50 protein-coding genes and 2 pseudogenes (2 of these 52 running past the window's edge) are annotated in these 57,671 nt (G+C 55.9%); 27 read left to right on the plus strand and 25 right to left on the minus strand.

Annotation, left to right across the window (positions count from 1 at the left end; translation table 11 throughout):
* A pseudogene (locus ECL_RS10215) lies at positions 1-8,699 on the minus strand (Ig-like domain-containing protein); its annotated part reaches 6,820 nt to the left of the window's first position; the annotation flags it as partial.
* Positions 8,700-8,820: 121 nt separating this feature from the next.
* Positions 8,821-10,158, minus strand: coding sequence for a TolC family outer membrane protein (locus ECL_RS10220; RefSeq protein ID WP_013096692.1), 1,338 nt, complete (start codon positions 10,156-10,158; stop codon positions 8,821-8,823).
* A 715-nt stretch (positions 10,159-10,873) separates the two neighbouring features.
* On the opposite strand from ECL_RS10220, the gene ECL_RS10225 reads away from it, so the two are divergent.
* Positions 10,874-11,617, plus strand: a complete 744-nt coding sequence (locus ECL_RS10225; RefSeq protein WP_013096693.1) for a DeoR/GlpR family DNA-binding transcription regulator — start codon at positions 10,874-10,876, stop codon at positions 11,615-11,617.
* A gap of 13 nt (positions 11,618-11,630) precedes the next feature.
* Positions 11,631-12,698, plus strand: a complete 1,068-nt coding sequence (locus tag ECL_RS10230; RefSeq protein WP_013096694.1) for an oxidoreductase — start codon at positions 11,631-11,633, stop codon at positions 12,696-12,698.
* Positions 12,699-12,766: 68 nt separating this feature from the next.
* On the opposite strand, the gene cybB is transcribed toward ECL_RS10230, so the two are convergent.
* A complete protein-coding gene (cybB, locus tag ECL_RS10235) occupies positions 12,767-13,297 on the minus strand; it encodes a cytochrome b561 (RefSeq protein ID WP_013096695.1) in 531 nt (176 codons plus the stop codon).
* Between the two features lie 189 nt (positions 13,298-13,486).
* Here cybB and gap point away from each other — a divergent pair, with 189 nt between their 5' ends.
* From gap to ECL_RS10250, 3 genes are all read left to right on the plus strand, one after another.
* Positions 13,487-14,488: a type I glyceraldehyde-3-phosphate dehydrogenase gene (gene gap / locus ECL_RS10240; protein ID WP_013096696.1), complete on the plus strand. Its 1,002-nt coding sequence runs from the start codon at positions 13,487-13,489 to the stop codon at positions 14,486-14,488.
* Between the two features lie 250 nt (positions 14,489-14,738).
* The gene (locus tag ECL_RS10245) at positions 14,739-15,401 is read left to right on the plus strand and encodes a DUF1120 domain-containing protein (RefSeq protein ID WP_013096697.1); all 663 of its coding nucleotides are present in this window, start codon (positions 14,739-14,741) and stop codon (positions 15,399-15,401) included.
* A 257-nt stretch (positions 15,402-15,658) separates the two neighbouring features.
* A complete protein-coding gene (locus tag ECL_RS10250; protein WP_013096699.1) occupies positions 15,659-16,321 on the plus strand; it encodes a DUF1120 domain-containing protein in 663 nt (220 codons plus the stop codon).
* A 67-nt stretch (positions 16,322-16,388) separates the two neighbouring features.
* Here the strand turns inward: ECL_RS10250 and ECL_RS10255 are convergent, their stop codons facing one another.
* Positions 16,389-17,183 carry a YdcF family protein gene (locus tag ECL_RS10255; protein ID WP_013096700.1) on the minus strand — a complete coding sequence of 265 codons (795 nt, stop codon included), beginning with the start codon at positions 17,181-17,183 and terminating at the stop codon, positions 16,389-16,391.
* A gap of 221 nt (positions 17,184-17,404) precedes the next feature.
* Between ECL_RS10255 and ECL_RS10260 the strand changes: the two genes are divergently transcribed.
* The 4 genes from ECL_RS10260 (at position 17,405) to ECL_RS10275 (ending at position 22,282) form a co-directional block, all read left to right on the plus strand.
* Complete coding sequence (locus ECL_RS10260) at positions 17,405-19,057, plus strand: MFS transporter (protein ID WP_013096701.1); 1,653 nt, start codon at positions 17,405-17,407, stop codon at positions 19,055-19,057.
* 22 nt (positions 19,058-19,079) lie between these two features.
* Positions 19,080-20,162 carry an HlyD family secretion protein gene (locus ECL_RS10265; RefSeq protein ID WP_013096702.1) on the plus strand — a complete coding sequence of 361 codons (1,083 nt, stop codon included), beginning with the start codon at positions 19,080-19,082 and terminating at the stop codon, positions 20,160-20,162.
* On the plus strand, positions 20,159-21,538 hold the full coding sequence (locus ECL_RS10270) for an efflux transporter outer membrane subunit (protein WP_013096703.1): 1,380 nt from the start codon (positions 20,159-20,161) through the stop codon (positions 21,536-21,538). The genes ECL_RS10265 and ECL_RS10270 overlap by 4 nt, the downstream gene beginning before the upstream one ends.
* A gap of 84 nt (positions 21,539-21,622) precedes the next feature.
* Positions 21,623-22,282: an O-methyltransferase gene (locus tag ECL_RS10275; protein ID WP_013096704.1), complete on the plus strand. Its 660-nt coding sequence runs from the start codon at positions 21,623-21,625 to the stop codon at positions 22,280-22,282.
* Positions 22,283-22,346: 64 nt separating this feature from the next.
* Here the strand turns inward: ECL_RS10275 and hrpA are convergent, their stop codons facing one another.
* A complete protein-coding gene (gene hrpA, locus ECL_RS10280) occupies positions 22,347-26,249 on the minus strand; it encodes an ATP-dependent RNA helicase HrpA (protein WP_044159397.1) in 3,903 nt (1,300 codons plus the stop codon).
* A gap of 204 nt (positions 26,250-26,453) precedes the next feature.
* On the opposite strand from hrpA, the gene azoR reads away from it, so the two are divergent.
* Entirely contained in the window at positions 26,454-27,059 is a 606-nt protein-coding gene (gene azoR, locus ECL_RS10285; RefSeq protein ID WP_013096706.1) for an FMN-dependent NADH-azoreductase, read from the plus strand.
* Between the two features lie 90 nt (positions 27,060-27,149).
* Positions 27,150-27,836 (plus strand): RluA family pseudouridine synthase, encoded by a 687-nt coding sequence (locus ECL_RS10290; RefSeq protein WP_013096707.1) that lies wholly within the window; start codon positions 27,150-27,152, stop codon positions 27,834-27,836.
* Positions 27,837-27,842: 6 nt separating this feature from the next.
* On the opposite strand, the gene ECL_RS10295 is transcribed toward ECL_RS10290, so the two are convergent.
* Positions 27,843-28,382, minus strand: coding sequence for a DUF2058 domain-containing protein (locus ECL_RS10295; protein ID WP_013096708.1), 540 nt, complete (start codon positions 28,380-28,382; stop codon positions 27,843-27,845).
* Between the two features lie 171 nt (positions 28,383-28,553).
* On the opposite strand from ECL_RS10295, the gene ECL_RS10300 reads away from it, so the two are divergent.
* Both ECL_RS10300 and ECL_RS10305 read left to right on the plus strand, forming a co-directional pair.
* Positions 28,554-29,528 (plus strand): DUF1852 domain-containing protein, encoded by a 975-nt coding sequence (locus ECL_RS10300; RefSeq protein WP_013096709.1) that lies wholly within the window; start codon positions 28,554-28,556, stop codon positions 29,526-29,528.
* Positions 29,529-29,555: 27 nt separating this feature from the next.
* Positions 29,556-30,584 carry a methionine synthase gene (locus tag ECL_RS10305; protein ID WP_013096710.1) on the plus strand — a complete coding sequence of 343 codons (1,029 nt, stop codon included), beginning with the start codon at positions 29,556-29,558 and terminating at the stop codon, positions 30,582-30,584.
* On the opposite strand, the gene ECL_RS10310 is transcribed toward ECL_RS10305, so the two are convergent.
* Positions 30,585-31,526: a LysR family transcriptional regulator gene (locus tag ECL_RS10310; protein ID WP_013096711.1), complete on the minus strand. Its 942-nt coding sequence runs from the start codon at positions 31,524-31,526 to the stop codon at positions 30,585-30,587.
* A gap of 95 nt (positions 31,527-31,621) precedes the next feature.
* Between ECL_RS10310 and ECL_RS10315 the strand changes: the two genes are divergently transcribed.
* On the plus strand, positions 31,622-32,056 hold the full coding sequence (locus ECL_RS10315; protein ID WP_013096712.1) for a DMT family transporter: 435 nt from the start codon (positions 31,622-31,624) through the stop codon (positions 32,054-32,056).
* A gap of 4 nt (positions 32,057-32,060) precedes the next feature.
* Positions 32,061-32,519 (plus strand): DMT family transporter, encoded by a 459-nt coding sequence (locus ECL_RS10320; protein WP_013096713.1) that lies wholly within the window; start codon positions 32,061-32,063, stop codon positions 32,517-32,519.
* A 2-nt stretch (positions 32,520-32,521) separates the two neighbouring features.
* Here the strand turns inward: ECL_RS10320 and ECL_RS10325 are convergent, their stop codons facing one another.
* Genes ECL_RS10325 through ECL_RS10360 form a run of 8 tightly spaced genes read right to left on the minus strand, consistent with a single transcriptional unit; the run spans position 32,522 to position 38,394 of the window.
* Positions 32,522-33,049 carry a DUF3833 domain-containing protein gene (locus tag ECL_RS10325; protein WP_013096714.1) on the minus strand — a complete coding sequence of 176 codons (528 nt, stop codon included), beginning with the start codon at positions 33,047-33,049 and terminating at the stop codon, positions 32,522-32,524.
* The gene (locus ECL_RS10330) at positions 33,046-33,570 is read right to left on the minus strand and encodes a hypothetical protein (RefSeq protein WP_013096715.1); all 525 of its coding nucleotides are present in this window, start codon (positions 33,568-33,570) and stop codon (positions 33,046-33,048) included. Before ECL_RS10330 ends, ECL_RS10325 begins: the two co-directional genes overlap by 4 nt.
* The gene (locus ECL_RS10335; RefSeq protein ID WP_013096716.1) at positions 33,567-34,052 is read right to left on the minus strand and encodes a DUF2878 domain-containing protein; all 486 of its coding nucleotides are present in this window, start codon (positions 34,050-34,052) and stop codon (positions 33,567-33,569) included. Before ECL_RS10335 ends, ECL_RS10330 begins: the two co-directional genes overlap by 4 nt.
* The gene (locus tag ECL_RS10340; protein ID WP_013096717.1) at positions 34,049-35,269 is read right to left on the minus strand and encodes an SAM-dependent methyltransferase; all 1,221 of its coding nucleotides are present in this window, start codon (positions 35,267-35,269) and stop codon (positions 34,049-34,051) included. Before ECL_RS10340 ends, ECL_RS10335 begins: the two co-directional genes overlap by 4 nt.
* On the minus strand, positions 35,266-35,988 hold the full coding sequence (locus tag ECL_RS10345) for a DUF1365 domain-containing protein (RefSeq protein ID WP_013096718.1): 723 nt from the start codon (positions 35,986-35,988) through the stop codon (positions 35,266-35,268). The genes ECL_RS10340 and ECL_RS10345 overlap by 4 nt, the downstream gene beginning before the upstream one ends.
* A complete protein-coding gene (locus tag ECL_RS10350) occupies positions 35,985-37,247 on the minus strand; it encodes an NAD(P)/FAD-dependent oxidoreductase (protein ID WP_013096719.1) in 1,263 nt (420 codons plus the stop codon). Before ECL_RS10350 ends, ECL_RS10345 begins: the two co-directional genes overlap by 4 nt.
* On the minus strand, positions 37,244-37,963 hold the full coding sequence (locus ECL_RS10355) for an SDR family NAD(P)-dependent oxidoreductase (protein WP_013096720.1): 720 nt from the start codon (positions 37,961-37,963) through the stop codon (positions 37,244-37,246). The genes ECL_RS10350 and ECL_RS10355 overlap by 4 nt, the downstream gene beginning before the upstream one ends.
* Positions 37,960-38,394: a nuclear transport factor 2 family protein gene (locus ECL_RS10360; RefSeq protein WP_013096721.1), complete on the minus strand. Its 435-nt coding sequence runs from the start codon at positions 38,392-38,394 to the stop codon at positions 37,960-37,962. Before ECL_RS10360 ends, ECL_RS10355 begins: the two co-directional genes overlap by 4 nt.
* A 257-nt stretch (positions 38,395-38,651) precedes the next feature.
* On the opposite strand from ECL_RS10360, the gene ECL_RS10365 reads away from it, so the two are divergent.
* From ECL_RS10365 to ECL_RS10380, 4 genes are all read left to right on the plus strand, one after another.
* Positions 38,652-38,849 carry a hypothetical protein gene (locus tag ECL_RS10365; RefSeq protein ID WP_013096722.1) on the plus strand — a complete coding sequence of 66 codons (198 nt, stop codon included), beginning with the start codon at positions 38,652-38,654 and terminating at the stop codon, positions 38,847-38,849.
* 1 nt (position 38,850) lies between these two features.
* Positions 38,851-39,621 (plus strand): hypothetical protein, encoded by a 771-nt coding sequence (locus ECL_RS10370; protein ID WP_013096723.1) that lies wholly within the window; start codon positions 38,851-38,853, stop codon positions 39,619-39,621.
* 63 nt (positions 39,622-39,684) lie between these two features.
* Positions 39,685-40,278, plus strand: a complete 594-nt coding sequence (locus ECL_RS10375) for a TetR/AcrR family transcriptional regulator (protein WP_013096724.1) — start codon at positions 39,685-39,687, stop codon at positions 40,276-40,278.
* Positions 40,279-40,352: 74 nt separating this feature from the next.
* On the plus strand, positions 40,353-40,949 hold the full coding sequence (locus ECL_RS10380; RefSeq protein WP_013096725.1) for an NAD(P)H-dependent oxidoreductase: 597 nt from the start codon (positions 40,353-40,355) through the stop codon (positions 40,947-40,949).
* A gap of 51 nt (positions 40,950-41,000) precedes the next feature.
* Here ECL_RS10380 and ECL_RS10385 read toward each other — a convergent pair whose 3' ends face one another.
* On the minus strand, positions 41,001-41,579 hold the full coding sequence (locus tag ECL_RS10385) for a TetR/AcrR family transcriptional regulator (RefSeq protein ID WP_013096726.1): 579 nt from the start codon (positions 41,577-41,579) through the stop codon (positions 41,001-41,003).
* A 103-nt stretch (positions 41,580-41,682) separates the two neighbouring features.
* Between ECL_RS10385 and ECL_RS10390 the strand changes: the two genes are divergently transcribed.
* The 4 genes and pseudogenes from ECL_RS10390 to ECL_RS10405 all read left to right on the plus strand — a co-directional run bounded on the left by ECL_RS10390 (position 41,683) and on the right by ECL_RS10405 (position 44,694).
* Complete coding sequence (locus ECL_RS10390) at positions 41,683-42,150, plus strand: nuclear transport factor 2 family protein (protein ID WP_013096727.1); 468 nt, start codon at positions 41,683-41,685, stop codon at positions 42,148-42,150.
* A gap of 152 nt (positions 42,151-42,302) precedes the next feature.
* Positions 42,303-42,452, plus strand: a pseudogene (locus tag ECL_RS10395) (TetR/AcrR family transcriptional regulator); the annotation flags it as partial.
* Between the two features lie 247 nt (positions 42,453-42,699).
* The gene (locus tag ECL_RS10400) at positions 42,700-43,638 is read left to right on the plus strand and encodes an omptin family outer membrane protease (RefSeq protein ID WP_013096729.1); all 939 of its coding nucleotides are present in this window, start codon (positions 42,700-42,702) and stop codon (positions 43,636-43,638) included.
* Positions 43,639-44,223: 585 nt separating this feature from the next.
* Positions 44,224-44,694 (plus strand): hypothetical protein, encoded by a 471-nt coding sequence (locus ECL_RS10405; protein WP_013096730.1) that lies wholly within the window; start codon positions 44,224-44,226, stop codon positions 44,692-44,694.
* A gap of 46 nt (positions 44,695-44,740) precedes the next feature.
* On the opposite strand, the gene ECL_RS10410 is transcribed toward ECL_RS10405, so the two are convergent.
* From ECL_RS10410 to ECL_RS10425, 4 genes are all read right to left on the minus strand, one after another.
* Positions 44,741-45,664: a LysR substrate-binding domain-containing protein gene (locus ECL_RS10410; RefSeq protein WP_013096731.1), complete on the minus strand. Its 924-nt coding sequence runs from the start codon at positions 45,662-45,664 to the stop codon at positions 44,741-44,743.
* Positions 45,665-45,734: 70 nt separating this feature from the next.
* Positions 45,735-46,235, minus strand: a complete 501-nt coding sequence (locus ECL_RS10415) for a 2-thiouracil desulfurase family protein (protein ID WP_013096732.1) — start codon at positions 46,233-46,235, stop codon at positions 45,735-45,737.
* 123 nt (positions 46,236-46,358) lie between these two features.
* Entirely contained in the window at positions 46,359-47,102 is a 744-nt protein-coding gene (locus tag ECL_RS10420) for an SDR family oxidoreductase (RefSeq protein WP_013096733.1), read from the minus strand.
* A gap of 155 nt (positions 47,103-47,257) precedes the next feature.
* A complete protein-coding gene (locus ECL_RS10425) occupies positions 47,258-48,046 on the minus strand; it encodes a phosphotransferase (RefSeq protein WP_040023218.1) in 789 nt (262 codons plus the stop codon).
* 145 nt (positions 48,047-48,191) lie between these two features.
* Here ECL_RS10425 and ECL_RS10430 point away from each other — a divergent pair, with 145 nt between their 5' ends.
* The gene (locus ECL_RS10430; protein WP_013096735.1) at positions 48,192-48,602 is read left to right on the plus strand and encodes an ASCH domain-containing protein; all 411 of its coding nucleotides are present in this window, start codon (positions 48,192-48,194) and stop codon (positions 48,600-48,602) included.
* A 122-nt stretch (positions 48,603-48,724) separates the two neighbouring features.
* Here ECL_RS10430 and ECL_RS10435 read toward each other — a convergent pair whose 3' ends face one another.
* Entirely contained in the window at positions 48,725-49,036 is a 312-nt protein-coding gene (locus ECL_RS10435; protein WP_013096736.1) for a YebG family protein, read from the minus strand.
* Positions 49,037-49,274: 238 nt separating this feature from the next.
* Between ECL_RS10435 and ECL_RS10440 the strand changes: the two genes are divergently transcribed.
* Entirely contained in the window at positions 49,275-50,105 is an 831-nt protein-coding gene (locus ECL_RS10440; protein ID WP_013096737.1) for an alpha/beta fold hydrolase, read from the plus strand.
* Between the two features lie 48 nt (positions 50,106-50,153).
* Here the strand turns inward: ECL_RS10440 and ECL_RS10445 are convergent, their stop codons facing one another.
* Positions 50,154-50,516, minus strand: a complete 363-nt coding sequence (locus ECL_RS10445) for a helix-turn-helix domain-containing protein (RefSeq protein WP_013096738.1) — start codon at positions 50,514-50,516, stop codon at positions 50,154-50,156.
* A 334-nt stretch (positions 50,517-50,850) separates the two neighbouring features.
* Between ECL_RS10445 and oqxA the strand changes: the two genes are divergently transcribed.
* A complete protein-coding gene (oqxA, locus tag ECL_RS10450; RefSeq protein WP_013096739.1) occupies positions 50,851-52,026 on the plus strand; it encodes a multidrug efflux RND transporter periplasmic adaptor subunit OqxA in 1,176 nt (391 codons plus the stop codon).
* Between the two features lie 23 nt (positions 52,027-52,049).
* Positions 52,050-55,202 (plus strand): multidrug efflux RND transporter permease subunit OqxB, encoded by a 3,153-nt coding sequence (gene oqxB / locus ECL_RS10455; protein WP_013096740.1) that lies wholly within the window; start codon positions 52,050-52,052, stop codon positions 55,200-55,202.
* A 58-nt stretch (positions 55,203-55,260) separates the two neighbouring features.
* On the opposite strand, the gene oqxR is transcribed toward oqxB, so the two are convergent.
* From oqxR to ECL_RS10470, 3 genes are all read right to left on the minus strand, one after another.
* On the minus strand, positions 55,261-55,740 hold the full coding sequence (oqxR, locus tag ECL_RS10460) for an efflux pump transcriptional repressor OqxR (RefSeq protein WP_013096741.1): 480 nt from the start codon (positions 55,738-55,740) through the stop codon (positions 55,261-55,263).
* Between the two features lie 171 nt (positions 55,741-55,911).
* A complete protein-coding gene (locus ECL_RS10465) occupies positions 55,912-57,300 on the minus strand; it encodes a sensor histidine kinase (protein WP_013096742.1) in 1,389 nt (462 codons plus the stop codon).
* On the minus strand, positions 57,300-57,671 hold the 3' portion of the coding sequence (locus ECL_RS10470; protein ID WP_013096743.1) for a response regulator. The gene runs 306 nt beyond the window's last position; the window shows 372 of its 678 coding nt (coding positions 307-678); the start codon falls outside the window, past its right edge — the gene reads right to left on this strand; its stop codon occupies positions 57,300-57,302. The genes ECL_RS10465 and ECL_RS10470 overlap by 1 nt, the downstream gene beginning before the upstream one ends.

Raw genomic sequence — 57,671 nt, forward strand, 5'->3', positions numbered from 1 at the left:
CCCGCCGCCGCGCCGGTGGCAATGCCGCTGATGATTTGTGCCTGTCCGTGTTCTGCGATGTTAATGACGTCATCGCCCGCGATGGTGCTGATGGTCACCTCAGGCACGGTCATGTCCACCGTCAGATTATGATCAACCGACGCCGGGTTACCCGCCTTGTCGCTGACCGATGCGGTGACGGTCACGCTGCCGTCGCTGAGCGCCGCCAGATCCGCTGCCGGGACGTTCAGCGTCCAGTGACCGTCTGAACCGACCGTTGCGGTGTAGTCCTTGCCGTTCAGGCTCACGGTCACCGTCTGGCCCGCTTCTGCGGTACTGGTGCCGGAGACGATCAGGTCAGACTGTGCTTCTGCCGCATTAAGAATGTCGTCCGTTGCAAGGGTGTTGATGGTCACGGACGGCGCGGTGGCGTCCACGCTGTACTCGCGTCCTGCGGACGCGCTGTTGCCATTGACGTTGGTAATGCTCACCTGCACGCTGGCGTCGCCGTCTTTCAGACCGGCAAGATCCGCCGCTGGCACGGTGGCGGTCCATTTACCGTCTGTCCCCACGGTGGCAGTGTAGCTCTTGCCGCCGAAGGCAATCGTGACGGTCTGGTTCGCTTCCACGTTCGAGGTGCTGCCGGAGAGCACCAGATCCGCGCCCTTCTCGGCCGCATTAATCACGTCGTCGGTGGCGATAGCGTCAATGCTGATGGCGACGCTTGCCAGATCCACCGTGACATCGTGGCTGATGGAGACCGGGTTACCCGCGCTGCTCTGACCTTCAACGGTCACGGTGACCGTGCCTGCAGCCAGCGCCCCGACGTCCGCCGCCGGAACCGCTGCGCTCCAGGAGCCGTCGGCCAGCACCGTCGCCGGGTAGGTTTTGCCGTTCACGGTGACGGTTAATCCCTTACCCGGCGTCAGACCGTCGCTGGAGCCGGTGATAATCAGGTTCTGCCCGTGCTCGATGGTGTTGATCACATCATCGCCCGCCACGGTGTCCACACGCAGGCCCGGCAGATTGGCGTCGATAGCAATATCGCGCTCAGCGGAGCCGCTGTTGCCCACATTGTTGGTCACGCTGGCGCTCACCGTCAGTTCGCCGTTGCCCAGCGCCGTCAGATCCGATTCCGGCACGTTGACAGACCAGGTGAGATCGCTCTGCACCGTGGCCGTGTAAGTGTTGCCTCCCAACGTCACGGTCACGGTATTGCCCGCTTCGGCATTCACCACGTTACCGCTGATGGTCTGCCCGGTTGCCAGCTCTGCCGCGTTAATGACGTCGTCACCCGCGACGGTATTGATGATCACCCCCGGCAGAACGGATTCCACGTTCACAGTGTGCGAGGTACTGGCACTGTTGCCAACGCTGTCCGTGGCTGACGCGGTGACGCTGTAAAGCGCTTCACCCAGTTGCCCCACCTCGCTCGCCGGAACGGTGGTGCTCCAGAGACCGTTATCATCCACCGTCGCGCTATACGCTTTGCCGTTGAGCATCACGGTAACAACCGCACCTGCCGTCAGGCCGGTGGCCGTACCGGTAATGGTCAGATCCTGCGTTTTCTCGGTGCTGTTGATCACATCATCACCGGACACGGTATCGATGGTCAGCACCGGGGCGGTCAGGTTCACTTCCACGTCATGGGTCGCGCTATTGCTGTTACCGGCTTTATCGGTCAACGCGGCGGTGATGGTGTAATCGCCCGCGGTCAGCGCACTGACGTCCGCCGCAGGTACCCCCACGCTCCAGTTGCCTGAGGCATCCACGGTGGCGGTATACGATTTGTTGTTAATGGTGACGGTAACCACATCGCCCGCTTCGGCGCCGGTCACGGAACCGGTCACCATCAGGGCCTGCGCATGCTCGGCGCTGTTGATCACGTCGTCGTCGGACACGGTGTTAATGGTCAACTGCGGAACCGTGATATCCACCAGCACGTCGCGATCCGCAGAGGCCGGGTTGCCCGCTTTATCGGAGACGGCGGCACTGATGGTGTAGTTGCCGTCCACCATGCTGCTCAGGTCCGCAGACGGCACGGTGACGCTCCAACTGCCGTTGGCCTGTACGGTGGTGGTGTAATCCACGCCGTTCAGGGTCACGGTGACGGTCTGGCCCGCTTCAGCGTTGGTCACGCCGTTGATGTCCAGATCCTGCTGCGCTTCAAGCGCGTTGATGATGTTGTTATCGCTGACAATCTCAATAGAAACCGTCGGCGCGGTAGCGTCCACGCTGTATTCGCGGCCTGCCGACGCGCTGTTGCCATTGACGTTGGTGACGCTCACCTGCACGCTGGCGTCGCCATCTTTCAGGCTACCCAAATCAGCCGATGGAACGGTGGCGGTCCAGTTGCCGCTGGCATCTACGGTAGCGGTGTAAGACTTACCGCCGAAGGTGATGTAAACCGTCTGGTTTTCTTCCACGTTAGTGGTGGAGCCGGAGAGCACCAGATCCGCCCCTTTTTCTGCCGCATTGATCACGTCATCGGTGGCGATGGCGTCAATGCTGATAGCCACTGTCGCCAGATCCACGGTCACGTCATGGCTGATAGTCACCGGGTTACCGGCGCTGCTCTGGCCGTCAACGGTCACGGTGACCGTGCCCGTATTCAGCGCGCTGACATCTGCGGCAGGGATCGCTGCCGTCCAGGTGCCGTCTGCCAGCACCGTGGCCGCGTAGGTTTTACCGTTGACGGTGACCGTCAACGCCGAGCCAGCGCTCAGCCCCTCGCTGGTACCGGTGATAATCAGGTTCTGCCCGTGCTCGATGCTGTTAATCACATCGTCGCCCGCCACGGTGTCCACACGCAGGCCCGGCAGGTTGGCATCAATGGTGATGTCACGCTCGCCATAACCGGTGTTGCCGTGGCCGTTGGTGACGCTGGCCGTCACGGTCAGGTCCCCGTTGCCGATGGCGGTTAACACGTCAGACGGCACATTCACCGACCAGCTTAAATCGTCCTGAACGGTTGTCGTATAGTTGTTGCCGCCAATGGAAATCGTGACAGTGTCACCGCTCGCGGCACCGCTCACTTTCCCGCTCAGCGTCTGGCCAGACGCCACTTCCGCAGCGTTGATGATGTCGTCGGTGGCAACCGCATTAATGTTGACAACCGGCAGCGCGCTGTCCACCAGCACGTTATGACTTGCGTTCGCGCTGTTGCCTGCCGTATCGGTCACGCTCGCCGTCACGGTGTAGCTGGCTTCACCCAGCGCCGAGACGTTGGCTGCCGGAACGGTCACGCTCCAGTTGCCGCTGGCGTCGGTGGTGGCGGTATAACTGATACCGTTCAGGGTTACGGTGATGGCGGTGCCGTCCGGCTGATTGCTGGTGCCGGAGAGCAGCAGATCTTCGCCCTTTTCGATCGCGTTAATCACGTCATCGCCCGCAAGGGTGTTGATGGCGATAACCGGCGCGGTCAGGGAGACCGTAACATCATGCGTGGCGGTGGTGCTGTTACCCGCTTTATCGGTGAGGGTTGCCGAGAGGGTCTGATCGCCGCTTACCAGCGCGCCGACGTCCGTGGCCGGAATGCCGGTGCTCCAGTTCCCGGAGGCGTCCAGCATGGCGGTGTAGTCTTTGCCGTTGAGGGTGACGGTAATCACGTCTCCCGCCTGGGCACCCGTGACCTTACCGGAGACGATCAGCGCCTGGCCGTGTTCGGCGATATTCAGGATGTCATCACCCGCCACAACGTCAAACACGATCTGCGGCACGGTGGTATCCACCAGCACGGCCGCATCGGTGCTCGCCGGGTTGCCGGCTTTATCAGAAACGGATGCCGTGACCGTGGCATTACCGTCGGCGATGCCCGCCAGATCGGCCGCCGGGACGTCGAGCGTCCAGCTGCCGTCTGCCTGCACCTGCGCGGTATAGGTGTTGCCATTGAAGGCCACGGTCACCGTCTGGCCCGCTTCGGCGGTGGAGGTACCGCTGAGGGTCAGATCCTGCACCGCCTCTGCCGCATTCAGAATGTTGTCACCGCTGATGGTATTGAGGGTGACCGTCGGCGCGGTGGTATCCACGCTGTACTCGCGCCCCGCCGATGCGCTGTTGCCGTTAACGTTGGTCACGCTCACCTGCACGCTGGCATCGCCGTCCTTCAGGCTGCTCAGATCCGCTGCCGGAACGGTGGTGGTCCAGTCGCCGTTGGCGTCTACCGTCGCCGTATACGTTTTCCCGCCCAGGGTAACGATCACGGTCTGTCCCGCCTCAACGTTGGCCGAGGTGCCGCTGAGCACCAGGTCTTCGCCTTTTTCCGCCGCGTTCAGCACGTTGTCAGCGGTCACGCTGTTAATGCTGATGGCGACCGGGCTGAGATCCACATCAACGACGGTGCCAATCGTGACCGGATTGCCGGAGGTGTCCTGCGCGCTGGCGCTGATGGTCAGTGAACCGTCAGCCCATTGGGAGACGTCTGCCGCAGGCACGGCCGCCTGCCAGGTGCCGTCCGCCATTACCGAGGCGGAATAATCCTTGCCGTTAATGGTGACGGTAACGGTGCTGCCTGCCGCCAGATCGGTGCTTGTGCCCGACACAATCAGGTTCTGACCGTGCTCGATGATATTGATGACGTCATCGCCTGCGACCGTATCAATACGCAGGCCCGGCAGCTGGGCGTCGATGGTGAAGTCCAGCGAGGAAGAGCCAGTATTGCCGTGCACGTTGGTGACGCTGGCCGATACGGTCAGTTCGCCGTTGCCAAGTGCGGTTAACTGGCTCTGGGTTAATGGCAGGCTCCAGGTGAGATCGTCCTGAACCGTGGTGGTGTAGGTCTGGCCGCCGAGCATAATGGTGACAGTGTCACCTGAAGCAGCATTAGTAACCTTACCGGTCAACGTCTGCCCCGCGGCCACTTCCGCCGCGTTAACGATGTTATCGCCCGCCAGCGCGTTGATGGTCACAACCGGCAGCGAGCTGTCCACCAGCACATCGTGCGTGGTTGAGGCGCTGTTGCCCACGCTGTCGGTGACGCTGGCAGTCACGGTGTAATGTGCCTCGCCCAGCGCGCTGACCGCAGAGGCAGGCACGGTGACACTCCAGTTGCCGCTGGCGTCGGTGGTCGCGGTGTAGGTGATGCCGTTAAGGCTAACGGCAATCGTCGTCCCTTCTGGCTGGTTGCTGGTCCCGGAAAGCAGCAGATCCTCGCCTTTCTCAGTCGCATTGATCACATCATCCGCCGCCAGGGTATTGATAGCGATTTCCGGCGTCACGGTGTTGACCACTACGTCCACTGCGCTGCTGCCGGTATTACCGGAGCGATCGGTCACCGAGACGTTAACGGTCCAGGTTCCGTCTGTCAGACCCTGTACAACGGAGGCTGGCAGGCCGAGGCTCCAGTTCCCCGCCGCATCCACCACGGTGGTGTACTCCACGTTATTCAGGGTGATGGTCACCAGGTCACCCGCTGCCGCACCGGTGACCGACCCGCTCAGGATCTGCGCCTGTGAATGTGCGAGCTGGTTAACGGTATTGGTGTCGGTGACAAAATCGTTAATGGTTACCTGCGGGACGGTCGCATCCACCAGCCCAACGCGGTCTGCGCTGCTGCTGTTGCCTGCCACGTCACTCACGGTTGCCGTTACCGTGACGGTGCCGTCGGTCAGAGCGCCGAGATCCACAGCCGGTACGTTCACCGTCCAGGTCCCGTCACTCTGGACGGTGGTCTGATAATGCTTGCCGTTCAGCGTAACGGTAACCGTCTGTCCCGCCTCAGCATTGCTGCTGCCGCTTAAGATCAGATCCTGCTGCGCTTCGGCCGCATTAATGATGTTGTCGTCGGTCAGGTTATCGATCGTAATGGACGGCGGTAAGGTATCCACGGTCACCACGCGCGACGCGTCGGCGCTGTTGCCGCTGACGTTCGTCACGCTGACGCTGACCTGCGCGCGTCCGTCAATCAGCGTCTCCATGGCGCTGGCCGGCACGGTCAGGCTCCAGGAGCCATCCTGCTGCACCTGCGCGGTAAAGGTCTGGTCGGCGAATTTCACCACCACGGTCTGCCCGGCCTCTACGCCCTGCGTCTGGCCCGACAGCACAAGATCGGCACCTTTTTCAGCCGCATTCAGCATGTCATCGCTGCTGACGGTATCGATGGTCACCGCCACGGCGTTCAGATCCAGCTCGATGGGGTGCTCAGCTGAAACGGTATTTCCCCAGGCATCTGTCGCGCTGACGTGAACGGTGATATCTCCGGCCGTCCAGCCCTGCAGATCGGACGCCGGGACGCCGATTTGCCAGCTGCCGTTGGCGTTGACCACGGCGGCATACTCGACGCCGTTGATGGTGACGGTGACGTGCGTGCCCGCTGCCAGGTGGGTACTGGAGCCGGTCACGGTCAGATCCTGCTGCTGCTCGATGGCGTTGATCACATCATCGCCAGAAATGGTATTTACCCGCAGGCCAGGGAGCTCGGCGTTGATGTTAATATCACGCTCGCCGCTGCCGGTGTTGCCGTGGGCGTTGGTGACAGAAGCGGTAAAGGTTAACGATCCGTCGCCAAAGGCCTTCAGATCGGCTGACGAAATGGTCACGCTCCAGGTCAGATCGCTGCCTACCGTAGCGGTGTAGCTCTTGCCGCCCACTGAAACAGAGACCGTGTCGCCCGCTGCCGCACCGGTGACGCGCCCGCTCAGGGTTTGATCCACCGCCACTTCAGCGTTGTTGACCAGGTTGTCACCGGCGAAGGTATTGATAATCACCTGCGGCAGTACGGTATCCACCAGCAGCGTCGCTTCGGTGGAGCCGCTGTTACCGGCGGCATCGGTGCCGCTCACGCTGACGGTGTACAGGGTGTTTGCCAGGTTCAGAACGTCAGACACCGGCACCTGAACTGACCAGATGCCGTTATTAACGGTGGCCTGATAGCTCACGTTATTCAGCGTGACGTTTACCACGCTGCCGTCTGGCAGGTTGCTGGTGCCGCTCAGGCTCAGCGGCTGCATCGCCTCCTGCGCGTTCAGCACGTTATCCTGGCTGATGGCATTCAAGGTGAATTCCGGTGGGTTGCCGCTCAGGGTAATGCCGTGGGTGGCGTTACCGGTATTGCCCGCCGCATCGGTCACCGAAACCGCAATGCTGTGGTTACCTTCCCCCAGCGCGCCAATGACTGACGCCGGTACGCCTACGCTCCAGCTGCCATTCGCCTGCACCACGCCGGTAAAGCTCTGGCCGCCAACGGTTACGGTGACCACATCACCTGCTACGGCTCCGGTCGCCTGGCCGGAAATAATCTGCGCCTGGCCCTGCTCGCTGGTGTTGAGAATATCGTCGCCCGCGACGGTATTGATGGTCACGACCGGGGCGACAGTATCCACGGTGAAATGCGCCTGGGTGGATGACCCGTTCCCGGCTTTATCGCTGACGTTCACCGTCAGGGTGTGTTCGCCATTCGCCAGCGACTGCACCTCGCTGGCTTGCAGCGTGACGGACCAGGTACCGTCGCTGCCCACCGTGGCGGTATGGTTTTTACCGTTCACTGTCACCGTGACAATCTGACCGGCTTCCGCCGTGGTTTTCCCACTTAGCGTCAGCGGCTGATGGTGTTCAGCGGCATTGATAATATTGTCCTGCGCGACAGTATCGACCGCGATGGTCGGTGCCGCAGTATCCACGCCAATCGTCTGACTGCCGTTCACGGTATTGCCCGCCGCATCCTTGCCACTGACGTTCACCGTCCAGGTGCCGTCGCCCAGCGCCTGCGCATCCGCCGCAGGCACCTTCACGCTCCATACGCCGTTTGCACCCACCTCAGCCGTATAGGATTTGCCGTTCAGCGTAACGGTCAGCTCTGTTCCCTGCGCCAGGTTCTTGCTGGCACCAGAAAGCGTAAAGCCTGCGGACTGCTCGCTGGCGTTGATGACGTTATCCCCCGCCGTGGTTGCCAGCGTCACGCTCGCCACGGCAGTATCAACGGTCACGGTGATGCTGCCTGCGGAGGTCGTTTTACTGCCGTCGATCTGCACGACTGACCAGGTATGTTCCCCGTCTGTCTGGGTCGGCAGTTTTACCGTCCAGGTGCCGTCTTTACTGACCATCGCGCTGGCAAGCGTATTGCCGCTGCTGTCTTTGATCTGAATGGTCGCGCCCGGTTGCCCGGTACCGCTAAAGGTTGGCGTGTTATCGTCGGTGATCGCATTTGCACTCAGCACGCCCTGCTTGTCGCCCGCAAGATCGGTGAGCATGAAGGTTGGCGTTGCGCTCTCAACTTCTTTCGTATTATCAATAATTTTTGTTTTTGTTTCGCCGTCACCACCGTGAGCCAGCAGTGCCCCAATAGCACCGCCGCCTAACGCCGCCCCCGCAATCCAGCCCCATGGCGCATCGCTCAATATGCTCTCCTGGGTCAGGAAAGGTTCAATGCTGCTAATAGGTGTGGCTTGCGCGGTTAATTCAGTAACGGCTGCGCCTGACGCTTCCCCGGCATCGGCAAAAGAGATATGTGTTAATTCCTGATTATCGTTAAATACCAGTTCAGACTGGTTATGGGTTTCAGGATCTTCAACGAAATAGTTATTGCAGCGAATAACACTGCCATCTTTCATATAAATGAGAAGGTCTTTCCCCTGGCGGACGTAACGCACCACGTCCTGTGCAGAACCCTGGATTTCAATCACGCTCGGAGAGGAAATGGAGACCGACAGATTTCCTTCGCCGGTTAATTTCGTTTTCTCCGCTGTCTTGCGAATGATGACATCTACAACTTTTACGTTACTCATATTTCTCTCCTTGCAGGTGCTCGGATTCCTGTGGATATGTCCACCAGATGGATGTAGCTATCCCTGGGAAATTTCACCCATTATTTTCAGATTTATTTCGCGCAGAAAGGCGCGGCTTTTTTCAACTCAAATCGGGTAATTTTGCGGCAGCGTTTTTTTCTACTCCAATAAGCGTCATGAGATTATCAACAGCGGAGGCGTAATTAATTGCCGCGCTCCAGCCATCATATTCAGCCATTATTTTGGCAGACGTGGCCTGCCAGACATCCTGTTCTACGCTGAGCAAATCATTAATGCTCCGCTTGCTCAGGGTGTATTCGTTTTTGTAGACCGCGCGGGCACGTAACGCGTTTTCAAGCTGTAAGCTTCCGGCGGCCATTCTTCCACGCGCGCCGGTCCAGTCTGCCTGCGCGACGGAGGCTTTTTGCAGCACATCAAACCGCGCCTGATCGACCTGAGAGGAGGCCATCGCCCTGGTGCCTTCAGCCTGACGAACGCGTGCCGAAACGGCGCCGCCCTGATACAGCGGTGCATCGATATTGAGCTGGATCTGGTCATCCCAGTAAGCGCGGTTATCCGACTCATAGCGCGTGCGGCCTCCTTTCAGGCTTAACGTTGGCCAGTGCTGAGATTTTGCGGTTTCCACCCCATACTGGGCTGAACGCTCCATATTCTGCGCGGCCATTACCGCCGGTATCAGCGAGTAATCGATCTGGTTGACGGCATTCTGCTCTACGGCAAGCTTCTCAGGGACCGGTGAATAGGCTTCAGCCTGCATGCCCGTCAACACCGCGAGCCTTGCGCGGGCGCTGTTGAGCGCGGCGTTGTACTGCTCAACCGTCGCCTGCATACCGGCGATTCGCGTGCGGGTCTGCAGCTCATCGGAGGTTGAGCTTACGCCTGCATCCGCGCGCAGTTTCGCCAGCTGCTCCACGTTTTTGAGGGCCTGCACATTCTCTTTAGCCGCCTGCAACAGATCGCTATAACGTCTGACCTCCACGTAGCTCAGCGCGGTTTTTTCCGCCACGGCGGTGAGCGTCTCCATCAGCTGATAACGATAGCTATCGCGTCGCGCTGAAGACTGGCTGATGCTGTTATTCGTCTTGCCAAAGTCATAAATGAGCTGCGTAAGGCTTAATCCCCATGCCGCTGAATTTCTCAGTGAACCGCTGGAATCGGTGGTTTGGCTATGGCCCGTACTGCCGTTCAGCGATATTTGCGGCATCCATCCGCTACGTGCTTCATCTATTTGCGCCTGACCAATCCCCAATTGTGCCGCCTGCTGGCTGACCGACGGATCGCGATCGATGGCAAAAAGAATACTTTCTTTTAAAGTTGTCGTCGGCACCGTGGCAAAACCCAACGCGCCGCTATTGGCATAGGTCGTATTAATGCATGCCGAAATTAACACCAGCACTGCGGATAATCGAACCCACTTATAATTTCGCTCTCTCATCATTTATATCTCCCTGAGTCTGCGAATGGTTTAACCCTTTACCCAAAAAGAGGTATAGATAATCAGAAAAATATTATTAATCCCCCGTACTGAATTTCGGGTAATAGCTCCCCATACCCATTTCCATTGGAGATGAGAGCCGACCTTAGCCTAATATGAATTAAGAATTTGCTTACTTCTTAACTGATTCGCAGCATAACAAAATGTGGTATAGGCAACTACACCCACAATGTTAATGTGGTGTTACAATTAAGAAAAATCATGGGGTTTCTGGACAAACTCTTAAAAATGGCCTTTCAAATGAAACTAATAAAGTCATTGTTATTTAAGTGAAATTTAAAAATACCCGCATGTACATTTTTGCGTTAATTTCCACGCGCGTCAGACACAAAGATTTTCAAAGAAATGTCAACTTAAGTAGCGCCGCCCTATTCATTGGCATAAAAACCTAGCAAATGCATTTTTTAGGAATTTTATTGGTTTAAATAGTTTCTTAATAGAACAACAAACCAGTAAAGCGAAATTAACTGGTTACAAAGTCCAAACAGCCAGATAAAACATCGTCATAACATATTGATTACCCTTAGAAACCGTTCACTTATATTTAATCAATAACAGCTCAATTATCACGCAACTGAACTAATGTGTGGTTGCCCTTTTCTCTGCGACAAAATGCTGTATTATGCGAACTATTGCGACATTTTGCAGGATTGCTGCCATGCACAAAACCGCGCGTCAAAAATATGTGCTCGACATCATCAGCGAGCAGGGACAGGCCAGCATCACTGAGCTGGCAGAAAAGCTGCAGGTCTCTGCGGATACCATTCGCCGCGATCTCACGGACCTCGAAAAACAAGGGCTGGCGCAGAAGAACCACGGAGGCGCTATCGCGCTCAATCTTTCGGCCATGAATCGCCAGGGCAGAAATACGCTCCTGCCGGCGACCAAGCAGCGGCTGGGAAAACAGGTGGCACAGCAGGTTCCGCCGGGCTCTACGCTGTTTCTGGATGCGGGCAGTACGGTCATGGCGGTGGCCTCTTTTCTTCAGGGGCCGCTGACGGTGATCACCACCTCGCTGGATATCGCCCACGCTTTTAGCGACCGGGAGGATATCGAGCTGATCCTGCTCGGCGGGAAATGGGATCAGAAGCAACGCCTGTTTGCTGGCGGTGCCACCCTCTCCCTGCTTTCACGGTATCGGGCGGATATCGCCATCCTTGGCGCCTGCGCCCTTCATTCATCACTCGGTCTGAGTGCCGGGACGGAAGCCGATGCAGAAGTCAAACGGGCGATGCTTGCCGCCAGCCAGACGCACTGGATCGTCGCAGACCATCTGAAAGTCAACCGCTGTGAGCCGTATCTGGTGTGCGGGTTAGACGAAATTCATCAACTGTTTTTAGATCGTCCCTGGCCTGAGCTTAGGGACCAGAGCACCGTGCCCGTCACGGTTTGCGCTCATTAACGTGGAGAAGGTCATGAGTAAAATGAAGACAATCAACATTGCGCTGATCGGGTATGGTTTTGTCGGTAAAACCTTCCATGCCCCGCTCATCCAGTCTGTGGACGGGCTTACGCTGGCGGTGGTTTCCTCCCGTGATGAGGAGAAGGTTAAGCGCGATCTGCCGGACGTGCAGGTGGTTGCTACCCCGGAAGAGGCCATTACGCACCCGGATATTGACCTGGTGGTGATCGCCTCCCCTAACGCCACCCATGCTCCGGTGGCCACGCTGGCCCTGAACGCCGGAAAACATGTGGTGGTGGATAAACCCTTCACGCTCGATATGCAGGAAGCGCGCGATCTTATTGCCCTGGCGGAGGAAAAGCAGCTTCTGCTCTCCGTGTTCCACAACCGCCGCTGGGACAGTGATTTCCTGGGCATTAAGGACGTTATCACACAGGGCACCCTCGGGAAGGTGAAACTGTTTGAGTCGCACATTGACCGCTTCCGCCCGGAAGTGCGCGTGCGCTGGAGAGAACAAAACGTACCGGGAAGCGGGCTGTGGTTTGACCTGGGGCCGCACCTGATCGACCAGACGCTACAGCTCTTTGGTCTGCCTCACTCGGTTCAGGGGAATATCGCGACGCTGCGCGACGGCGCAGAAGTGAACGACTGGGCGCATGTGGTCTTAAACTACCCTGATCATAAGGTTATTTTGCACGCCAGCATGCTGGTCGCCGGGGGTACCGCGCGCTTTACCGTCCATGGGGATAAGGGCAGCGTAGTGAAGGCCCGTATCGATCAGCAGGAAGCCCAGCTGCTGACTGGCATCGTTCCGGGAAGTGAAACCTGGGGTGAGGACAGCGACAGTATGGTGTTCTTTGGGGCTGACGGCGCGCCGCAGACCATTACCACGCCGAAAGGCGATCAGCGCCAGTATTACATTAATGTGCGCGATGCTCTGCTCGGGAAGATTGCCAATCCGGTTCATCCTGTCGAGGCGTTAGCGGTGATGGCGGTACTGGAAGCGGCGGTGAAATCGTCAGAGACCGGGTCAACGCAGGGGCTGGCATTAACAGCTGAAGAGCGTGCTCTGCTGCAATAAAAAACGGGTTTTGTAGGCCGGGTAAGCGCAGCGCCACCCGGCGAGAAAGGCGGCAAAAGTGTTGAGGGCTATTGCCGCTTTTTCGGCATCATGCGCAGCAGCGTATTATCTTTCCAGAAATAGTGATGCATCAGCGCCGCCGCTGCGTGCAGGCCAATGACAAAATAGCCGAGGTTCGCCAGCGTCTCGTGCCATTCTTTTAGCCCATCAGCCAGATCAAAGTTGGATTCCGCCGCGTGCGGCATGGCGATGCCAAAGGCAAACCAGTCGTTTCCACGGTTATACATCATCACCAGGCCAATCAGCGGCAAAGCAATAAACAGCAGATAAATCACCAGATGCCCCAGATGCGAAAGGCCTGTGATCATCGCTTTCGGTTTCGGCTCAATCGGCGGCGCGCGGAACTTCAGGCGCACCAGCAGACGTGTCACCATCAATACCAGGATAGCGATCCCGCATGAGACGTGGATCATATTGATCAGTGGTCGGTCGGTACGCGGAAAGAAGCCTCTGAACTCCATGGCGCAGTAGGCGACGATAACTAACAGAAACACCAGCCAGTGAATGCCGATTTGCAGGCCTGTATATTTAGTGCGCATGTGATTTTCCGATAAAAAACAGTTACCGCGCCAACATAACGACCTTTCCTTAAAAATTCATTAACTTTTCTGTATGGATTTTCAAATACTTCCCGGGGCATGAAGCATCTTCAATTGCTGCCCCGCCCCTCATGGTCCAAGCCTGGATAAGTTCAAACTGTCGCATCGACACGTTTACAGGAGAAAACCATGAGTAAAATTGGCATTAACGGATTTGGACGCATTGGACGCCTGGTACTTCGTCGCCTTCTTGAAACCCAGGACAGCAACACCGTCGTCGCCATCAACGACCTCACCTCTCCCAAAGTACTGGCCTATCTGCTCCGGCATGATTCTAACTACGGCGGCTTCCCGTGGAGCGTGGATTTCACCGAAGACGCGCTGATTGTGGACGGTAAAACCATCGCGGTGTACGCCGAGAAAGAGGCCAGACATATCCCGTGGAAAGCCGCTGGGGTGGATATCGTCGTGGAATGCACCGGTTTTTATACGTCGGAAGAAAAATCCAGAGCGCATCTGGATGCTGGCGCCAAAAAGGTCCTGATCTCCGCGCCAGCAGGTGAGATGAAAACCATTGTGTTTAACGTTAACGACGACACCATTGACGCCAGTGATACCATTATCTCTGTCGCCTCCTGCACCACCAACTGCCTCGCCCCGCTGGCAAAAGCCCTGCACGATGCTTTTGAGATTAAAGTGGGCACCATGACCACCATTCACGCCTATACCGGTACCCAGGCGCTGGTGGATGGTCCGCGCGGGAAAGATCTGCGCGCCTCACGCGCGGCGGCGGAGAACATCATTCCCCACACCACGGGTGCTGCCAAAGCGATTGGCCTGGTGATCCCGGCACTCAGCGGCAAACTGAAAGGTCATGCCCAGCGCGTACCGGTGAAAACCGGCTCGGTAACGGAACTGGTCGCCATTCTGGGCAAAAAGGTCACCGTTGAAGAGGTGAATGCCGCACTGAAAAAAGCGACACAGGGGAATAAATCCTTTGGATATACCGATGAAGAGATTGTGTCGTCAGATGTCATTGGCTCGCACTTTGGCTCGGTGTTTGACGCCACGCAGACCGAAGTGACCGAGGCGGGCGAACTGCAACTGGTGAAAGCCGTCGCCTGGTATGACAACGAGTATGGCTTTGTGACGCAGCTGGTGCGCACGCTTGATAAATACGCCGCACTTTAATAACGCTGACGGGTGGTCATACCATCCGTCGCTCGCCCTTACCGCATGGCTTACTCTTCATCATCTGTTTTCCAGAATAAAATTATTCACGAATTTTTTGAATCATACGTTAATTATCATTAGAACTTCTAAAATGAAGTTTTAAATATGCTTGCTTTAATTTCATAAACACTCCCAATAATATAAATCACAAGACAGGCAAGCGGTCTGTCAAAACAAATACCCCCTATGAAATTGTTAAGGAACAACAATGAAAAAAGTTATTTTGGCTTCATTAATTGCACTGGCCAGCGCATCAGCTTTCGCAGAACCTACCGCTGTATTAAAAGTACACGGAACGTTGACCAATGCGGCGTGTACGCCTTCTATCGGCAACGGCGGGGTCATTGATTACGGCTATATTCGCCTCGGAGAACTTTCTGCACTGGAAAATAATAATTTGGGACAAAAACAGGTGCCTGTCACCATTACCTGTTCTTCGCCAACCAAAGTGGGCTTTACCATTCTTGATAACCGTAGCGACAGCAACGCGCGGCTGCCGGTTGATATCGGTAAAAACTTAAACCAGTCGGTGAAATATTATACTTACGGCGTGGGTACCACGTCCGAAGGCGTAAATATTGGTGACTACGGCATGTGGATGACGGATGTCACGGCAGATGGCAAAGTCGTAGACCCGATTGTCAACAACCACGACTGGAATCCTGATATCTGGAAAAAAAGCGGTATTCCGCGTAGTGATGCGTTCCAGACCGTCGCCTTTGCTGATACAGGGACCACCGCACCGTTGGCTATCACCACAGCTAACTTTAACTTTGTTACTAATCTGACGATTCGTGACACTACTGCGCTGGCGATTACCGACGATACTCCTCTCGACGGTCAGGCGACGATGACCCTGGTATATCTCTAATCATATAATTTGCTTATACCGGTTCAGCGTAACCCTGAACCGGTACTTTTCCCCGTTATATTCACACAACAAATAAAAAGCCTTCTTTTTTGTCGCTTTCGCATATCTTTAGTTTTTCTACAAAATAAATTCAACTTTAATAAATATACCAAAAACTCAATACTCAATATTATTTCCGCCAGGTGAATGGGAACGCCATCGCTGCGTTCATTTATCATTCCCGCATGTCTTATATTCATGAAAAGGAAAAATCAAGGATGAAAAAAATCATTCTGGCTACAGCCATCGCGTTGAGCACCACATCAGCTTTTGCAGCCGGAACTGCTGTTATTAAGGTTAAAGGTACATTAACCAACGCAGCATGTACTGCTGAGCTGGGTAACGGCGGTGTTATCGATTACGGCTTTATTCGTCTCGGTGAGTTATCCGAAAACTCACATAATCAACTCGGTCAGAAACAGATACCTGTGACCATAAATTGCTCTGCGCCAACCAAAATAGGTTTCACTATCACCGATAATCGCAGCGACAGCAACGCACAACTTCCTGTTGATATTGGGAAGAATAAGAATATTACAAATAAATATTATACTTATGGCGTTGGTTTCACGAACGACGGGAAAAAGATCGGTAACTACGGCATGTGGATGACCGGTACCACCGCAGACGGTAAAACTGTAGACCCTATTGGGCATAACCACGACTGGTCCGCAACAAGCTGGAAATATTCCGGTATTCCACGCAGCGATACTTTCCAGACCATCGCCTTTGCTGAAACCGGCACCACCACCCCATTGGCTATCACCACGGCTAACTTTAACTTCGTGACCAACCTGGTGATTTGGGATACCTCCACCCTGGCCATTACCGACGATACCCCACTGGACGGCCAGAACACCATGACGCTGGTTTATCTGTAACTCTTCGCCCTTTATTCAATACCGGGTCAGCGGCAAACGCAGGCCCGGTATTTTTTTGCGTCCACATTCACAACAGAGATCGGCTTACCAGCGCATCGGTCAAAATGACATCGTTGCGTAAGATATTCCACGCCGCCGCAATCTCATCGGGTATCGTCACGTGGGCAATAAAATCACGTCCTGCCGGACCGTAACCGTTAACATCGTCGCGAAGGCGCGGCAGTTCCCCCAGCACCAGCGACAAATAGCGTTCCACCGGCCAGAGCCCTTCACCGGAATCGCTGAACACCAGTCCATCGTCGCCGTTTTGCAGGACGGGCGTAAAGCCCGCGTGGCTTACCCATTCCGGCGATACGGGTTCGTCCCGACATACACGGGCGAATGTTGCCATGGTGCGGCGCTGCATGGTTGGATCCTGCACCACCAGCACCCTTTCAGGGGCAAATTGATGGTGCTTCATTAACTCGCGGCTAAAGCGGGCGTTCTCCCCGCAGTTCGTCGATTGATCTTCCACCCACACCCGGTCGGCCGGGATCTGCCAGAATTGACGGGCGATATCCGCCAGGATAGCCGCCTCTGCCCGGCCCGTGGTGGGAATGGTGTGATAGCGCGGATGTTTCGCAATCGCGGCATAGAGAAAAGTGGTGGAGTGTCCGATGCCTCCGCTAATGATCATGGGCACCCCCTGCTCCGCCGCCAGACGGCAGGCAGCTTCGATGGTTGGAATGACGGCATTCCCCGCCAGAATCACCATATCCACGGACTGACCCGGTTGCAGGTCATCCTGCGCCAGCCACTGCCCAACCGTATTTACGGCACTGAGCGTGCTGCCGGGCAAACAGGGAAAAATTGTCGGTATCATCGTAACCTCCTTACAGCATTTGGATTAGCGTACCGCACTTGTCGCGTCAAAACAGGCGTTGATTCCTAAAGTGCCAGAGATAAGGCCGCTCTTTTTCCTAAAACCTTCAGTTCAACATTTGATTAACATGCGTAAATCATATTCACTTGTATTATGTTTTACGGCAGACGTAGAATCGCCAGCCTGTTAATTCTCCCATTTTATCAAAGGTAAACGACGTTATGCGCCTGCCCGAACGCGACCCTTATGCTCCTCGCGAGTGGCAGCCACACGAGAAACCCGCCCTGCTGGGTTCACCCTCCACGCCGGAGCACAGCACGCCAAAGCGGATTGCCTATGGCGTTGTCGGTCTGCTGGTTTGCCTGACGGGCGCCCTGGGGAATGCGGTGGTCACCGCCAACCTGCAAAATTTGCAGGGCACCTTCGGCGCCTGGTCAACCGAGATCGCCTGGCTACCGGCGGTCTATGTAATGACCAATATCTCCATTAACCTGCTGCTGGTGAAATTCCGCCAGCAGTACGGTCTGCGCGCTTTCACCGAAGGTTTTCTGGTGCTGTATGTGCTGGTCACTTTTTTCCACCTGTTTGTCAACGATCTTAGCTCGGCGCTGATGGTGCGCGCCGCGCACGGGATGGTGGCCGCCGCGCTCAGCTCGCTGGGGATTTATTACCAGATCCAGGCCTGGCCGGCGAAACACCGCCTGAAGGCCTTGACCATTGGCATCACCGGCTCGTCACTGGCCATTCCGCTGGCACGACTCTTTTCAACCGAGCTGTTGCAGCTTGATGAGTGGCGCGGGCTCTATTTCTTCGAGCTGGGGCTGGCCCTCATCTCGCTGGCGTGCGTGATTGCGCTGAAACTGCCGCCGGGCGATCGGCGTAAGGTCTTTGAGAAAAAAGACTTTATCACCTTCTTTTTACTGGCACCGGGTATGGCGCTGCTGTGCGCGGTGCTGTCGCTGGGCCGTCTGGACTGGTGGTTTGAAGCGCCGTGGATCGGCTGGTCGCTGGCGCTCTCACTGGTGCTGATTGTTTCCGCCATCGTGTTTGAACATAACCGCAGTAACCCGCTGCTGAACACCCGCTGGCTGTCGAGCGGCAGTATTGTGCGCCTTGGGTTGATTATGCTGCTGATCCGCATCGTGCTGGCCGAGCAAAACACCGGCGTCATCGGCTGGCTGCAGTACGTGGGGTTACAGAACGAGCAGATGACGCACCTGGCGTGGTCCATATTTGCCGGGATCGTCTGCGGGATCGTCACCAGCTGTCTGACCATTAAGCCGACCAAACTGGCGTGGCCGATTATCACCTCCCTGGTGCTGATGGTTGTCGCCTCGCTGCTGGACAGCCAGTCCAACAACCTGACGCGCCCGGATCAACTGATGCTCAGCCAGTTCCTGCTGGGCTTTGGCAGTGCCTTCTTCCTCGCCCCCGCGATGCTGGCCGCCATTGGCGGTGTGATCGCCGACCCGCGTAATCTGGTGAGCTTCTCGGTAATGTTCGGCATGAGCCAGAACCTCGGCGGCCTGCTGGGCTCGGCTATTCTCGGTACCTTCCAGACCTGGCGCGAAAAGTATCACTCCAGCCTGCTGGCGGACCAGCTCACTACGCTCAATCCGCTGGTTAACGAGCGGATTCAACTATATACCCAGATGTACAAAAGCCTGATTGGCGACAGCGCCCTGCTGGGCACGCAGGCGATCACCCAGTTGCAGACAGTGACCGCCCTTGAGGCAAACATTCTGGCTTACAACGACACCTATTTACTGACCGCGAGTATTGCCGCGGCCACGCTGGTCTGGATTTTATGGCGCTTGCTGCGCCTGCGCATCACTGCCCGTATGGCGCTTAAGAACGCCACCGGCAACAAATAATTGAAATATTTCTGGAGAGTTTATGAGTCAGCAGGATGCCGCCAAAGAGCAGGCCAACACCCGCAAAAATGTGCGCATTGTTTCCGTTTTCACCGCCGCTGCCATCGGTATTGTCGGCGTGCTGGTGATCCTTTACGCGTGGCAGCTCCCGCCGTTCACCCGCCACGCGCAGTTTACCGATAACGCTTACGTGCGCGGCCAGACCACGTTTATCAGCCCGCAGGTGAATGGCTATATCACCGAAGTGAAGGTACAGGATTTCGCGCAGGTTAAAAAAGGCGAGCTGCTGCTGCAGATTGATGACCGTATCTATCGCCAGCGGGTACATCAGGCCGAGGCGCAGCTGGCGATGAAAATTGCCGCCCTGAATAACAATCTCCAGCAGCGTAAAAGCGCTGAAGCCGTCATCGCAAAAAATGACGCTGCGCTGAAAAATGCCCGCGCCCAGAGTCTGAAAACTCAGGCGGATTTAAAGCGAGTGAAAGATCTGACGGCTGACGGCTCGCTCTCCATCCGCGAACGCGACGCGGCGCTGGCCAGCGCGGCCCAGGGCAGCGCTGATATTGAGCAGGCCAAAGCGACGCTTGAAATGTCGCGCCAGGATCTGCAGACGGTAATTGTGAATCGCGGTGCGCTGGAGGCGGATGTGGAAAACGCCAAAGCGGCGCTGGAGCTGGCACAAATCGACCTGCAAAATACCCGCATTGTGGCGCCGCGTGACGGCCAGCTGGGGCAGATCGCGGTGCGTCTGGGCGCGTACGTGACGGCCGGAACCCATCTCACCACCCTGGTACCGCCGCAGCACTGGGTGATCGCCAATATTAAAGAGACCCAGCTTGCGGAGCTGCGCGTGGGCCAGCCGGTGAAATTTACCGTCGATGCGCTCAATAACAAAGCCTATCAGGGCCGCGTGGAGAGCATCTCCCCGGCGACCGGCGTCGAATTCAGCGCCATCACGCCGGATAACGCCACCGGGAACTTTGTCAAAATCGCCCAGCGTATTCCGGTGCGTATCGAAGTGCTGGGTAAACCTGAAGAGTCAGCACTGCTACGTCCTGGCATGTCGGTTCAGGTGACCATTGATACGCGGGAGGCGAAGCAATGACCCTTCGCCCGCTAGCCAGCCTGCTGGTTGCCGTTCTGCTTGCCGGATGCCAGTCGGTGGATGTAAAACCTGCCCAACCGTCACTGCATATTCCTGCCCAGTGGCGGGCGGCATCAGGCCCTGCCAGCGCGCCAGAACAACTCTGGTGGCGAAATTTTCACGACAACAATCTCAACCGCTATGTGGATCAGGCGCTGAAAAATAACAGCGACGTGCTGATCGCCCGCGAACGGATCAATGAGTATCAGGCAAGAGTCTATGCCGCTGACGGCAGCCTGTTTCCGTCGCTGGATGCGGGGGTAACCGGCACCCGCGCCCGGACGCAATCGGCCGCCACGGGGTTACCGGTATACAGTACGCTGTACAAAGGCAGCCTCACCGCCAGCTATGATGTGGATATCTGGGGCGTCAACCGCAGCACGGCCAATGCCGCGCAGGCCTCGCTGGAGGCGCAAAAAGCCGCCGCCGCTGCCGCAGATTTAACTGTCGCCTCGTCGGTGGCCTCCGGGTATGTCACCCTGCTCTCGCTTGACGAACAGCTTCGCGTCACCGAATCCACGCTGAAATCACGCGAAGAGGCATTTAATCTTGCTAAACGGCAGTTTGAAACGGGCTACAGTTCGCGCCTGGAGCTGATGCAGTCTGACTCTGAGCTGCGGGCCACCCGGGCGCAGGTGCCGCTGCTGCAGCATCAGATCGCGCAGCAAGAGAATGCCCTGAGTCTGCTGCTGGGCAGTAACCCGGGCGAGGTGGCGCGCAGTGAAAGCTTCAGCACGCTTACCCCGCTCAGGCTGCCTTCACAGCTGCCGTCATCGTTGCTTAACCGACGACCTGACATCGTTCAGGCGGAGCGTCAGCTCATTGCGGCCGATGCCAGCCTTGCTGCCTCGCGTGCCAGCCTGTTGCCGTCGATCAACCTGAAGGCGACCGGATCGATTCAGGATCGCACCCTTTCCGGCCTGCTGGACAACCCGTTACAGCTCTGGAGCGCAGGCGGCAGTATTCTCGCCCCGCTGCTGAACCGCCAGGCGCTGAATGCGCAGGTGGATATCTCCCAGTCGCAGCGTAATCAGGCGCTGTACGCCTATGAGAAAACCGTGCGCAATGCGTTTGCCGAAGTGAACAACAGCCTTGACGCCATTACGCGTTATCAGGAACAACTTAGCGAACTGCTGGCCCAGCAGGAGGTGGCCCAGGAGACGCTGCGCATTGCGCAGAACCGCTATCGCAACGGCTATTCATCTTATCTGGATGTGCTCGACGCACAGCGTACACTTTACTCGGTGCAAACCAACGTGGTGCAGGTGAAAAATAACCTGCTGCTGGCGCAGATTGATTTGTATAAAGCGCTGGGCGGCGGTTGGGTCAATGTCTGAAGGCGCTTAACGGGCCTGGATTTCGTCACACAGGCCGGGTAAGGCGCAGCCGCCACCCGGCGATTCCCCCTCAGGAGACAATTTATGCAACAACAGTGGTCTGCAGTTGATAATTTCATGATTTCGTCGCTTATTCCTGAAGATGAGGTACTGAGCAAGGTACTGGAAAACAACCAGCGCGCCGGACTCCCCGAACACGATGTTGCGGCCAATCAGGGGCAACTGCTGGCACTGTTCGTGCGCATGACGCAGGCGCGGCGCGTTCTGGAGATCGGAACGCTGGGTGCTTACAGTTCAATCTGGATGGCGCGCGCCCTGCCGCCGGACGGAAAGCTGATTACGCTTGAGGCCGATTCCACGCATGCCCGCGTGGCGCGGCAGAATATTCAGCTTGCCGGTCTCAACCAACGCATTGAACTCATCGAAGGCCCGGCGCTGACTTCTCTGGAAAATTTTGGCGACGTTCCGCCGTTCGACCTGATCTTTATTGATGCTGATAAGCCAAACAATCCCGGCTACCTCGAATGGGCGCTGCACTACTCCCGCCCCGGCACGGTGATTATCGGCGATAACGTGGTGCGCGATGGCGAAGTGATTAACGGCCAAAGCGACGACGCGCGCGTGCAGGGTGTTCGCCGGTTTATCGAGATGATGGGGGACAATCCGCGCTTAACCACCACCGCGCTGCAAACGGTCGGGGTTAAGGGGTGGGATGGGTTTACGCTGGCAATTGTGAACGGGTGAAAATTGTGCGGCCTGATGCCCTCACCCCGGCCCTCTCCCACCGGGAGAGGGAGAAAACAGGGTGTTAAGCCGAAATCTGCTCCATCGCCTGCAAAATACGTTTATCCGAAATCGGATACGGCGTACCGAGCTGCTGGGCAAAGAAGCTGACGCGTAACTCTTCGATCATCCAGCGGATCGCCTGAACGTCTTCATCGTCACGACGTGCCGGTGGCAGTTTGTTTAACCACTGCTGCCACGCCTGCTGCACGTTTTCAACTTTCAGCATCTGGGCACGGTCACGATGCGGATCGATGGCCATTTTCTCCAGCCGTTTTTCAATCGCCTGCAGGTAACGCAGCGTGTCGCCGAGACGGTTGAAGCCATTGCCGGTGACAAAGCCCCGGTACACCAGGCCCGCCATCTGCGCTTTGACATCCGACAGCCCCAGCGCCATGGTCATATCCACGCGCCCTTTCAGGCGTTTGTTGATATTGAACACGGTGGTGAGGATCTGCTCGACCTGTTTGGCAATATCCACCACGGTGTCGTTCAGCTCCGCGCGTACCTTTTCATGAAGCTGAGCAAAGCCCTCTTCTGACCAGACCGGACCGCCGGCCTCGTGGATCAGCTTGTCCACGCCGCAGGAGATGCAGTCGTCGATCAGATCCAGCACTTTGCCGTACGGGTTAAAGTACAGCCCCAGCTTGGCTTTGTTCGGCAGCTTCTCGTGCAGATACTTGATCGGCGACGGGATGTTGAGCAGCAACAGGCGGCGCAGCCCGCGCCACATCATCTGCTGCTGTTCCTGCGGGTTATCAAACAGCTTGATCGCCACGCTGTCGCGCTCATCCACCAGCGCAGGCCAGGCCTTCACTTTGTAGTTACCGCGTTTTTGCTCGTAGCTTTCGGGGAGCTGGCCAAAGCTCCAGATGTGCAGCCCGCTCTGCTCAATCCCATCATCCGCCACCGCGGACAAGGTCTCCTGCACTTTGCCTTTCAGCGCCTCTTTCAGCGCGGTGAGCGAACGGCCTTCCTGCAGCTTCTTGTTTTTATCGTCCACCACGCGGAAGGTGATTTTCAGGTGATCGGGCACCTGATCCCAGTTCCAGTCTTCGCGGTCAATGGTGGTACCGGTCATGCGGCGGAACTCACGCTCCAGCGCATCCAGCAGCGGCAGCTCCAGCGGCGTCACGCGGCCTAAAAACGCTTCGGCGTAGTTAGGGGCCGGAACAAAGTTACGGCGCACCGGTTTCGGCAGCGATTTGATCAGCGCAATCACCAGTTCGCGGCGCAGGCCGGGAATTTGCCACTCAAATCCGCTCTCATCCACCTGGTTTAGTAGCGGCAGCGGGATATGAACGGTGACACCATCCGCGTCCGTTCCCGGCTCAAACTGATAGGTCAGCCGCAGCTTAAGGTTGCCCTGATGCCAGAAGTTCGGGTAGTCGAGCTTACTGACCGACTCCGCCCCTTCTTTAATCAGCATGCTCTTTTCAAAGTTGAGCAGATCCGGCGTCTCTTTGCTGGCCTTCTTCCACCAGCTGTCAAAGTGACGGGCGGAAATGACATCGTGGCTGATGCGCTGGTCGTAAAATTCGAACAGCGCCTCGTCATCCACCAGAATGTCGCGACGACGGGATTTGTGCTCCAGCTCTTCCACTTCGGCACGCAGCTTGAGGTTTTCACGGAAGAAGGCGTGACGCGTCTGCCAGTCGCCCTCCACCAGCGCGTGGCGGATAAACAGCTCGCGGCACAGCGCCGGGTCAATCTGGCTGTAGTTGACCTTACGCGCGGCCACCACCGGCAGACCGTAGACGGTCACTTTTTCGGTTGCCATCACCGCCCCCTGCGCGCGCTCCCAGTGCGGTTCACTGTATGAGCGTTTCAGCAGGTGTTGCGCCACCGGCTCCACCCATTCCGGATCGATACGCGCGGCAATACGCCCCCACAGACGGCTGGTTTCCACCAGTTCAGCAACCATGGTCCACTTGGGTGGTTTCTTGAACAACCCGGAGCCGGGGAAGATGGAGAAACGGGCGTTGCGCGCGCCGGTATACTCCTGCTTTTCGGCGTCCTTCATGCCGATATGGGAAAGCAGTCCGGTCAGCAATGCGATGTGAATTTCGCGGTACTCCGCCGGTTCACTGTTCACCGGAATACCCAGCTCTTTCACCACCTGGCGCAGTTGGGTGTAGATATCCTGCCACTCGCGCACGCGCAGGTAGTTGAGGAAATCCACGCGACACTGACGGCGGAACTGGTTAGATGACAGCGCTTTCTGCTGCTCGCCGAGGTAGTTCCACAGGTTCACGAAGGCAAGGAAATCCGACTCTTTGTCGTGGAAGCGACGGTGTTTCTCATCCGACGCCTGCTGTTTGTCCATTGGGCGTTCACGCGGATCCTGTATTGAGAGCGCCGAGGTGATGATCATCGCCTCGCGCACGCAGCCGTGTTTTTGCGCTTCCAGCACCATGCGCGCCAGACGCGGGTCCACCGGCAACTGGCTGAGCTGCCGTCCCAGCGGCGTCAGTTTATACGCGGTGGCCTGCTCGTCAGTGGTGATCGCCCCCAGCTCTTCCAGCAGGCGTACACCGTCCTGAATATTGCGTTTGTCCGGCGCTTCGACAAACGGGAAAGCGGCGATATCGCCCAGCCCCAGCGCGGTCATCTGCAGGATGACGGAAGCGAGGTTGGTGCGCAGGATCTCCGGGTCGGTAAACTCCGGGCGGGAGAGGAAATCGTCTTCCGAATAGAGACGAATACAGATCCCCTCCGACACACGTCCACAGCGCCCTTTACGCTGGTTGGCCGACGCCTGTGAAACCGGCTCAATCGGCAGACGCTGTACCTTGGTGCGGTAGCTGTAGCGGCTGATACGCGCCGTACCCGGATCAATCACATACTTAATGCCCGGCACGGTCAGCGAGGTTTCCGCCACGTTGGTCGCCAGCACGATGCGTCGCCCACTGTGCGGCTGGAACACGCGGTTCTGTTCACTGTTGGAGAGACGTGCGTAAAGCGGCAAAATTTCCGTGTGGCGCAGATCGCGCTTACTGAGCGCGTCGGCGGTATCGCGGATCTCACGCTCGCCGCTCATAAAGATCAGAATGTCGCCCGCGCTCTCATTGCCCAGTTCGTCAACGGCATCGAAAATAGCCTGCAACTGGTCGCGCTCGGTATCCTCCGCCACCTCCACGATCGGGCGATAGCGCACTTCTACCGGATAGGTACGGCCGGAGACTTCAATAATCGGTGCGTTATTGAAATGTTTTGAGAAACGCTCCGGGTCGATGGTCGCGGAGGTGATGATAATTTTCAGATCCGGGCGACGCGGCAGTAGCTCTTTAAGGTAGCCGAGCAGGAAGTCGATGTTCAGACTGCGCTCGTGCGCCTCATCAATAATGATGGTGTCGTACTGCATCAGCAGACGATCCTGCTGAATTTCCGCCAGCAGGATACCGTCGGTCATCAGCTTGACCATGGTGTTATCGCTCACATGGTCGCTGAAACGCACCTTATAACCGATGCAGCCGCCCGGCTCCGTTTGCAGCTCCTCGGCAATACGGTTCGCCACGGTACGCGCCGCCAGACGACGCGGCTGGGTATGACCAATCAGGCCCTTCACTCCGCGGCCGAGCTCCATACAGATTTTCGGCAGCTGTGTGGTTTTCCCCGAGCCGGTCTCCCCCGCCACGATCACCACCTGGTGGTCGCGCACGGCGTTGAGGATCTCCTGCTTTTTCTGACTGACGGGCAGATTTTCCGGATAGGTGATTGCCGGACGAGCCGCTTCGCGCAGCACAACTTTCCCTGCCGCCTGTTCAATCTCTTTCGCCATCTCCTGGAAAATGGCCTGTTGTGCATCAGGATTTTTAACCTTCTTCACCCCGTGCAAGCGGCGAGCAAAGCGCTGTTTATCGCGCAGCATCAGTGAATCAAGCTGTTGCAGGAGCATCGGGAAGGTCAATTTTTGTTGTTCTGTCATAGCATTAACGGGCAGTGCACTGCCGGATAAAATCTCTTTGTAATGATTGCTATAGAGTACCACATCAGCGCTTTCCACGCCTTATTCAAAAAATTCGAACATAGGCTTCGATATATTGCGCTATCTCTGTGGCAGGATTGTGAATAAAGTGTCCACAAGCAACAGGGCAACCCCCTTCAATCAAATGCAAAACAGGAATCACCCATGAGCAAAGTATTAGTTTTGAAATCCAGTATTCTGGCAGGGTACTCTCAGTCTGGTCAGCTGTCTGATTACTTCGTTGAACAGTGGCGTGAACACCATTCCGCAGACCAAATCACCGTGCGTGACCTAGCTGCAAACCCAATTCCTGTGCTGGATGGCGAGTTGGTTGGCGCGCTGCGTCCAAGCGATGCACCGCTGAGCCCACGCCAGCAGGAAGCCCTGGCGCTCTCTGATGAGCTGATTGCTGAACTGCAGGCGCACGACGTTATCGTGATCAACGCCCCAATGTACAACTTCAACATCCCAACCCAGCTGAAGAACTACTTCGACCTGGTGGCTCGCGCTGGTGTTACCTTCCGTTACACCGAAAATGGCCCGGAAGGTCTGGTGAAAGGCAAGCGTGCCATCGTGCTGACCAGCCGTGGCGGTATTCATAAAGATACCCCAACCGACCTGGTTGCGCCGTACATGAGCCTGTTCCTGGGCTTCATCGGGATCACCGACGTGAACTTCGTGTTTGCAGAAGGTATCGCTTACGGTCCTGAAGTGGCGACCAAAGCACAGACCGACGCGAAAGCCGCGATCGACAGCCTGGTGGCTGCCTAAGATTTCACCCTCTCACCGCCTGGTGAGAGGGTTTTTCTTTTTTCCCGCATTTCGTTATCATCCGCTCCCACTCTCCAGCCGGGCGGCCTGATGTCTGCGATTATTGATTCTTTTATTGCCCCACCGTGTCATGACGACATTGAGATCCTCTGGCAGGATGAACATCTGCTGCTGATCAATAAACCTTCCGGTCTGCTTAGCCTCTCGGGTAAAAATCCGCAAAATCTCGATTCGGTGCACTATCGTCTGGTTCAAAGCTTCCCTGGCTGCACGCTGGTGCATCGCCTGGATTTTGGCACGTCCGGCCTGATGGTGATTGCACGTAATAAGCCGATCAACGCCGCGCTGTGCCAGCAGTTCAGCCAGCGCAGCGTGGAGAAAGTCTACAGCGCCCTGCTTTGCGGCCACCTGGAAAACAATGAAGGGATAATTGACGCGCCGATTGCCAAAGACCCGGCGCTGTTTCCGCTGATGTCGATCTGTGCCGTTAACGGCAAACCCGCCCGTTCACGCTATCGGGTGGTGGAACGCCTGTATCAAAACGCGGCGATGCCGCTCACGCGGGTAGAACTGACGCCAGAAACCGGGCGAACCCACCAGTTGCGCATTCACTGTCAGCTGCTGGGCCACCCGATTTTAGGCTGCGATTTATATGGGGGACGGACGTGGCCTGGCAGCGGAACAACGCCGAGGCTGATGCTGCATGCCAGTCAGTTGAATTTTATTCATCCGGTGAGCGGCGAGCCGGTTAACGCCCGTCACGCCGCACCGTTCTGAACCGTCTTACCACATCAAATCGTCAGGGATTTTGAAATCGGCATACGGATCGTCTTCATCCTGCTCTTCCTGACTCAGGGCGCTGTTTAGCACAATACTGTCGGCATCGCGCTGGGCAATTTTATCCGCCACCACCGCCGGGATAATGGCATATTCGCAATCGCCATTAGCGTTAATCACCAGACGTGCGATGGCCAGACGACCGTTAATCAACTGGGTCTGGGTTGCCTTATCCACCTCGATTTTTTTGATCAAATTGCCGTCGGTGAAGTTAAAGGTGATGTTGCCTTTCGCCACCGTGATGCGGTTCATCTCAATCAACTGCTTCACCTGCGCCTTAAACTCTTTGGCGAGCACGGCCTGTTTTTGCTGCTCGCTCAACTGTTTGTCACGCTCAAGCTGCGCTTTTTTGTTCTCTTCTACCGCCTCTCTGGCCTCACGCGCCTGCACGCGGGATTTCTTGGCCGTGCGCTGAACTTTGGCCATTTTCTTGCTGGAGACTAAGCCCGCTTTCAGCATCTGCTCTTGTAAGGTGAGTTTTGTCATGAGTGTGTTTAAACCGGTTGGAAATTTTGGGCAGTATAACTGGAACTGAGCAGTTCATGAAGTTCGCTCATGTTGCTGTGAAATTAAGTCACTTCCCCTGCGCTACCGCGTCAGGCATAAATTATGCATTGATAACTTCCTGGCAACATGAACTTAGGATGCATAACCAAGATGAGTAAAGCTTTTACATTTACCCTTAAGCGCAGTTGCTTCGATGAAAATTATAACCCGTCAGAGAATACGCGTACGACCACCAACTTTGCCAACCTCGCCCGCGGGGAAAAGCGTCAGGAGAACCTGCGTAATACCCTGGTGATGATCAATAACCGCTTTAACGCCCTGGCGCGCTGGGATAATCCCAATGCCGATCGTTACGCGGTCGAGCTTGAGATCGTCTCTGTGGATCTGAATATTGGTGCGGAGAAAACCTTCCCGGCCATTGAAATATTGCAAACCACAATCGTCGATAAAAAAACCAATGAACGCATCGACGGTATTGTCGGCAATAACTTCTCCTCTTACGTGCGCGATTACGATTTCAGCGTCCTGCTGCTGGAGCATAATAAAAACCAGCCCCATTTCACCATTCCGGAGAAGTTTGGTGTCTTGCACGGCAATATCTTCCGCCATTTTGTTAATTCGCCGGAATACCGGGAGAATTTCAAAAAAGCACCGGTGATTTGCCTGAGCGTGTCCAGCAAAGACACTTATCGTCGCACGGGTAACCAGCACCCGGTGCTGGGCATTGAGTACACGCCGGATGGCGAGTCATTGACGGAGCAGTACTTCGCGAAAATGGGCCTGAAGGTACGCTATTTCATGCCTGAAAACAGCGTGGCGCCGTTTGCCTTCTTCTTCACCGGCGATTTGCTCAGTGATTACACCAATCTTGAACTGATCGCCACCATCAGCACGATGGAGACGTTCCAGAAGATCTATCGCCCGGAAATTTATAACGCTAACTCGGCGGCAGGACACTGCTATCGCCCCGACCTGAATCAGCAGGATCACTCATTAACCAAAATTGTTTACGACCGTGTTGAACGCAGCCAGCTGGCCATTGAGCAGGGTAAATTCACGGAAGAACAATTTATCAAGCCTTACAAACACGTACTCGAGCAGTGGTCTGATAACTACGCGCGTTAATTAATCGAATTTAAAAGGGTTATACATATGAAAACATTGCTCCCGACGTCAACCGCTGGCAGCCTGCCTAAGCCAACCTGGCTTGCACAACCAGAAACGCTGTGGTCACCGTGGAAATTAGAGGATCAGGAGTTACTGGCCGGTAAGCAGGATGCGCTGCGTTTATCGCTTGATGAGCAGATCCGCGCGGGGATTGATATCGTCAGCGATGGCGAACAGACGCGCCAGCACTTTGTGACCACCTTTATTGAACACCTCAGCGGCGTGGATTTTGAAAACCGTCAGACCGTGCGCATTCGTAACCGCTACGATGCGAGCGTGCCGACGGTGGTCAGCGCCGTGGCGCGTCAAAAACCGGTGTTCGTGGACGACGCAAAATACTTACGGCAGCTCACGGATAAGCCAATCAAGTGGGCCCTGCCGGGGCCAATGACCATGATCGACACTCTTTACGACGCGCACTATAAAAGCCGCGAAAAGCTGGCCTGGGAGTTCGCTAAAATCCTCAATCAGGAGGCAAGAGAGTTAGAGGCCGCAGGTGTCGATATCATTCAGTTTGATGAGCCGGCATTTAATGTCTTTTTTGATGAGGTCAACGACTGGGGGATTGCGGCGCTGGAGCGTGCCATTGAAGGGCTGAAATGCGAAACAGCGGTACACATCTGCTACGGATACGGCATCAAGGCCAATACCGACTGGAAAAAGACCCTTGGCTCAGAATGGCGTCAGTATGAAGAGGCGTTTCCTAAGCTTCAGACATCGAATATCGACATCATCTCGCTGGAGTGTCACAACTCCCGCGTGCCGATGGATCTGCTGGAGCTGATCCGCGGCAAAAAAGTGATGGTAGGCGCCATCGACGTGGCAACCAACACCATTGAAACCGCGGAAGAAGTGGCTGACACCCTGCGTAAAGCGCTGCAGTTTGTCGATGCCGACAAGCTTTACCCGTCAACCAACTGCGGTATGGCGCCGCTTTCCCGTCAGGTTGCCAACGGTAAGCTGAAGGCGCTGAGCGCCGGAGCCGCGATTATCCGCAACGAGCTTGGCGCGTAATCACCTGCCCTGCGTTTGCCAGTAGAGCGGCGTACCGAAACACCCGACGTAATGATCAATCACCGCCCTGACGTTAAGGGGCGGATGCCGCGCGTTTGGGTAGATCGCCGCAATATTCAGGGGCTCCGTATGAATGGCGCACTCCAGCCCTGGCAGGAGTGCGACCAGTTCGCCCTGCTGCAGGCGGTCGCCAATCAGCCAGTCCGGAAACAGCACAATTCCCATCCCGCCCAGCGCGGCAGCTAGCAGCGATTCCGCATTATTTGACGTCATTAATGGCATCACCGGGTAGTGCACCCACTCCTCCCCCGCACCGCGCAACAGCCAGCGGTTAGGCCCCGACGAACCACGGTAGACCAGGCATTTATGATGCGCCAGATCGTCCGGCCCTTGCGGCGCGCCGTGCTGTCGCAGATAGTCCGGCGAGGCGGCCAGATGGTAGCGCTGCTGACCAAAAATGCGCGCGTGAAAGGTGGAGTCCGTCAGCACGCCGATGCGAAAGATCACGTCGGCGGCATTCTTGTGCGGGTCGATAAAATCATCGGTCAGCGTCAGCTCGATATTCAGCCGCGGATAGCGCGCCGTCAGATCAGGCAGCCCTGGCGCAATGTGCCGCTGGCCGAAAAAGACCGGTGCATTAATGCGGATCGTGCCGGAAGGCTCCGTTGAACGTGCATCCAGCTCCCGACGAGCCTCCTCAAAACTCGTCATCATCTCCCTGGCATAGCGGATAAACAGATGACCACTTTCTGTGGGGATCACCGCCCGGGTATTGCGGTAAAAAAGCTGCTGGCCGAGTGCATCCTCAAGCTGGTGGATAATGCGCGAAACCTGCGAGGCGGAAAGGCCCTCGCGGCGCGCGACCACGGAAAAATTTTCGGCTTCAAAAACCGCGATAAAAATCTTCAGCGAACGGAGGTTCATGCTCCCGGCGTCGTACATTCGTGCATATCCTGCAAAGGTGTTTCCTGCATTATGGCATTTTTCTCATGACCAGACCGACGTAATCTTCTCCGTCTGCAAACGGAGGAATAACAATGCAGCTTGTTTTGATTTTACTGGTGATTGCCGGGGGGATGGGGCTTTCCGTAGAGGCTGGCCTGCTGGGGCCGCTGGGTGGAAAAGTCGGTGATTTATGGGCCACGTTCAGCATTTTTGGCGTCGGCGCCGCGCTGACGTTTCTGCTGATGCTGTTCTTCAGCCCGCGCAACAGCCCGTCGTTTTTTGCCCAGCCTGGCTGGCAGTTGCTCGGCGGGGTACTTGGCCCGGTTTACGTGGTGATCCTGACCCTCGCCACCCCGGCCATCGGCATCGCCCTGACGATGATTGGCATTCTGGCGGGGCAGGTTTTTAAAAGCCTGCTGATCGACCATTACGGTCTGCTGGGCACACCGCACAGGAAGATCAACGCGAAACGGATCGTCGCGCTGGGTTTTATTATTGCGGCACTGATTCTGGTCGCACAGGGGTAACACGATGACACTGATGATGATTATTCTGGCCGTGTGCGGCGGCGCGACGCTGAGCGTTCAGGCGGCGATCAACGGGCAACTCGGCAGCCGCGTGGGCGTATTCAAAAGCGCGTTCCTGACGTTCTCCGTTGGCGCGCTGGTCACCGCCTTGCTGATTTTTTTCTTTGAACCAAAACAGACAGTCACCCTGCTGGACGTGCCGAAATGGCAGCTTCTCGGGGCGATGTTTGGCGTGCCGTACATTGTAATCATGGTGTTGGCGGTGCAGCGCATCGGCACCGCCGTCGCCACGGTCGCGGTGATTTTTGGTCAGCTTACCATGAGTATGCTGATTGATAACTTTGGCTGGCTGGGCAATGCGGCCATTCCGTTTTCGATGAGCCGACTGGCCGCCGTCCTCTGCCTGGGTATTGCGCTGTTTTTCATTTACTCAGGCAGTAAAAACGCCCCTCCCCACGAGTAACGTTACACCTTGCGGGTAAAGAACAGCGTCACCGTGGCGACGGTGACGCCAAATTTCTTCATCTCGGTTTTATTAAACAGGTGTGTGCCATCCTGCAGGTACATCCAGTCGTCGAAGTGCAGCAGCCAGGTGCTGCCGTTGGCCTTCACGTTCATGCTGTACCGCCAGTTGAAGGCATTGCCCGCCGCCTGCCCCGTCGCCACGCCGTCAATATCGCCCGCCGTGCCCTCATAACGATCGGTCGCCACGCGGCGGATATGCCATACCCGCTGCTGTTTTTCACCATCGTCGTAGACAAAATGTTCATTCAGCGTCAGCGTGTCGCCAATCACGTCCCCGGCAATCTCCACGTGGAAGCGGCGGAGCTGCTTCCCGCTGCGATCCTGCACCATCCCCCACGCTTCCGTTTTGCCCTGGAAATAGTGGAATATATCAAGCCGCGGCTGCTGCTGGCGGTACTCCGTCACGTCCGTGCTGCAGCCTGCCAGCAACATCGTCACACCCAGCGCCATGATCAAAAAACGTTTCATTGTTGTCCTCCGATTAACTGCTGACGCAGCTCAGGGTATTGCGTGCGGGGATCAAGCCAGATCCCCAGAAAACGGGTGCTGAACGCTTGCGACTGAGGCGGCCCCAGGGGTCTGAAAGTGCCCGATGCGGCAGGCGCGCGGTACCAGAACTGTCCCTGCTTATCGTTAAGCACGAACGCCAGCTGCGCCCCCGGCCCGACATCCGGCCACAGCGAGGCAAGCATTCGCAGCCAGGCTTCGCTCTGCGGTTCCTGCTGCAAAACCCCCTGTGCTCGCCACTGGTCGCGGGTTGCCTCGACCAGGTCTTCACTGTCGATGTCACGCGCGTAGGTGATAATGAGCGCCTGATCCTGCATCTTGCCGGTGTAGCGCCCTTCAGGGGTGCGCAACTGGGAGGTATAAACGGTGAAAGGCCCCCAGGTCAGCGTGGCATCCCCCACCTTGCGCCAGCCAAGCCAGTCGGTTGCCTGGGCGAAAGGCGTCAGGGTGATGAGCCAGAGGAACAGGAGTGCGGCTCTCATTGTTGCCTCCCTGTCAGCAAGTGGTAAAACAGCATCAGCACCAGCCAGCCCGGCACCATCCAGCTGACGACGATAAAAGTCGGCTCCAGAAAGGCGATGGCACCGAGCCGCTCCCCGATAAGATACGCCACCGGACCGCCCACGGAAGCCAGCAGCATCAGCATCCAGCCGGGTAACGTTGTGGTGCGGGTGAGCTGCGTCCAGACGGTGGCAAACATCAGCCACAGCGCCACCATCCACACGGGCATCAGTGATTCACCGGTGAAGGCGATCAGCCCCGTCAGCGCCCAGAGTGCATCCAGCAGAGTGCCCGCGAGTGCCAGCAGAATGGCATAAACGCGGTGTGCAGGCGGCAACATCAGGCAGGCGAAGATCGCCAGCACGCACCAGATAATCAGGCCACGCTCGCGAAACAGCACCACCAGCGTCCAGTAGAGATCGAACGCGATAGCCAGGGCGAAAACCTGCACGTAACGTTTCATACGCGCTCGGCGGTCAGTTGCACCACGCTGATGGTGCGGGCGTTAAACCCGGCTTCGCAGTAGCCAAAGTAATAGAGCCACATCCGACGAAACCGCTCATCAAATCCCAGTTTTTCAATCTCCTGCCAGGCATGGAGAAAGCGCTGACGCCAGTGCGCCAGCGTGCGCGCGTAGTCCGGCCCCATATCAAACAGGTTGCGCACCACAAAATCGGTATGGCGCGTCATCAGCGCATTCATCGCCGTTATGCTCGGCAAAAAGCCGCCGGGGAAGATATACCGCTGAATAAAATCCACGCTTTTGCTGTAGTCGCGATACCGCTGATCCTGAATGGTGATGGCCTGAATCGCCATGCGCCCACCCGGACGCAGACGCGCCTGACAGGTGCGGAAAAACGTTGGCAGATAGCGTTGCCCGACGGCTTCAATCATCTCAATCGACACCAGCTTGTCGTACTCGCCGGTTAAATCGCGATAGTCGCAGAGCAACACCTCAACGCGGTCCTGCAGACCGGCCCGGGCAATCCGCTCTGTCGCCCAGCGATACTGCTCCTGCGACAGCGTGGTAGTGGTCACCCGGCAGCCGTAGTGACGGGCCGCGTATTCCGCCATCGCCCCCCAGCCGGTGCCAATCTCCAGCAGATGATCGCTTGGGTTCAGCGCCAGCTGTTCGCACAGACGCGCCATTTTCGCCCGCTGCGCGTCGCCAAGATCCTGCTCCTCCCCGCTAAACAGCGCGCTGGAATAGAGCAACTCCTTGTCCAGAAAATGGGCATAAAACGCGTTACCCAGATCGTAATGCGCCGCAATGTTTTCCCGCGCCTGCGCCCGGGAGTTGCGCCGCGACCAGTGGCGAAGCCGCTCCAGCGGTCTGCCAAGCAGGCGGAACCCGTTTTCGAGCCGCCCCAGTACCTGGCTGTTTAGCGCAAGCAGTTGCAGAAGCGGCGTGAGCTGCGTGGTTTCCCATTCGCCGTCCATCCAGGCTTCCGCCGCGGCCAGACTGCCCCCGGTCAGGACGCGCCAGTAGACGCCCGGGCTGAGGATCTCAACGTCGGCATGCAGCGCGGCAGACAGCTCACCGAAATGAAAGGTCTGCGCCCCTTCACGCAGCGTGAGCGAGCCGCCACGAAGGCCGCTCAGCACGCGAAAGAGCAGCCAGCGCGCGACGCGAACGTTGCGCGGGATATCGGGTTCAAGCGCAAAGACAGGATCGGTCATGAGCGTTCACTCCTGCTGACAGGATGGTTATACAGAGGCATGCGCTTAAGCCACAGCCGCAGCGCCTGCCAGTAAATCGCGAAAACGGTTTTGAGCGTCATCAGCGGAATACGCAGCAGCAGCCCACGCAGTGCCGGACGGGTCAGCGGCGCGCGGCGAAGCGCCAGCGTGGCATCAAATACCTTTGACGCCTGATGATTTTCAATGTGCATATGCAGCGTGTTATCCGGGTTGTTGAAGCGCCAGTGGTAAATCATGTCCATGGGATTAAACGGAGAAACGTGAAAGGCTTTCTCCGTGGGCTGGGCGTGCTGACCATTGACGGCGTAATAATGTCGTTCGTTCCAGGGCGTATTGCGCACTTCGGCCAGCACCCAGCGCAGCGTCTCTGCCGGGTCATAGCAGTAGTAAAAATTGACGGGATTAAAATGAAAGCCGAAGTAGCGCAGCTGCGTCAGGAGCATCACCCGCCCCTCAGGACGTTCGCCGGTCAGGCTTTCCAGCCGATTCAGCACGTTCTCTTTAAGCGGCGAACCCAGCGGATAATCCGCATCATGGAACGATGCGGCGGCAAACCGGTTGCGCCGCACGCCAACGGTGGGCAACTTATCCAGCTCGTCGAGATCGAGCCAGGCCATGAAGACGCCATAGCTGAACTCATGCGTTTTCGGCTGGAGACGGCGGTGGCGTAATACGCCGTGATAGAGGCAACTGTTCATCGGTTTCCCTCCCCGGCTGTTATCGCATTGACGACGTCCAGCGCGCTGCGCACGCCATCTTCATGAAAGCCGTTGTACCAGTACGCGCCGCAGAACCAGCTCCGCTGGTGACCGTTGATTTCGCTGCGGCGCGCCTGTGCCCGCCAGCTTTGCGGGTTAAACAGTGGATGTTCATACACAAAGCGCCGCAGCACGAAGCGTTCGTCCACTGGCGTTTCCGGGTTTAAGGTGACGCAGAACAGCGGGCTACCGGCGGGCAGCCCCTGCAAGATATTCATGTTGTACGTTACGCAGGCGCTGGCCTGATCCTGTTCGCTCAGGCGGTAGTTCCAGCTGGCCCAGGCGCGCTGACGCACCGGCAGCCAGCGCGGATCGCTGTGCAGCACCACCTCGTTACGCTGCCAGCCAATATCGCCCAGCACCTCCTGCTCAGCGGCGGAAGGTGCGTCGAGGATGGCCAGCGCCTGGGCTGAGTGACAGGCAAAAATCACCTGATCAAAACGGTGGCTCGATTCTTCAAGATGGAGGGTGACACCCTGTGCATCACGGCTTACCCGCTGCACCGGCGCGTTGAGGTGCAGCGTGAGCCGGTCACCCAGCTGTGCCAGAATAGCGCGGATATACTCCCGCGAGCCGCCGGGCACCACGTACCACTGCGGGCGCTGAGTGATATCCAGCAGACCATGATTCTCAAAGAAGCGTAAAAAGAGCGGCAGCGGAAAACGTTTCATCTCCTGTAGCGACGACGACCAGATGGCCGCCCCCATCGGGAGAATATAATGACGCGCAAAGAACGGCGTTAAGCGATGCTGTTCCAGGAACGTTTGCAGCGTCGCGCCGGGGTCCACGACCTCTTTCAGCGCCTGCTTCGCCAGGCGATTAAAACGGACAATCTCCCCAAGCAGACGCCAGAACGCCGGGTTCACCAGGTTACGACGCTGTGCAAAGAGCGTCGTCATGGTGTGGCCGTTGTACTCCAGCCCACTCTGCGGATTGTGTACCGAGAAGCTCATCTGCGTTTTTTGCCCGCTGATGCCCAGCTCGCTAAGCAGCCCCATAAAGCGCGGATAGGTACGGTCGTTGTAGACGATAAAACCGGTGTCGATGGCGTAGGTACCCTGTGGCGTCGGCACGTCAACCGTGGCGGTATGGCCGCCGGGGGTGGCACCGGCTTCAAACAGGGTGACCTCATGATGCCCGGCAAGGCGCCAGGCGCAGGTCAGCCCGGCGATGCCGCTGCCGATTATGGCGATCTTCATGAGCGCACCATCCTGCGCAGCAGTGCACGCTGTAAGAACGCTGGCAGCCCGGAAAGCAGCCGCAGCGTCAGACCAAATCCCGCTGGAAACGCGATGTGGTTTTTCCCTTTTTCCAGGCCACGGCGAATGGCTTTTACCGCCTCTTCAACGCTCACCCTGCCCGGCATGGCGAAATCATTTTTGCGGGTCAACGGGGTGTCGACAAAACCGGGCGATACCACGGTGACCGCAATCCCTTTTGGCTCCCAGTCGAGACGCAGGCTCTGCGCAAACCAGGTGAGCGCGGCTTTGGATGCGCCGTACGCTTCAGCGCGTGGAAACGTCAGCCAGTGAGCCATAGAGCTCACCAGCACCACGCGGTTACCGGCCACAAGCTGTGGCTGCAGCGCGGCAAGGCAATTGACAGGCCCCTGAAAGTTAGTGGTCATCACCCGCTCTACCAGCGCGGCGTCCACCACGCCATGTTCCAGATATTCGCAGGTTCCAGCACAGAGGATCGTCAGGTCGGCCTCGCAGCCCGTCAGCGCCTGGCGACAGGCGTCCCTGTCTGTCATATCGAACAGGCGTACCGTAATGTTTGAACTATGCTGATGCAGGGCTTCCAGACGCGCCGGATCCCGCCCGCAGGCGATGACATGGTGACCGTCACGGGCAAAAGATTGCGCCAGCCCCGCCCCAATGCCTGAACTGGCGCCGGTGATCAGGACCGTCATCATGATTTCACCCTCCGCTTCACGCCGCGAACCGCCCAGCCAAGCAAAGGCAGATGTTCGTAGATCATCTCTCCGGCATCGTAGTAGTCCCGCTGGCGAATAATCCGATCCTTTTCCACGTCCACCACGGAGCAGCCAGGCAGTTCCAGAGGCTCGCCACCGGCAATGCGCGGGTGCGACCAGTGCATGACCCAGGTGACAACAAAGCGATGCTCGCCGATCAAAGGGGAATCAAGCGTGAAACGACAGTGTTCGACATTCGCCAGCAGATGGGTGAAATAGCGTTGCAGGGCGAACAGGCCGTTATGTTCACCAAACGGATCGATAAGCGTGGCATCGGGATGGTAAAGCCCCGCCAGCGCCGAGGGCGGCTGGGAATCCAGCGCGGTGTAGTAATCAACAAACCGACTGATGACGTCAGGCAAAAGGTTCATGGGTCACATCCTGGCGGTAAACAACGTAGCGTAAGCGCATAATTAAACTTACACAATTCGAGTTATTTGTCCAAGTTTGTGCAGAAATATATTTTTATTATTTTAATTATCAGTTGGTTGGGTAAGTTACTTTCGTACCAGAAGTTGAGGCGCAATAAGGGCTGACCGCCATCGGGCTACTTTTTCAGGTTAACCCTAAGGTAAATTCCCCCGTTCTCTTCCAGGCTTATTCTTTTTATTCATAAGGATGACATGCCATGAGACGTTTCTTTCTCTCCCTTTTCTCCAGCCCGGAATCGTTACTTCAGGTGATGAGTCAGCAGGAAATCATTGAAGCCGTTGAGGATGGCGACCGGATTATCATCGACCAGGATGGTAATGCCTCGGTGAACTACAAAAGCAACGAGGTACGCCAGGATTTTCTGCGCCACGTCAATGCGTTAAAGAGGGCGTAATATGGGAACGGCGATATTTATGGTGCTGATGGTCTGCGGGTACTGGTACACCAGCCGCGACCTCTCTACCCGCTTCAAAATCAAGCGATCCTTCGGCTGGGATGTCTATTTTCTGGTTGCCCTTTACGGCTCGATCTTCGTTCTGCAAGGCGTGATCGCCACCGGGCTGCTCTGGCTGCTGCTGCTCGCCCTCTCCGCGGCTGACAACACCTTCCACTTTACGTCAGAGCGTTATGCCGACTGGCAGATGGACTTTATGAACTGGAGTTTCCTGGGCATCCAGGCACCCGTAGTGGTGATGCTGGCCTTCGCCATCCTGTTTTGTCTTTATCGCTCAAACTGGGCGGGCAGCGCCGGACTGGACGGTGAAGGCAGGAAAAAGCTCTATAAGCGCCTGGCGCAGGCGAGCGGGATTGAACAACTGCTTTATCAGTGCATGGAGCAAGGCGAGCTGGCGCAGGTGACGCTACGGTCGGGGCGTATCTATGTCGGCATGATCCATACGGCGACGCTGGAATATGAGAAAACGGCCAATATCGTGCTTATTCCCATGCTGAGTGGCTATCGCGATCGCCAGACGATGAATTTTCGCATCGAAAATAACTACAGCAAATGGTATGACGGGCATGACATCACCCTCGACTCTGAGCCCAGAAGTGCGATGGATTTCAGAAAGGTGATTATGCTCAACCAGATTGAGAGCCTTGCGCTGTTCGACCCGGCAAGCGCCAGCGTGCTCGACATGGCTCAGCAGGAAAAAGCCGCGCAATGAGCTTCTCATCCGTTCAGTAAGGCGTGTAAACTACCTTTAGTAGTTAACTGATTTGAGGAAAAGATGGTTGTTAAGCGCTTAAGAAAAGAAGAACGCCGCGCACAGCTGCTGGAAGTCGCGCGCGGAATTGTGCGCCAGCAAGGCACTGAGGCCCTTACGCTGGGTTTCCTGGCCGAGCGCGCCAACGTCACCAAACCCATTCCTTACGATCATTTTGGCGATCGTGAAGGGCTGCTGATGGCGCTCTATCAGGACTTCAGCGACAGGCAGCTCAAGAAATTTCGCGAGACGTTGAACAGAGACAATAAAACGCTGGCACAGACGATCCGTTTTTTCAGCGCCGCGTATATCGACTGCGCGATCTCTGCGGGCCCCGAAACGGGCCCCATAGCGGCGGCTCTGTCCGGCTCGCGGGCGCTGCAGATTTTCCGCGAGGCCTGCGTGGCCGACTGCGCAGACTGCCTGCAGATGGCGCTTGCCCCTTTTATTGTGCTGCAAGGGGTAACAGGTGAAGCGGCCCTGACGGCCATTATTGGGGCCGCGGATGCGCTCAGTACGGCTGCCGGAAATGGGATCCTCGCGCGTAACGTTGCCGAAGAGATGCTCAGCGGCGCGATGACCGGCGTCCTCAATACCTATCTGGACAGCACAAAATGAGTGCCCTGCCAGATTGACAGTTAAGTTACCAATAGTAACATAGGGGCATCTTCACTCACCCTGTTGAGGTCTCTATGTCTGCATCAAACGTCATCAATACTGCCCTGATCGTGACGGCTCACCCGGTCGAAAATTCGTTATCCCAATCCCTCGCGCAGCGAATTGCCGGGAAGTTACAGGAACAGGGTACGCAGGTTGAAATAGCCGATCTGCATGCCGAAGGTTTTTCCCCGACCATGATTCGTCCCGACCTTGACCTCTACCACGGCGATGCCCGCGCGCTGCCGGACGAGGTGCTGCGCGAGCAGCAGCGTGTCGAGCGCGCGGATATGCTGGTATTTGTCTTCCCGATTTACTGGTGGTCCGTTCCCGCCCTTCTGAAAGGCTGGTTTGATCGGGTGCTGACCGTGAACTGGGCCTATAAAGTGGCTGAAGATGGTCGCATCGTGGGTAATTTACGTGATGTGCCCGTGCGCCTGGTCGCAACGGCGGGCAGCGATCTGGCCGGGTTCGATAAGCACGGTTATTCCGGAGCTATTCAGACCCAGATTGTTGAAGGGGTGTTTGGCTTCTGTGGCCTTAAAAACGTGACGCTCGATATCCTCTATCAGGCCGATTCAGCCACTCCTCAGCAGGTGGACGAATTCCTGCAAAGCCTCACTAAGATCTGAATCGTACGGCGCAGCCATTCCCGAGGTTTGGCTGCGCACGCAAAGCCGTAATTAGCGCGGTATCAGCGCTTCAAGTCCCCTTCGCAACTGACTGACCACCTCTTTGGTATCCATGCCCATTTGCGCATGTATGATGGCACCGTCTATCAGCATTAAAATCTGCGTGTTAATAGCCTCATCGGCAATACCGCTGAGGGAGGCAATTTTTTCCCGGGTTTCAGATTTATGGTTGCGGCAAATGGCTTTTATTTCACTTTCATTGTCTTCTGATTTTGCTTCTGCGCTGGCATTAATAAACGCACAGCCATGAAACAACGGGGAAATAAACCACCCGTTAAGCGTTGCTGCTAATGCGTCCGATGCAGCCCGCCCCTCTTCGAGATATTGTCGAAGCGTGGTTTCAAACCAGGTAATCCACAGCTCGTGCCGATATTGCAGATAGGCAAGAATAAGCAAACTCTTACTCGGGAAATGGCGATAAAACGTTACTTTAGTCACTTTTGCCTGTTTGATAAGCGTATCAACGCCCGTTGCTCTGAACCCGGTGGAATAAAAGAGTTCGTGCGCGGTGAGCAATATTTTATCCCTGACGCTGACTTTTTGATCGTTATTCGTAGTGAGAGTATTCACGCTTATCTGGCCTCAAACAGTGTGTTGACAGACGGTAATTACAGGCATAGATTAACGCAAGTAGACAGACCTGTCTACATACTATCAACCCGAGGTAGCCGAGATGAACACACGCCCCCCTTTACCGCCGTTTACCCGTGAAAGCGCCATTGAAAAAGTCAGGCTGGCAGAAGATGGCTGGAATAGCCGCGACCCGGCAAAAATCGCACTGGCCTATTCGCTGGACACGCAGTGGCGTAACCGTGCGGAGTTCGCCACGAACCGCGCGGAGGCGCAGGCGTTCCTTGAGCGGAAATGGAAGAAAGAGCTGGATTATCGCCTGATAAAAGAGCTTTGGGCATTTACCGACAACCGCATCGCCGTACGCTATGCCTATGAATGGCATGATGATTCAGGGAACTGGTTCCGCTCTTACGGCAATGAAAACTGGGAGTTCGAGCCGGACGGCCTCATGAAGCGGCGTTTTGCCTGCATCAACGATATGCCCATCAAGGAATCTGAACGGCTCTTTCACTGGCCGCTGGGCAGACGCCCGGACGATCACCCGTCCCTGAGCGATCTGGGGTTATAGGATTTTTCATCTCTCCGGGCTTGTGCAATAACTCCGGGCAAAGAGTGATACACTCTGGCTCACAGCACTGAAAAATACATGATTAAAAGAGTGACCAAATCATACGATGGTCACTCATTGTCAACTGATGCCCGTCGCGCTAAGCTGAAACAATGACGAAAAATATGAACACCCCATCCACGCGTGGTCCCCTTGACCACTCTGTCCGCGAGCAAATCGTCGAAGCGGCTTTTGAGCACTTCGGCCATTACGGCTATGAAAAAACCACCGTGGCAGAACTGGCTAAATCCATCGGTTTTTCAATAACGGGGAGAATGCGTTAAGTTTATTACATCCGGGAGTGCATTTTTAATTACCGACAGCTATTTTGCACCGACTCAATGTTTATTCACCCCACCTTTCGCCGCCTCACTGAGGCGGCCCAAAGTTAAATATCGTTCCCTAGGTCAAATAATAAAAAAATACCAAAACTGGCAGTTGATTCTTATTTGTATGACTTTTAAGATTTGTCTGCAAGGCATTGATTAAATTTGATTTAGGGAAATTAAAATGACAAAAAATATTGTTGCCGGAATGATGATGGCCGCGTTTTCAGGGGCAGTATATGCAGGATCCGCACAAGCCATACCGGATTTTTCACCAGAAAGTTTATCGGTTTCAGCCTCTGCCGGGATGCTGAGCGGAAAATCCCATGAAATGGTTTACGACGAAGTCACAGGAAGAAAAATCAGCCAGCTCGACTGGAAAATCAAAAATGTCGCCATTCTGAAAGGCGATATTTCCTGGGATGCTTATTCATTTTTGACACTGAACGCCCGCGGCTGGACGTCTCTGGCATCAGGCTCGGGTCATATGGATGACTACGACTGGATGAATGCAAAACAATCCTCCTGGACAGACCATTCATCCCATCCTGCGACCAACGTCAATTACGCCAATGAATACGATCTCAACGTTAAAGGCTGGATCTTCCAGGGCGATAACTATAAAGCTGGCGTAACCGCAGGTTATCAGGAAACGCGCTTCAGCTGGACGGCGACCGGTGGCTCTTATAATTATGATAACGGCACCAATACGGGCAACTTCCCGGCAGGTGAACGCGGTATTGGCTATAGCCAGCGCTTCTCCATGCCGTACATTGGCCTGGCGGGTCAGTACCGTTTCAATGATTTTGAATTCAATGCCCTGTTTAAATTCAGTGACTGGGTACGCGCGCACGACAACGACGAGCACTATATGCGCGATCTGACCTTCCGTGAGAAGACCTCTGATTCTCGCTATTACGGTGCGTCGGTTGACGCAGGTTATTACGTCACGCCGAACGCCAAAGTGTTCGCAGAATTTACCTATAGCAGTTACGAAGAAGGTAAAGGCGGTACGCAGATTATTGATACCAATACTGGCGAATCGGGCTCTATTGGCGGAGATGCTGCCGGTATTTCAAACCGCAACTATACCATTACTGCGGGTCTGCAATACCGCTTCTGATCCCGTTGTGGTTAATCAAGATCGGGTCCCTTACGGGCTGAGGGATCCCCATAAAATAATGCCTGCACGGAGGACCCCCTCTCCCTTGAGGGAGAGGGTTGGGGTGAGGGGGAACATATGGCTGTAGCGGTAATTCCGTTCACTTTATGTTCCTTGCTACTCTGTAACGGCATGACGTGTGAACGTGCCAGGGCGGCTCAATCGCCGCCGCCCTTCCGACCCGGGCTCCCGGCGGTAAATCGCCGCTTCGCGGTGCCTTCGGCTTATTCCTTCCGGCTTATCGGGGACGGGCGGATGTAACGTCCCTGTAAAGCCGCCCTCTCGGCGCATCCATGCGCCTCGCCCCGGCCTGCAGGAAACGCCTCAGCGATTTACAGCCGGACCAGGGCGTCGCTGTAAGTCATTCATTTTGCTGAAGCAAAATTCGTCGCTTCCGGTAAAAAATGACTGGGAATTCCTCAGCCTGACGGGCCCTTTTTGTGATGTTGAGTTAAACTCACATTGATTCTGACTATTTGTCGTTTTTCAAACGCGACGTCCCTGAAATATCATCCTTCAAAATTGATAAATGTTCAGGGAGCAAAAATGACGCTTGACGTTATATTTCATTTAATGAAGCTGGTCTCACTAGATGAATATTCATCCGGCGCCAATTTATCGGCACTGCTGGAATCGCTGTCAGCAGAAAAAGAGAACGATGTCACCCTTGCGGCCTTTGTGCATCGCCTTCACATTCTGTGTGCCGCTCACAACGACCCCATGCAAGCTGAAGCGTTGCTCGCCGCTAATCTGCCAAAAGAAGGTGAGCCCCTTCCCGTACTGGATTTTTCAGGATGGCCGCTGGTGCGTTACGCCCTTTCAGGTGAATTACAAACGCCCGAGTCCGAGGCATACTTTCAGAACGTCACGTCGGCTGCCACTATATTGCGTGCAGCGATAGTAGATTCAGAGCGCGCAAACAATACGCCTGCGATCGCTATTCTCGATAAACTTCTCAACCTGAACGGTGCATTGCCGGAAAGGTATAAAAAAATGGCAAATATTCCTTACGCCTGAAGTTTATAGAGCAGGATACGCCCGCGGCATATCCTGCTTTTGATAACTACAGCCGATGCTCGTCGTATTCCAGACAGATGATATCAAGAGAAGGAATGACCGGGGCATGCAGGTTAAGCCAGTCCAGCAGACATTCAATACTCTTTTTCCTGAGTGAATTTTTCGGCCAGACAATGTAATAACCGTCTCCGGTGGCGATGGCTTCTTTGAAAGGCAGCGCAAGCAGGCCGCTATTCAGCGCGTCAAGCGAAAGCAGCAGGTCGGCAATCGCGACGCCATGGCCGTTCATGGCGGCACTACTCCCCTGTTCAAGGGTGTCGAAAACCGCTCCGCGACTCATATCAAGCCCGGGGAATAACCCCGTCCTTCTCAGCCACCGCCGCCAGTCGCGTCTGTCCGGGGAAGGATGGATCAGATCGCACTGCGAAAGTTGCTCTCGGGCAGATTCCAGTAAAGCGGGGGTACAGACCGGAATAAGCCATTCACTGAAAAGCAATCGGCTCTCCGTTGACTCGCCAAAATGGCCGTTGCCCAGCAGGATCGCGCAATCATAGGGCTCTCGCGTGAAATCAACGGTATCGATGTCCATCCAGACGCTGGCTATTTCAACGTTGGGTTTTTCATGATGTTCACGAAACGATCGCAGGACGTTAAGCAACCATCTCATGGTGAGCGTACTGGGTGCCTTCAGCCGCAACAGGTGGTTTTCACTTCTGAAAGCCCGACAGGCCCACTCGATACTCCTGAACCCTTCGTGAAGCTGCCCGGCCAGAACACGCCCCGCCTCACTGATCTCCACTCTCGGCCCCTGCCGTTTGAACAGCTCACAGTCGAACCACATTTCAAGGGTGCGGACATGTCTGCTGACCGCGCCCGGCGTAATATTGAGCACTTCAGCGGCTTTACTGAAGGAGTTTACTCGCGCAGCGACTTCAAAGGCGCGCAGGGCATAGAGTGGTGGTAAGGACATCGTTTCCCTTAACAAGGCGGCGGTTAAACCCGTAATATACCGGGCTTACGTTAAATGACGATCGGGTCGGTTAATTCACCCTTTCACTTTCTTCTATCCAGCGCATCAATTCCGGAAGCTGCGTTTCTGAGAATACCGCGATCCCATGTTCAGCGAGTAATGCTGCCGCGACACCCATCCCCGTGTTGCGCACGCCGCTAAAAGAACCTTCATAGATATGCTGGCTCCCGCAGGTTGGGCTGCCATCCGTGAGCAGCGCCGCGCGACAGCCATGCTCCTGTGCGGTACGTAGCGCCAGCCAGGCGGCAAGCTGATAGTGCTCGGTGACATCCTGGCCCGTATTCTCAATGATTCTGGCCTGCCCGCGCATGACATCCCGACCGTCGGCCGACAAAATCTCTGCTGGTGGTCGGGGCACCGGCAACCCGGCAGCCAGTTCAGGACAGTGGATCACTAACCGCTGCTCCGCTTGCCAGCGGGAGAGTTGCGCCATCGCCTTCGCTTTTTCGCTGCCGTTATAACGCACCCTGAACCCCATCAGGCACGCACTGACCAGAATTTTATTTATCATCGCTTCCCTGTCGTGTAGATGATGAAAGTGAGGAAGTGTAACACGCTGCGGGTACTGGCGTGGATGGTGAGGGTTGGCTGTGTGCGCGACGTGCACGTACTTATCACATCAACGTCAATCAATTCAGCCCCTGCTAACCAGATCTTCGCGCGTTGGGCCTTGAAAATAGATGTGGCTGATATGGCAACTGCGAGGTTGCATCAGTACAAAACGAATGGTTTCCCAGACCGAGCGCCCGTTCAGCAGACCGTCCCCCATTCTGGATTGATCATCAAAAGCTGGCTCTAATCCGGTATTTTCGAAATCGGGTGGATACAGACCAGTAACACGTATGTTTTCTTCAGACATTTGCCGCGACAGTTTCGTTATAAACCCGCTCAGCCCATGTTTACTGGCGAAAAAAGCGGGATGCGCAATTGAATCGGTGAAATTCGGGATCCCACAGGTAGAGATAATCGAGATGATATCAGCGCTGGCTGAACGTCTTAATCCGGGCAGTAATGCCTGAGTCAAGAGAATCGAACCAGTCAGACCTGAACTGATGGTATTGATAATTTCTGTGTCTGGCTGATCGTCAAACCTTCCTGACAACCACTGAGCAGCATTGAGGATTAAAATGTCTACAGGCTTGTCTGACGTTAACAGCTGTGAAGAAAACTGAGAAATGGAATCAGGTTGGGTTAAATCACAGAGATACCCTTTTGCCATGCCGCCTTCAGCAGTGATGATGCTGCAGGTGTTTTGAATATCATCAGCGCGCCGCGCGCAAAAATCCACCTCGACGCCTTCTCGTGCCAACCACACGCACAACGCCTGTCCAAATCCCCCGCCGCCGCCAGTAATGACGGCTCTTTTACCTCTCAGCATCTTCATGTCTCCGTTTGTAGTGATTATGTGTTGGTGGAGATATAGCATGGGGAGGCGGAGCGACATCTTTCCGTTAGTGCCATTTACATGTAAGAAAGACAGGCAACATCGAATATTGTCTACTCAATATGTCGATGAAGCCTGAAGATGATCATTCATAGCATCGTGATGACATCATCTAACCAGCCAGGAAGATGTTCCCTGTACCAGTCGAGATATAAAGGAAAGTCTGCGTTTTGCCGCTCATTAAGTAGCACAATGACTTCGGTGACAATCCATGCTTTGGCAATGGCAATTTCTCTCGCTAACGCATTACGGTCATGATGGAAAGAGAACTGGCAATAGCGTTCAGCAATATCAGTAAACATTAGCTTCGAACCCATCCCTTTTATCAGAGGGGCAAGATCGATCGCAGGACTCCCTTTTCCAAATCGTTCCCAGTCGAAAAGAACTAAATCACCGTTTTCTCTTCTTCCCCAATTGCCAGCATTGCTATCGCCAGAGATCAGGCTTGGGTAAGCGAACAAAACATCACTACATTCCTGAAATAGCCGAAATTGCTGCGTACTTTTATCTGGTAACGCTAAAAGCATGAGGGACTTTTCGAGCGCCAGTTCTGACCACGAGTGGCTGTGGTAAATCCATTCAGAATTTGCGGGGAAACCATGCAAGCGTGCCAGCATAGCGATGGCGTCGTCACCAGCGACATCGTTCTGTTCAACTTTTTCAGGAATATATTCCAGTATTAACTTGCGTAAAGGGGCATCAGCGGAAAAGAGCATTGGGGTAACAATGCCAGCCTGATTAAGCTCCGTTGCAGCGTACTGATAAAAGCTGTACTCCACCTCTCCGACAGGACATTTTTCAATCACTTTATGCCCGCAGTCACTTACACTCAGCATCACTTTCGCGGTGCCCATTTTGGATAAATCCGTAGCAGACATGCACTGTCTCTTATGAATGAGTTGGGACGGTGGCGCTGAGAATCCGCCTGAAGCAAGACGCTAACGTTGTATGCTCAGCAAAACTAGACATTTTTATTATATCGTAATCATTATTCATCAGACCTGCATATAAAAAGGGCTTGTCATGTTTGCGGTTGAGAAATTAAAAGTGAAGTACCCAGGCGCCGGTGCCTGGCAAATGGGCGACAGCCCGGAACTGGCCAGCGAGCTTGCAGACCTGATTAAAAAAGGGATCAAAACCGCTTCCTGCGGATCTTTTGCCTCTTATCAGCAGGAGGAGTCTGCCCCGCGGATCGGGAGCTATAACATTATTCTTGATGGCCAGAATGTTCCGGTCTGTGTAACCCGGCTGGTTTCAATGCGACTGGTGCGTTTTTGTGATGTGACCGAGGCGTTTGCCCGTAAAGAAGGTGAAGGCGATTTAAGCCTTGAATACTGGCAGAAAGAGCATCAGCGATTTTTCACCCGAGAAGGTCATTTTTCTGAAGATATGGAGTTGATCGCAGAAGAATTTGAAGTGGTTGAGGTGCTGTGAAAGGAGAGAAAATTAATCGCCCGGGCCAGGACGTAGCAGTGAAGGTGTGAAAGGCGCCACCGGCGCCCTGGTGTAAGACGTATTCCAGTATCTCGACTGTTTTTCCACCGTTAATGTCCCTGTCAGGCAGCTTTCACGGCTCGGATTTTTTTACTGCCAGCCTCATCAGAGGCTGTTTTATCGGTTACAGCGTTGAGATCGGGCAGTTTACTGGTACGCAGAATATGCTGCACGGCCTCTTTCTGCTCGGCGAGATACAACCCCAGATCTTCAGCCTGCGTTTCGTCCATCTGCAGTCCGCTTTGTAGCAGCCAGTCGGTGAACGCGTCTGCCATGTCGAGCAGTTTGTCGTGCGCGTCAGCCTCTTTCTTACTGGCAAATGTCATTTTCTCTTCACCTTTTCTTACAACAACATATTTTGTTTCAACCGCCATGATGCGCCCCTTTCACTGTGTTTATATACAGTATAACCCTTCACGGTGTAGGTTGCAGCTAAAATTTATTTTCTGCACGTCCCCCTTACCGCTGCCCCATTCTGCCCGCCTGTGGGTGAGCCTTAACCCAGACGGCCAGCCTATGAACTACACTTCTTAATTCGCGGCGGAGTCGGGCCGTATACCGCATTTCATTTCTGCCTTTCATGCAATCTGTCTATCTGAGTGGAGAATAATCATGGGTTATGTAACAACTCGCGATGGCGTCAATATCTACTACAAGGACTGGGGTCCAAAAGACGGGAAAGTGATCTTTTTCCATCACGGCTGGCCGCTAAGCAGTGATGACTGGGACGCCCAGATGCTGTTCTTCGTCAATAAAGGATTCCGCGTTGTGGCCCATGACCGTCGCGGTCATGGTCGTTCAGATCAGGTGTGGGACGGCCATGATATGGCTCACTATGCTGACGATGTGGCCGCCGTTGTAGAACGTCTTGGCGTACAGGGTGCGATGCATGTCGGGCATTCAACCGGCGGTGGTGAGGTGGTGCGTTATATCGCCCGGCACGGTGAAGACAAAGTTTCCAAAGCCGTATTGATCAGTGCTGTACCGCCCCTGATGGTGAAGACGGAGAGTAATCCTCAGGGTACGCCAAAGTCAGTGTTTGATGATTTTCAGGCCCAGCTGGCGGCGAATCGTCCTCAGTTTTATTATGACGTGCCCGCGGGACCGTTCTATGGATTTAATCGCCCGGGGGCGAAGCCTTCCGAAGCGGTCATCTATAACTGGTACCGTCAGGGGATGATGGGAAGCGCCAAGGCGCATTACGATGGGATTGTGGCCTTCTCGCAGACTGACTTCACGGAAGACCTCAAAGGGATATCCATCCCTGTTCTGGTCATCCACGGGGATGACGATCAGGTGGTGCCGTATGCAGATTCCGGCGCGATGTCAGTCAAGCTGGTCCAAAACGGAACCCTGCATACCTATAAAGGCGCGCCTCATGGTATCCCAACGACACATGCCGATCAGGTCAATGCCGATCTTCTCGCCTTTATAAACAGTTAACCCCGCACATTACCCCCTCAGGCGGGAGCAAAACGGTTCCCGCCCAGGCTAGGGGGATGTCTGGCATAAATGCCGCGTTTTCGGGCTGACAATGCTGCGACGCCATGCCCCCGGTGCCTGACCATACTGACGCTTAAAGCTGCGGTTGAAAGACTGCTGGGAGTCAAAGCCCAACGCAATCGCCACGTTCAGGATCGGCTCATCGCTATGGGTTAACCGCTCCATCGATTTTTGAAGTTTCTGCGCACGGATATACTCGGCAATAGGATAACCCGTGTGTTCTTTGAAGATCCGCTGAAGATGCCATTTTGAATAGCCTGCACGCTTTGATACGGTCTCAATGTCCAGACGACTATCCAGGTTGTTGTCGATCCAGTCGAGCAGATCGTGAATAAATGCGCCAGTGTCCATCTTCTCCCCCACACGCCACGTAGTAAAAAGCACCTTTGTTTGTTGCATTTAAAGATGGCCCGTTTTGATGTTAAATGCAAGTTTTATTGTTGCATTTAAATCCCTGCCGGAAACGCGCCTTTTTCCCCGGCCTCAAATAGCACATAAAGTGCAACAATTATTCTTGCACTAAATTTAGCGCCTACCTACAATCGCCGCGATAGTGTATTCACAATTGTTACAGTTTTGTGGCGATGAACGACACAAATGGCCTTAAGCCAGCCCGGACAAAGGAAGTGGCGCGGCGTCCCCCGTTGCGTCTTGCCCGGCGGCTACAACTACCGGAATAAAAATAATGAGCCTGCAAAAAACCTGGGGTAATTTTCATCTGAACGCGTTGGGCGCGGTGTTACTCTCCGCCCTGCTCGTCGGGTGTGACGAGGGTGTCGCGCAAAATGCCGCGCCACAAGCGCCCACCGTCAGCGCCGCTGACGTGGTCGTCAAATCCATTAGCCAGTGGGATAGCTTTAATGGCCGGATCGAAGCGGTGGAAAGCGTACAGCTCCGCCCCCGCGTCTCCGGCTACATTGATAAAGTGAATTACACCGACGGTCAGGAGGTCAAAAAAGGCCAGGTATTGTTCACGATCGATGACAGAACCTATCGCGCCACGCTGGAACAGGCGCAGGCAGCGCTGGCAAGAGCCAAAACGCAGGCCAGTCTGGCGCAAAGCGAGGCAAACCGTACCGATAAACTGGTCAATACCCATCTGGTATCCCGTGAAGAGTGGGAGCAGCGCCGCGCTGCTGCCGTCCAGGCCCAGGCCGACATTCGCGCCGCACAGGCGGCGGTGGATGCCGCGCAGCTGAACCTGGATTTCACTAAAGTGACCGCCCCTATCGACGGGCGCGCCAGCCGCGCGTTGATCACCAGCGGGAACCTCGTTACCGCCGGTGACAGCGCCAGCGTGCTCACCACGCTGGTCTCGCAGAAGACGGTTTACGTCTACTTTGACGTGGATGAGTCAACCTACCTTCACTATCAAAAACTCGCCCTCAGCGGGCAAGGTGCCGCCAGCACTCACCAGGCGCTACCGGTTGAGATTGGGCTGGTGGGCGAGGACGGCTATCCCCATCAGGGCAAAGTCGATTTTCTTGATAATCAGTTAACACCCAGTACCGGCACCATCCGCATGCGCGCGCTGCTGGATAACACTCAGCGTCAGTTCACGCCGGGACTGTTTGCCCGCGTCCGCCTGCCGGGCAGCGCGGAGTTCCAGGCCACGCTAATTGACGACAAGGCAGTACTGACCGATCAGGATCGTAAGTATGTCTATGTCGTTGATAAAGAGAGTAAAGCGCAGCGTCGTGATATTACGCCAGGGCGTCTGGCCGATGGTTTACGTATCGTCCAGCAGGGGTTGAAGCCTGGCGATAAAGTCATCGTCGACGGTTTACAAAAAGTGTTTATGCCGGGCATGCCGGTAAACGCGAAAACCGTTGCCATGACCACCCGCGCCGCCCTTAACTGATCCCTTATCTGAGAATCCGACCCATGGACTTTTCCCGCTTTTTTATCGACAGGCCGATCTTCGCCGCGGTGCTGTCGATACTGATTTTTATCACAGGCTTAATCGCCATCCCGCTGTTGCCGGTGAGCGAATACCCTGACGTTGTGCCGCCAAGCGTGCAGGTGCGCGCGGAGTATCCCGGCGCCAACCCGAAGGTGATTGCAGAGACCGTGGCGACGCCGCTGGAAGAAGCGATCAACGGCGTTGAAAACATGATGTACATGAAGTCTGTCGCCGGCAGCGACGGCGTACTGGTGACCACCGTCACGTTCCGCCCAGGAACCGACCCGGATCAGGCCCAGGTTCAGGTACAAAACCGCGTGTCACAGGCCGAAGCGCGCCTGCCGGAAGACGTTCGCCGTCTGGGTATCACCACCCAGAAGCAGTCGCCGACACTGACGCTGGTGGTGCATCTGTTTTCGCCCGGCGGTAAGTACGATTCACTCTATATGCGTAACTACGCAACGCTGAAAGTGAAGGATGAACTGGCGCGTCTGCCCGGCGTCGGCCAAATCCAGATTTTTGGCTCGGGCGAATACGCGATGCGCGTCTGGCTGGATCCGAATAAGGTGGCAGCGCGAGGCCTGACCGCCTCGGACGTGGTAACGGCAATGCAGGAGCAAAACGTGCAGGTGTCCGCCGGACAGCTGGGCGCCGAGCCGCTGCCGAAAGAGAGCGATTTCCTGATCTCCATTAACGCGCAGGGTCGTCTGCATACTGAAGAAGAGTTTGGCAATATTATCCTGAAAACCGCGCAGGACGGCTCGCTGGTGCGACTGCGCGATGTGGCGCGCATTGAAATGGGCTCCGGCAGCTATGCGCTGCGCTCCCAGCTCAACAATAAAGACGCGGTCGGGATTGGTATCTTCCAGTCGCCGGGAGCGAACGCCATCGATCTGTCTAACGCGGTGCGCGCTAAAATGGCAGAACTGTCTACCCGTTTCCCGGAAGACATGAAATGGGCGGCACCGTACGATCCGACGGTATTCGTGCGTGACTCCATTCGCGCGGTCGTGCAGACGCTGCTGGAAGCGGTGGTGCTGGTTGTAATGGTGGTCATTCTGTTCCTGCAAACCTGGCGTGCGTCAATCATTCCGCTGATCGCTGTGCCGGTCTCGGTGGTGGGCACGTTCAGCGTTCTTTATCTGCTGGGCTTTTCGCTTAACACCCTGAGTTTGTTCGGGCTGGTGCTGGCGATCGGTATCGTCGTGGACGATGCCATTGTGGTGGTGGAAAACGTCGAGCGAAACATCGAAGAGGGGCTGGCTCCGCTGGCGGCAGCGCATCAGGCGATGCGTGAAGTCTCCGGGCCCATTATCGCGATTGCGCTGGTGCTGTGCGCGGTGTTCGTGCCGATGGCGTTTCTTTCGGGGGTTACGGGTCAGTTCTACAAGCAGTTTGCGGTGACGATTGCGATATCAACGGTGATCTCCGCCATTAACTCGCTGACGCTTTCGCCTGCGCTGGCCGCCCTGCTCCTGAAGCCGCACGGCGCGCCGAAGGACCTCCCTACCCGGCTTATCGATCGCCTGTTCGGCTGGATTTTCCGTCCGTTCAACCGCTTCTTCCACCGTAGCTCGAACGGTTATCAGGGGCTGGTGGGCAAAACGCTCGGACGACGCGGTGCGGTGTTTGTGGTCTATGTGCTGCTGCTCTGTGCCGCAGGCGTGATGTTTAAAGCCGTACCCGGCGGGTTTATTCCCACTCAGGATAAGCTGTACCTGATTGGCGGCGTGAAAATGCCGGAAGGCTCATCGCTGGCACGTACCGATGCGGTGATCCGCAAAATGAGCGAAATCGGTATGAACACCGAGGGCGTGGATTATGCGGTCGCCTTCCCGGGGCTGAATGCGCTGCAGTTCACCAATACGCCGAATACCGGGACGGTCTTCTTTGGCCTGAAACCGTTTGACCAGCGTAAACACACGGCGGCGGAAATTAACGCCGAGATCAATGCCAAAATCGCGCAAATCCAGCAGGGCTTTGGCTTCTCCATTCTGCCGCCGCCTATTCTGGGGCTGGGTCAGGGGTCGGGTTACTCGCTGTACATCCAGGATCGGGCCGGTCTGGGATACGGTGCGTTGCAAAATGCGGTGAACACCATGTCGGGCGCAATTATGCAGACGCCGGGAATGCACTTCCCTATCTCCACCTACCAGGCGAACGTTCCGCAGCTGGATGTGCAGGTCGACAGGGATAAGGCCAAAGCCCAGGGCGTGTCGCTGACCGATCTGTTCGGGACGCTGCAAACCTATCTGGGATCGTCTTATGTGAATGACTTTAACCAGTTCGGGCGCACCTGGCGCGTGATGGCGCAGGCCGACGGGCCGTATCGCGACAGCGTGGAAGATATTGCGAATCTGCGCACCCGTAATAACCAGGGTGAGATGGTGCCGATTGGCAGTATGGTCAATATCAGTACCACTTACGGGCCCGATCCGGTGATTCGCTACAACGGCTATCCGGCGGCGGACCTGATTGGCGATGCCGACCCGCGCGTCCTCTCCTCTACCCAGGCAATGACCCAACTGGAGGGGATGTCTAAGCAGATTCTGCCGAACGGGATGAATATCGAGTGGACGGATCTGAGCTTCCAGCAGGCCACTCAGGGGAACACGGCGTTAATCGTCTTCCCGGTCGCGGTTCTGCTGGCGTTCCTGGTCCTGGCGGCACTGTACGAAAGCTGGACGCTGCCGCTGGCGGTGATCCTTATCGTGCCGATGACGATGCTCTCTGCCCTGTTTGGCGTCTGGCTGACCGGCGGTGATAACAACGTGTTCGTGCAGGTGGGGCTGGTAGTATTGATGGGGCTGGCGTGTAAAAACGCGATTCTTATCGTGGAGTTCGCCCGCGAGCTGGAAATCCAGGGCAAAGGTATAATGGAAGCGGCGCTCGAAGCGTGCCGCCTGCGTTTACGCCCGATTGTGATGACCTCCATCGCCTTTATCGCCGGGACCATCCCGCTCATCCTCGGCCACGGTGCGGGTGCAGAAGTGCGCGGCGTCACCGGGATCACGGTATTCTCCGGTATGCTGGGCGTAACGCTGTTTGGCCTGTTCCTGACGCCGGTGTTTTACGTGACGCTGCGTAAATTTGTCACACGCGGCAAAGTGGAAAGAGAGGTCTTGCCCGCGTAATACGCTGCAGATAACAAAAAACCGCCTTCACAATGAAGGCGGTTTTTTTATGCAGCCATTAATGCGCTTTCTTGTACTGGGCAATCAGTTCGGGCACCGGATCGCACCCGCTGGTATCCGCTTTCTTGAGCTCTTCCAGCGCGCTTGCCACGGTATGACCGGCTAAGACCGCGAGGGATGCCTGCTCGGCCTCTTCAGCGATGGATTTAAAGTACCAGCACGTATTCGCGCTCACCACGCAGCGCGCCGGTACGTCGGGGCGCGACGCCCACAGCTTTTTATCTTCTATGACAGAAAGGTAGATATCACGCAGGGTGATCTGTTCCGGCGGGCGGCCAAGATGAATTGAGCCGTTGCGACCAAGCGTTGAGACGATAATACCGTCACGCGTGAGGGGAACCATCAGTTTGCGGATGAAGCTCGGATTCGCTTCCAGGCCGTAGGCCAGAATCGCACTCGTCGAACGTTCACCCAATTGCTCCGCCATCGCTACGCTGAGAACCATCTGCAAAGCTGTCGGGAAGCGGTAATCTAACATTTACGTATCCTGGGTTGCGGTGAATCTTATTCTTTTTGGCACCGCAGAGGTGAATAATCAATAAGCAACAATATAACAAATACCGTAATTATTTTGAAGCTATCTACTTTGACCCGCCCCGTAAAAAAGAGTTTCCATCACGCACGAAATGGGATCACCCTCGCGTTTTCTTCAGGCAAACGCCGGGTTGGGGAAATCCACCGTCACCCTGAGCCCACCGTCAGCAGAGGTACTCAGGCTCACGCTGCTGTTGTGCTGCTGCGCCACCGCTTTAACGATGGCCAGACCCAGCCCGCTCCCGTTCTGCACCTGATTCGGATCGCGGAAAAACCGGTCAAACACCCGTTCCCTCAACGCCACCGGAATACCCGGCCCGGCATCGGAGACGCTGAATTGAGTGGACGTCTCCGCCGAAAAGAGATCGACCGCCACCCGCCCGCCTTGCGGGCTGTATTTGATGGCATTTTCAATCACATTATCGATAAGCGACATCAGACGCTCCCTGACACCGCTCACCCAGCTTTCTTCCAGAGCGTAGAATTCAAGCTCAATATTACGTTCCGCGGCGAGCGGTGCCAGCACCGCCATGCGCTCCTGGATGAGCGTCGTAAGCGGCACCGGCTCCATCGCCGTATCCACGCTTGCTTCGCTGTGCATCATCAGCAAAAGCTGATTAACCAGACGTGCCGCCCGGCTATTGCTGCGAATAATCCCTGCAAGTAGCGCCTGTTGATTATCACTGCTGACGTAGGCCTGCAACGCCTCCACATTGATTCGCATCGCAGCCAGCGGCGTGCGCAGTTCGTGAGCGGCATCGGCAATAAATACCCGCTCCCTTTCCGTGCTTTCTCGCACCCTGGCAAGGAACTGATTAATCGCATTCACCATCTGGCTAAGCTCCCGGTGCGTTGGAACCGCCTTTAACGGAGAGAGATCTTCTGGCGCGCGCGAGGCAATTTCATTCACGACGTTGTTCCACGGGCGCATAGCGATGCGGATTGACAGCCATGCGGGAAACAGAAGAAAAGGAATACACACCAGCAGCGGCATGATGTAGTAGCCGCGCGAGTTGAGGTAGATAAAGAAATTCCACCCCGCTGCAGGCGTCACCAGCGTCACCTCCACGTCGGAATTCGCGGATTTTAGCGTGCGGCTGGTCCAGCTACGTCCGTCGCTGTGAATTCGTTCTATCTTCCCCAACCGGGTATTTTTCACGCCTATCGGTGCGCCAGCAGAGGCATACAGTATTGCATTATGCTTGCGAATAATCATGGTGATGGAGAGTCCCGCATCATCCCCGCCGCCGTAATCTTCCCGCAACGCCTGGCTGAATTGCTCCAGCACCTCGCTTCGTTCCTGCGTACGCCCTTCCATGTGTTCAACAAGAGTAAATATGGTTTTATATGTCTTATCGCCGGTCAGGATCGGGGGGCTACGCAAGTCATCCCACAACATCCAGGTTAAAAAAAGACACCACAGCAGGGTCAGCAGAAGCATCTGAGCGACCATGATTCGCCGCACCAGCGTGGGCACCCGCAGGAAACGCCACAGGTTTCGCATCAATTTGCTCCCTTCTGAATCGCAACGGTGTCAATGACATACCCGACGCCCCGCACCGTTCGTACATAGCCGTCGCCAATTTTTCGACGCAAGTTCCCCATATGCACATCAAGCGCATTACTCATGTTTTCTTTCGCACCAAAGATCCTTTCTTCCAGAAAACGGCGCGTAAGCACGCGGTCAGCACGCAACATCAGGGTTTCAAGCAGCGCGTATTCGCTGGCCGTCAGCTCAATATGGCGGGAACTCACCGTGACGCGACGCGTCGGCACATGCAGGGATAATCCTCTGATTTCTACCGCCTCGTTTTGATAGCCATAACTGCGTCGCGCAAGCGCCCTCACCCGGGCCAGCAGCTCGGCGAGCACAAA

The organism is Enterobacter cloacae subsp. cloacae ATCC 13047 (assembly GCF_000025565.1).
GTDB classification, from domain to species: Bacteria; Pseudomonadota; Gammaproteobacteria; order Enterobacterales; family Enterobacteriaceae; genus Enterobacter; species Enterobacter cloacae.

What these genes read in the sequence shown, in the direction of transcription:
- ECL_RS10220 (WP_013096692.1), bottom strand. Translation starts at nt 10,158, where the DNA reads ATGATGAGAGAGCGAAATTATAAGTGGGTTCGATTATCCGCAGTGCTG.
- ECL_RS10225 (WP_013096693.1), top strand. Translation starts at nt 10,874, where the DNA reads ATGCACAAAACCGCGCGTCAAAAATATGTGCTCGACATCATCAGCGAG.
- ECL_RS10230 (WP_013096694.1), top strand. Translation starts at nt 11,631, where the DNA reads ATGAGTAAAATGAAGACAATCAACATTGCGCTGATCGGGTATGGTTTT.
- cybB (WP_013096695.1), bottom strand. Translation starts at nt 13,297, where the DNA reads ATGCGCACTAAATATACAGGCCTGCAAATCGGCATTCACTGGCTGGTG.
- gap (WP_013096696.1), top strand. Translation starts at nt 13,487, where the DNA reads ATGAGTAAAATTGGCATTAACGGATTTGGACGCATTGGACGCCTGGTA.
- ECL_RS10245 (WP_013096697.1), top strand. Translation starts at nt 14,739, where the DNA reads ATGAAAAAAGTTATTTTGGCTTCATTAATTGCACTGGCCAGCGCATCA.
- ECL_RS10250 (WP_013096699.1), top strand. Translation starts at nt 15,659, where the DNA reads ATGAAAAAAATCATTCTGGCTACAGCCATCGCGTTGAGCACCACATCA.
- ECL_RS10255 (WP_013096700.1), bottom strand. Translation starts at nt 17,183, where the DNA reads ATGATACCGACAATTTTTCCCTGTTTGCCCGGCAGCACGCTCAGTGCC.
- ECL_RS10260 (WP_013096701.1), top strand. Translation starts at nt 17,405, where the DNA reads ATGCGCCTGCCCGAACGCGACCCTTATGCTCCTCGCGAGTGGCAGCCA.
- ECL_RS10265 (WP_013096702.1), top strand. Translation starts at nt 19,080, where the DNA reads ATGAGTCAGCAGGATGCCGCCAAAGAGCAGGCCAACACCCGCAAAAAT.
- ECL_RS10270 (WP_013096703.1), top strand. Translation starts at nt 20,159, where the DNA reads ATGACCCTTCGCCCGCTAGCCAGCCTGCTGGTTGCCGTTCTGCTTGCC.
- ECL_RS10275 (WP_013096704.1), top strand. Translation starts at nt 21,623, where the DNA reads ATGCAACAACAGTGGTCTGCAGTTGATAATTTCATGATTTCGTCGCTT.
- hrpA (WP_044159397.1), bottom strand. Translation starts at nt 26,249, where the DNA reads ATGACAGAACAACAAAAATTGACCTTCCCGATGCTCCTGCAACAGCTT.
- azoR (WP_013096706.1), top strand. Translation starts at nt 26,454, where the DNA reads ATGAGCAAAGTATTAGTTTTGAAATCCAGTATTCTGGCAGGGTACTCT.
- ECL_RS10290 (WP_013096707.1), top strand. Translation starts at nt 27,150, where the DNA reads ATGTCTGCGATTATTGATTCTTTTATTGCCCCACCGTGTCATGACGAC.
- ECL_RS10295 (WP_013096708.1), bottom strand. Translation starts at nt 28,382, where the DNA reads ATGACAAAACTCACCTTACAAGAGCAGATGCTGAAAGCGGGCTTAGTC.
- ECL_RS10300 (WP_013096709.1), top strand. Translation starts at nt 28,554, where the DNA reads ATGAGTAAAGCTTTTACATTTACCCTTAAGCGCAGTTGCTTCGATGAA.
- ECL_RS10305 (WP_013096710.1), top strand. Translation starts at nt 29,556, where the DNA reads ATGAAAACATTGCTCCCGACGTCAACCGCTGGCAGCCTGCCTAAGCCA.
- ECL_RS10310 (WP_013096711.1), bottom strand. Translation starts at nt 31,526, where the DNA reads ATGTACGACGCCGGGAGCATGAACCTCCGTTCGCTGAAGATTTTTATC.
- ECL_RS10315 (WP_013096712.1), top strand. Translation starts at nt 31,622, where the DNA reads ATGCAGCTTGTTTTGATTTTACTGGTGATTGCCGGGGGGATGGGGCTT.
- ECL_RS10320 (WP_013096713.1), top strand. Translation starts at nt 32,061, where the DNA reads ATGACACTGATGATGATTATTCTGGCCGTGTGCGGCGGCGCGACGCTG.
- ECL_RS10325 (WP_013096714.1), bottom strand. Translation starts at nt 33,049, where the DNA reads ATGAAACGTTTTTTGATCATGGCGCTGGGTGTGACGATGTTGCTGGCA.
- ECL_RS10330 (WP_013096715.1), bottom strand. Translation starts at nt 33,570, where the DNA reads ATGAGAGCCGCACTCCTGTTCCTCTGGCTCATCACCCTGACGCCTTTC.
- ECL_RS10335 (WP_013096716.1), bottom strand. Translation starts at nt 34,052, where the DNA reads ATGAAACGTTACGTGCAGGTTTTCGCCCTGGCTATCGCGTTCGATCTC.
- ECL_RS10340 (WP_013096717.1), bottom strand. Translation starts at nt 35,269, where the DNA reads ATGACCGATCCTGTCTTTGCGCTTGAACCCGATATCCCGCGCAACGTT.
- ECL_RS10345 (WP_013096718.1), bottom strand. Translation starts at nt 35,988, where the DNA reads ATGAACAGTTGCCTCTATCACGGCGTATTACGCCACCGCCGTCTCCAG.
- ECL_RS10350 (WP_013096719.1), bottom strand. Translation starts at nt 37,247, where the DNA reads ATGAAGATCGCCATAATCGGCAGCGGCATCGCCGGGCTGACCTGCGCC.
- ECL_RS10355 (WP_013096720.1), bottom strand. Translation starts at nt 37,963, where the DNA reads ATGATGACGGTCCTGATCACCGGCGCCAGTTCAGGCATTGGGGCGGGG.
- ECL_RS10360 (WP_013096721.1), bottom strand. Translation starts at nt 38,394, where the DNA reads ATGAACCTTTTGCCTGACGTCATCAGTCGGTTTGTTGATTACTACACC.
- ECL_RS10365 (WP_013096722.1), top strand. Translation starts at nt 38,652, where the DNA reads ATGAGACGTTTCTTTCTCTCCCTTTTCTCCAGCCCGGAATCGTTACTT.
- ECL_RS10370 (WP_013096723.1), top strand. Translation starts at nt 38,851, where the DNA reads ATGGGAACGGCGATATTTATGGTGCTGATGGTCTGCGGGTACTGGTAC.
- ECL_RS10375 (WP_013096724.1), top strand. Translation starts at nt 39,685, where the DNA reads ATGGTTGTTAAGCGCTTAAGAAAAGAAGAACGCCGCGCACAGCTGCTG.
- ECL_RS10380 (WP_013096725.1), top strand. Translation starts at nt 40,353, where the DNA reads ATGTCTGCATCAAACGTCATCAATACTGCCCTGATCGTGACGGCTCAC.
- ECL_RS10390 (WP_013096727.1), top strand. Translation starts at nt 41,683, where the DNA reads ATGAACACACGCCCCCCTTTACCGCCGTTTACCCGTGAAAGCGCCATT.
- ECL_RS10400 (WP_013096729.1), top strand. Translation starts at nt 42,700, where the DNA reads ATGACAAAAAATATTGTTGCCGGAATGATGATGGCCGCGTTTTCAGGG.
- ECL_RS10405 (WP_013096730.1), top strand. Translation starts at nt 44,224, where the DNA reads ATGACGCTTGACGTTATATTTCATTTAATGAAGCTGGTCTCACTAGAT.
- ECL_RS10410 (WP_013096731.1), bottom strand. Translation starts at nt 45,664, where the DNA reads ATGTCCTTACCACCACTCTATGCCCTGCGCGCCTTTGAAGTCGCTGCG.
- ECL_RS10415 (WP_013096732.1), bottom strand. Translation starts at nt 46,235, where the DNA reads ATGATAAATAAAATTCTGGTCAGTGCGTGCCTGATGGGGTTCAGGGTG.
- ECL_RS10420 (WP_013096733.1), bottom strand. Translation starts at nt 47,102, where the DNA reads ATGCTGAGAGGTAAAAGAGCCGTCATTACTGGCGGCGGCGGGGGATTT.
- ECL_RS10425 (WP_040023218.1), bottom strand. Translation starts at nt 48,046, where the DNA reads ATGTCTGCTACGGATTTATCCAAAATGGGCACCGCGAAAGTGATGCTG.
- ECL_RS10430 (WP_013096735.1), top strand. Translation starts at nt 48,192, where the DNA reads ATGTTTGCGGTTGAGAAATTAAAAGTGAAGTACCCAGGCGCCGGTGCC.
- ECL_RS10435 (WP_013096736.1), bottom strand. Translation starts at nt 49,036, where the DNA reads ATGGCGGTTGAAACAAAATATGTTGTTGTAAGAAAAGGTGAAGAGAAA.
- ECL_RS10440 (WP_013096737.1), top strand. Translation starts at nt 49,275, where the DNA reads ATGGGTTATGTAACAACTCGCGATGGCGTCAATATCTACTACAAGGAC.
- ECL_RS10445 (WP_013096738.1), bottom strand. Translation starts at nt 50,516, where the DNA reads ATGGACACTGGCGCATTTATTCACGATCTGCTCGACTGGATCGACAAC.
- oqxA (WP_013096739.1), top strand. Translation starts at nt 50,851, where the DNA reads ATGAGCCTGCAAAAAACCTGGGGTAATTTTCATCTGAACGCGTTGGGC.
- oqxB (WP_013096740.1), top strand. Translation starts at nt 52,050, where the DNA reads ATGGACTTTTCCCGCTTTTTTATCGACAGGCCGATCTTCGCCGCGGTG.
- oqxR (WP_013096741.1), bottom strand. Translation starts at nt 55,740, where the DNA reads ATGTTAGATTACCGCTTCCCGACAGCTTTGCAGATGGTTCTCAGCGTA.
- ECL_RS10465 (WP_013096742.1), bottom strand. Translation starts at nt 57,300, where the DNA reads ATGCGAAACCTGTGGCGTTTCCTGCGGGTGCCCACGCTGGTGCGGCGA.